The sequence below is a fragment of the Agarivorans sp. 1_MG-2023 genome (genome assembly GCF_030548385.1).
Classification (GTDB): Bacteria; Pseudomonadota; Gammaproteobacteria; order Enterobacterales; family Celerinatantimonadaceae; genus Agarivorans.
The window spans coordinates 230687-287674 of the sequence record NZ_JAUOSJ010000006.1; the positions used below are offsets into that span (position 1 = coordinate 230687).

A 56988-nucleotide genomic window follows, 5' to 3' on the forward strand; every position below is an offset into this window, starting at 1 on the left:
AGTTGACGCTTAACAGCGGCTTCTAAGGCTAATTTTAAATCTTCTACGCTAGCATCGTTGTTTTCAACCGCGCTGTAATCCATCCAATCGCGCTTGTAGTATTTAACTGGCTCGCCAGCTTTACTCCACAAGTAATGACCTGGAGGGAATTCACTAACGGTTTTACAAATTGGCGTTAGTGCTTTCATCTCAGAGGCAACATAAAAGTTACCGTGCTCGTCGTAACCGGTGTACAGCGGGATAATACCAATGTGGTCACGGCCAATTAAGTAAGCATCTTCTTCTGAATCGTACAAACAAAAGCCAAAGATTCCGTTTAGGTCATCTAAAAACTCAATGCCTTTTTCTTTGTACAAAGCCAAAATGATTTCACAGTCTGATTCAGTCTGGAATTCAAAATCAACATTAAGCTCAGCTTTAAGATCTTTGTGGTTGTAGATCTCGCCATTTACAGCAAGAGCGTGAGTTTTCTCGGGATTATAAAGAGGTTGTGCGCCGGTATTTACGTCTACGATAGATAAACGCTCATGCACTAAGATGGCATTTTTTGAAGTGTAAATACCTGACCAATCCGGGCCACGGTGGCGTAAACGCTTTGACATCTCAAGTGCTTGCTTACGCAGCACACTGAGGTCAGATTTAATGTCTAGAACTCCAAATATGGAACACATACTCTTCCCTTAACTACTTTGTGTTTACTCGTGAACAAATGGTACTTCGCCATTTGTCCAAATATTGCTTTCAATTTGCCAAGATCAGAAATTATTGCAAGCCCTGATTGAGATTTTTTGCTAAAAAAAGCCAGAAAACTAATAAAATTTAACAAACTGGCTATTTTTATAAGTCTTTTCGCAAATATTCAGCTTTATTTCTGTGGTTTATTGTTTTCAATGAGCTGATTGTGAACATGGTCAGCAAAACCTGCACCGGCTTCATTGTATAAGTTAAATACTTCGTCAGCCCCTAGGCGCTTTAACTTCTCTGCGTCGTCGGCAAATTGTGCAATGGCTGCAATTTTTGCATTAAACGAGCCTTTTTGAAGTTGTTTTAGTGCGTACTGATTACCATGGTGATGAGGCATGGCTAAAAGTACTAATTTTAAATCTCTAGAGGGGGCCAGCTTTTCCCAAAAATCAGAGTCCGTTGCATCGCCTTGAATGACTGCGCGACCACTTTCTATTTGGTGCTGAATCTTTTCTAAATCAGTATCAATACCAATCACTAGGTCTGGGTAGTACTGCTGTAACATGTCATAAGCACCTTCACCAATACGCCCCATGCCCAGTATAACTACCTGCATTTGGCCGAGCTCTATCGGTTGGTCTTCCAAGTGCAATTTGGAGCGTTGTAAACGCTTAAGAGAAGGGCGAATAAACTGATAGATAATATCGGCATTTTTGTGAATAGGTGCGGATACCAAAAAGCTAATACTAACCGCCATCGCTAGTGTGGCCATCCATGAGGCATCAACCCATTGCAGTTGAACCGCCACCGCGGTGACAATCAAACCAAATTCACTGTAGTTGGCTAAACTCATTGCCCCTAAAAATGCGGTGCGAGAGCGCAATCTAAACCGCATTAAATAGAGTAAGTAGAACCCGGATTTAATCACCAAAATACCCACAAAGAATAATGCGATATATATTGATTCCACACTTAATTCGCTAGAAAGGCCAATTGATAAGAAGAAGGCAACGAGGAATAGTTCTTTGAAGCTAAACAGCGCTTTTGCCATACCACTAGCAGCAGGGTGGCCAGCCAGTAACATACCAATAATAAGAGCGCCTAAATCAGCCTTTAAACCCACTAAGTCAAATAACTGAGCGCCTAATACAAAGGTGAGGAAAAAGCCGAGTACTAGCTGTAACTCGCCGTGTCCCACTCGATTAAGTAAACGATACAGCACTGGGCGAAGCGGCAACAGTAGCAATAAGAAAGGCGCATACATGGTTGGAAGTTTGCCGGTGGTGGCGGCTAAAAATACCACTGCGAAGATATCTTGCATGATCAATATACCAATGGCCACACGACCATAAAGTGCATTCATCTCACTCTTATCTTCTAATACTTTTACCGCAAATACGGTACTGGAAAAGCATAGAGCGAAAGACAAAACCACAATGCCTGTGCTTGATAGCTCGCCGATGCTACTAATACCAAACCATTTAACCGCAGATAAGGCACCTACAAACAGCAGCATATTGGTTGCCATATGTGCAGTAGCTGTGCCCCATACTTCGCGCTTGAAGAGGGTTCTTACATCAAGTTTTAAACCCACTGTAAACAACAGCAGGGTGACCCCTAAATCGGCTGCAGTAGAAATTAGCTCGTTTTGTTCGAAACCAATCTCTCGCAGAATAAAGCCTGCAGCTAAAAAACCAATTAATGGGGGTAAGTGAGCCAAATGAGCGAGAAAGCCCGCCAAAAACGTCACTGTTATAAGTATAGAAATATCCATTTATCGTTAAATCTTTATTGTTATATTATGTCTATAGCGGCTACGTTGGGGAAAACATAGTTAGGTCTAAAGGGTACCATTTCAATGTCTGCTTCACTGCTCACACCAGATAACACCAATATCGTTTCTAAGCCTGCTTGAAAGCCCGCCAGAATATCGGTACGTAAATTGTCGCCGATAATTAAGGTTTCTTCAGCATGTGCGCCAATTTTATTTAAGGCTGCTCTTACTATCCATGCACTTGGTTTTCCTACAACAAAAGGTTGGCGACCTGTAATGCGTTCAATGGGCGCGCACAACGAGCCACAAGCGGGGCTCATATTGGGGCCATGTGTATCTGGGTTAGTGGCAATAAATTGGGCGCCTTGTGCAACAAACTTCGCGGCATGTTGAATCATGTTCCAGTTGTAGTTCTTGGTTTCGCCAACAACAACAAAGTCTGGGTTAATATCGGTAATGGTAAAACCTGCACTGTATAACTCATGAATGAGCGCACCTTCGCCAATCACATAGGCTTTGTTACCTTCTTGACGCTTTAAGAAATCGGCAGTGGCCATGGCGGAAGTATAAAAACAACTCTCTGGGATATCTACGCCAGCAGTTTGAAAGCGATTTTGTAAATCTTGCGGTGTTTGAGCGGGATAATTAGTTAAAATCACCAACTTAGTGTTATTGGCCAGTAAACGCTCGATAAATGCCTTGGCTCCGTCTATCAGTTGGTTGTCGTGTAGTAATACACCGTCAATGTCACAAATAACTGCTTTGCTCATTCTTTTTCCTTAGAACCAGTATTATCAGTAGTTCAGGGTACCGTAGTGTGGCTAAAAAGCGTTAGAGAAAAATAACCTTAGGGCAACAAATAGCTTATATTCTTTACTATCCAAGCAGTTGAAGGGGAAGCATTGATGATTAATCAGCAAGAGTTTATTAAAAAAATACCAAAGGTTGAGTTGCACCTTCACATAGAGGGCAGCCTAGAACCTGAACTCATGTTTAAGCTCGCTGCTCGAAATAAGATTGAGCTGCCTTACGCTTCGGTAGAAGCGCTCAAAGAAGCTTATCAATTTAACAATCTGCAAGAATTTCTCGACCTTTACTACCAAGGTGCGGAAGTGTTGCAAGCTGAGCAAGATTTTTATGACCTTGCTTGGGCCTATTTTGAAACCTGTCATCGCGATAACGTGCTTCATACAGAAGTGTTTTTTGACCCTCAAACGCATACTGAGCGTGGCATTACGATGGCTACGGTCATTAATGGCTTAACCCGTGCTAAACAGCAAGCTGAAAAACAATATGGTATTAGTTGCGAATACATTTTGTGTTTTCTACGCCATTTGTCCGAAGCGTCTGCGATTCAAACCTTAGAAGCGGCAAAACCATTTTTGGCGCAGATCATTGGCGTTGGCTTAGATTCGAGTGAACAAGGGCATCCACCCGAGAAGTTTCAAAGGGTTTTTTCCATGGCCAAACAACTGGGGCTTAGGCGTGTCGCACATGCTGGAGAAGAGGGACCAGCGTCTAACGTAGCAAGCGCTTGGGAATTGTTAGATGTGAGCCGAATAGACCACGGCGTTCGTTGCTTAGAGGATGCAGCGTTAGTTAAACAGTTAGCCAGAGTTCAAATGCCTTTAACCGTTTGTCCTTTTAGTAACGTAAAACTAAAAGTGGTGGAACACCTTAGCGACCACCCATTACCCAGTATGATTGCAAACGGTTTAGCAGTGACGATTAACTCCGACGACCCGGCATATTTTGGCGGCTATCTGCTAGATAATTTGCAAGCGTGTAGCGAAACCTTTAACTGGGATAGGGCACAAATAGCTGCATTAAGTTACGCCGCAGTTACTGCCAGTTACGCCAGTGAAGTAAGAAAAAGTGAGTTAAGTCAACTAATTGACAACTGTTTAGCAGAGTTTAGTCAGTGAGCTTGTATTTTGTTGGATGCTCGCGCCATAGTTAGTATTCAGCTGACCAATAAGGAGATTATCGATGTTTGTTGTGTTATTTCGTTGGAAGTTAAATGAAGAGCATATTCAGTCATTCAAAGAAGGGTGGTCGGAGATTATCCATTTTAACGTAGATAAGTGTGCTGCTTTAGGCTCGCGTTTGCATAAAGCCTCTGACGGGACATGGATTTCCTATTCACAATGGCCAAGTAAACAGCATTGGTTACGCTCTAAAGAATCTGAAACCATGGTTGTGGAAGCGCGAAATAAAATGCGTAAAGCCATTGTTTGGCAAGATGAACCGCTGTTGATGTCACCGCAGTTAGATCATTTTGTATCCAGCAGTTTAGATGCGACTAAATCTATTTTGTAGGCTCTGCCACTTAGTAAACTTGCTTTAGCGCTGTTGGTGGGTAAACTGACGCGCTGTTTCAACCATAAAAGGCTGTGTTGTTAGGCTATGTCTAAGTTTGAATCTCAAGCATTTTCTATTTCTTTTTCTAAAGCTTGGTTGGCCCCTAAACACTGGGGCACCTGGCTTGTGGGTGGGCTAATTGTTCTACTGGCTTTTGTTCCTGTTACTTTACGTGACCGATTGGCAGTAGCGATTGCCAACCGAATTTTTAATCTAAAAGCCTTAAAAAAACGCCGCGCTATCGCCGATACTAACCTCAAGTTGTGTTTCCCTGATATGAACGCTCCTGAGCGCGAGCAATTGATGCGCAAAAATATGCAAATATTTACCCAGCTCATTTTAGGTGCAGGTGAAATGTCTGTTCGCTCTAAACGTTATTTACAAAACCGCATTGTGGTTGACGGTGAAGAGCACATTAAGGCCATTCTTGATAACAATGAAAACTTCATTATTTTGTTGCCACACTCCTACCCAGTGGATTTCTTAGGCACTTACTTTTGTACCCGTGGTCACGACATGTGCACCATGTTCAAAAAAACAGGCGACCCTATCGTTGATTGGGCGATGGCCAAACAGCGTACCCGTTTTGGTGGGGTGATATTTGAACGTAATGCCGGTATTAAAACACTGATTAAAGCTACTCGTGCTGGTTATGGTTGTATTTATTTACCCGATGAAGACTTTGGCCCAGAAGCCAGTCTAATGACACCGCTGTTCGAAACGACCAAGGCTACGCTGCCAGTGTTAGGGAAAATGACCAAGTTAAGCGGAGCGAAAGTGCTACCCATTTATGCTGGTTATGATAGTGAGCTGCATAAAGTAAAACTCTATGTTAACCCAGCGATGGAAGGCTTTCCAAGTAACGACGTTGAGCACGATACTTTACGTATGAACCAAGAAGTAGAGAAGTTGATCTCTCGCTCTCCTGAGCAGTATATGTGGACCTTGAAGCTGTTTCGTACCGTAGAAGGAAGTGACCAGCCGCGTTACTAAGCCGCGACTTGTGGATTAACTATTGGTGATTGCGCGACTTTTGTAGTTACGCACTAAGGCCACAAAATCCTCAGGCTCTCGATCAAGAATATCTTGGTCGATCAATAAATCGTAACCTGTTAGTTCTCGTAGCTTCTTCATGCGATTGGCAAACATACCGGTTAGCCCGGTATAAATTTTCCCGCTACTCGATTTAAAATAGTCATCTTCAATAAGATGGTCACTTACTTGGCTGTCTTGACAATGCAGACAGCTTTTTCTCAGCGATGCGAGCAAGGCTGCTCGTTGTTCTGTAAGCAAATGGGCAGATAATCGAGGGGATAAACTATCAAGCAAGTAATCGGGTTCAGACAAACGTAGACCGATGTAATTCATGTCTTGCCAGTTTAATCCGTCATGTAAGCGAGGAATGTCGATGCGTTGCAATTTGTCCCACGGCAAGCACCAGCCTCCGTAGCGATGGTGAAATTGCAGGTGGTCGTAACAAAGCACCACTGAGTATACGGGCTGCATCCATTTTTCTACTCCAACCCGTATGCCTAGATATGCGAGGAAAAATAGCACCGAAGCCACAATAGATACCAGTACAGCAGGTACATACAAGGTACTAATGCCTACTAAGGTGAGTAAAGAGCCGGCAAGTATTAAGGTTTTGGCGTTATTGCCGGCGCTGCTTTTAATCCATACTGACTTTGGCATGATGTTACCTCAATCAATTATCGCTGTACCTAGTAATACGGACCGGACGCAGTAAACGTTCATTACAGCTGTCGCGATTTTGCTTATTAGTAACCTTAGCGCTATTTGGCCTTGGCAGCCTCTTTGGCTTTAAATACTGCCATTTGCTCTTCGGTGGCTGGCAGTTGGTGATGCTCTTTCCATTCAGAGTAAGGCATGCCGTATACTTTTTCGCGTGCTTGCTCGTAGTTTAAGGTTTCACCGTGTTCTTCGGCAGCGCTTACCATCCATTTTGCCAGGCAGTTTCGGCAAAAATCAGCCAAATTCATCAGTTCAATGTTTTGAACTTCTTTGTGTTGGTCTAAGTGTTCGAGTAAACGCTTAAAGGTTGCTGCTTCAATTGCTTGTTGCTTATCCATGTTACATTCCTTATTCAAAGTGAATTTAGTGTAAATGGACAAAAGCAGCGAATCAACGCTGCTTTTATGTGGCTGTTGAGGAGGGCTTAACCTTTAGTGAGTAGATTGTTCAGATTAATAATCGCTGCGTTGGCGCGAGACACATAATTTGCCATAACCAAAGAATGATTAGCCATTAAGCCAAAACCGGTACCGTTTAGAATCATTGGGCTCCATACGGTTTCTTGAGTGGCTTCCAATTCGCGAACGATTTGGCGAACCGCAACCGTGGCATTTTTCTTTTCTAATACGCCTTTAAAGTCTACTTCTACGGCTTGGAAAAAATGCAATAACGCCCATGCTTCGCCGCGTGCTTCATAAAACACATCATCTATTTTCCACCACGATGTTTTCACCATCGATTCTGTTGGTGTAAAGGTAGACTGAGCAGCGCCTTCAGAGCCCGCTAGGCTAGTATTGATTCGCTCTCGGCCAACCGATGCAGAAAGCTTTTGCGACATACTACCAAGGCGAGATTGCACTTCGCCTAACCACGTCACTAAGTTGTCGGCACGGGCGTAAAACTGGGCATTAGGGTCAGTGGGGTCGGCCAACTGCGTGCGATAAATCAATAAGGCGTCTATTGCATCTTGGTATTCCCGCTCGGCACTGGGTAATTGCCAGCTAGTATGGTCAATATTAAATTTGGGTTGGGCTATTTTAAGCTGTGCGTGTTCAACTGATTGCGCTTGAGAGCGGCTGAAGTCTTTACGCATAATTAGCGATAAATCGCGTACTTGGTTTAACGCACCTAATTCCCAACTTGGCATGTTATCCATTAATACACTAGGTAGCATTTTGTCGTTACTTAAATAACCACCAGGTTTATTGAGTAGGGTTTCAGCTACAAACATTAGTGCGGTAGTGGTGGCGTAACCTGTTACTACTTCTTCACCATTTGCTAAGGCCTGCTCCTGCACATATTCTTTTACATTTACTCGCTCAGGTTCGCTGCTCCAAATAACCGCGATGATGTAATTGATAATAAAGAAGACTAAAAAGAAAATAATAACCTTGCGGCCAGTAAGCTGGAACATAAACACGCCCTCGAGAAGATTTATGTTCTCAGCATAGTCAAGTAAGCAATTTAATCAATAGCTTATGCTAAAACTAATTAACAAAAAATCGTTCAAAATTTTTAGTTTTCTGCTTGATGTTTAAACGCTTATCACTGGATTAGCTCATTAAAAGGTGAACTTGCTAGCAAGATAATCTAAAGAATGGCTAGTTGATAGATTTAGCAGTTCCAATATAGCGGCTATCCTGAGAGTATATGCTGAAATTTAACGCTTACATGGAGGTAATGATTTTAAAAGGTAATAATTGTAGTGCTTATCTCCAGAGCTTTAACCCTCAAGCTTGTTGCTCTAGTATCGGCTTGCTCCACTAGTGCTGCGATTGCAGTAGAGAATAACCAAGAAAACCCAGCTAATTACCCTTGGGCGGCCGCTTTTTTAGATTATCAAGACGCTGTTCAGCCAATGATTGGCCTTACTGTGGCGGTAAATCACTACGATAAACAATATCCTCGCTGGGGATACTACCTCGGTGTTGCTAGGTCTAAAGAAGATGATCTTGGTTTAGCTGCTCCCGCTGAGGGGAACCGCGAACTCACCATGCTGCGCTTGGGTGTTAGCTATAGCCTCACCAATGATTTGAGTTTATATGGTGGTGGGGTACTGCTAGAAAATACCACTGAATACACCGATGGCATCACTCAATATTGCACCGATTGCGAGCCTGAATGGCATACCGATACCGATAAAAACTGGGGCGGAGAAGTGGGCTTTCGTTATGCCTTAACTCGCCACTTTGTGCTGGGCGTAGGTTATAACTCTACCACTGAGGGTGGGGTATTCAGCATAGGCTATCGCGGTTAAGCCGAATTAATTTGGATACGTACCAAGCCTCGTTTTACATTTTTACATAGTTTGCCGAAGCGTCGGATTTCATCAAATTTTGGCTGAACACCGCGCTTCATGGCGTGCTCCCAATAACTGAGTTCAGAGTCAACCCGCTCTAAGAGCTTTTTAGGGCAACCAATGCAGTTATTGGCCGTGCCACATACAAAAGTGTCTTCTTCATAGAGAGGAAACTCTCTTTTTACCTGAACAATAATATTCTTCATCGCGGTAATACGGTCTGGTTTTGCGTGCATCAAACTGGCTATTGGAAAACGCTTATTGTACTTTGCCAAAGTAGTTTGTGAATTGAGCTAAAGAGGTGATTTGTATGATTTATAAGGCAAGGTTTTAGCCCCAAAACATTCTTGTGTTGGGGCTAATGGCTTATTGGCAGGCCGAGTTAAAGCGGCTACTGTCTTGCAGGCTGTACTCGCAAGAGCCATTGATGATGCACTGATAAAGGTTATTGTTGTAGCTGTTGGTATGGTGATCATAAATTTTAAACCAGCCGCCATCATCCCACACCGATGTAGGAATGCCTTCAGCGCGAGCGTACTTGTAATCAAGGGCCTCATACCAAGCACGGATATTGTTGCAATCCATTTGGTTTTTAAACTTGTTCCAATTGGTACCCCATTCGCTAATGTAAATCGGCATACCTTGCCCAACGCCATTTGCCCAGCTTTTCATCGTATCAATCGGCACTTTAATATCGCTTTCTGACCAGTTGGTTTTTAAGTTACCTTCGCCATGAAACGACCAGGGGTTGTAATGGTGGAAGGCTGCCATTACGTATGGATCGCTACCACCGCCGACTTGATCTAGGTTTGGCCATGTGCGAGCCATTTCATTGGCCGCGAACCATTGGTTACCGCCTATCACTACAATGCGATTCGGGTTTACTTGGCGAATCTTATTGTAAGCTAGCCCCGTCATATGGCGAAGGTTAGAGGGCAGCATGGAGTTACCATTGGTGAAATGTGGTTCGTTAAGAACTTGAAACACCAGGCGGTTGCTGCGATTTTGAAACAGCTGACTAATGTCTTGCCACAGCGTTTCAAGCATTTGATAGTTGTTATTGTCTTTAATTGTCGCTTCGTGGTGAGCATTAATCACTACGTACATATCACCGTATGACAATGCGTGGTCTACAGTTTTAACTATCTCTTTAAGGCGACTGTTGTTGAGGTCGATGTTTCCATTGTTATCTGCGATGCTTGAACCATTAATGTCTATGGTCCAGCTAATAGGAATGCGTACGTTTCTAAAACCTTGCTGATAGTAGGCATCAATTTTTCTCGAAGCTTCAGCGAAAGTAGCGGGGTGTTGCTGGTTATCAAACATTTGGCCAAGATTAAAACCGGTCCCCATGGCCGCAGCGGCATCTATTGCGGTAATGGCTGGTTCGGTGCCTCCGCCAGCTTGGGAATTACATACCTCACCGCTAATGAGAACTTGTTCGGCTTTGTTTCCGCTAGTGCTTCCTTGAAGACCAAAAGTTACCGACTGCCCTGGTGCAATATCGCCATTCCAAGAAAGGTTAGAAGCAGTATAAGGTTTTGCGCCGCTTAAATTGGTGTTCCAGCTAGAAGTAACAGTGGAGCTGTCATATTGCCAGTTCACCACCCAACCATTAATAGCAGATCGGCTGGTATTACTTATTGTAACCTGGGCTTGAAAACCATTATTCCATTCTTTTATCACTGTGTACTCACAGTTAGATGCTTGCGCAAATGGCGCAGCAGCCACCACTAGTAACAGTTGGGCAACGAGTAATCTAGACATCCTTGGCTTGGTCATAAAATAGCTCTCTTGGTAACTCATTAATGAAACGAGGAGTGACTGGTAAAGTTAAAATGCTACAGCAAGCCAGATTTTATGTAAGTAAGCACCTTCAAGAAAAGCCCTGAAATAATCTTGAAAATACTTACTTTTCATCAAGATATTTAAAGCTAGCTCACAGTTTAGGGGGCAGAGCTAGCGCCCGAAAAAGGGATAACCATTGCGATTTTTGATTCGCTAGCACCGACACTTTTTACGTTGCCACTATTTTTTTACCTGTACTCAGCGGTCTAAATGTTCCATAACGACATAAACCAAAGCCAGCATTACGCTGGCTTTTTTTGATGGAGGCTGAAAACTTAACTACATGAACGGTTAGTCGTGAAAAGGCTGGTGGTAGCAGGCCTAACATCAGCGGCTAAGAAGGTTATTAAGCCCAAATAATGACCAAGCGCAAGTTAGCTTTAAATAATCCCTTGGCATGTGCGCCAAGTCCGTCTAGGGCGCATTTCTGCTGCTAAACTTAAAGTGATTAAATAAATTACGAGGAGCACGTCATGAGCTATCGTCACATTTTAGTCGCCGTCGACCTCTCTGAAAACAGCAGACGAATAATCGACAAAGTTACCCTCCTAGCAAAACCACTCGATGCCAAAGTGTCACTGATTTTTGTTGATGAAAGCGCCAACGATTCAGCATTCAGTGGGCTAATCGATCTTGATCTAGCCGCTATTGAACCGATGCATCCTAGCCTAAAAGAGTTTGCGAACAAGCTTAACGCCTTGGTGGTGGATACCAATTATCCCATCGAGAATCAGTTTGTTATGCAAGGTGATTTAAGTGCTAGTTTAGATGAAACAGTGGCAGAGGTAGGGGCAGACTTAATCGTTTGTGGTCATGATAATGGGTTCTGGCATCGCTTAGCCTCAAAACATCATGAGCTGGTAAACAACGTATCAATAGATCTGCTGGTTATTCCAATCGATCAGTGAGCTGCTAAGCATAATACTAATCGGGCGTAGCGAGAGTCCGATTAGTATTGCTTTGTTTAAGCGACATCTGCACTAAGTTTTTTGTAGTTCGATTATTGATGAAAGTTTGAGTGTTGTCGCTTTTATTTGTGATCAAAAAAGCCCTTGGCATTTTCATGCTAAGGGCTTCAGTTTATCTATTGAATCATCCTGTTATTTAGCCTTATTGAATAAGGTTAAGTTTGTAGAAGCTGACTTGTGTGTAATCACCCGCATCTAAGCCATTGTTACTGCAGCCCGAGCTCCAAGTATTGGTTTTAGGTTTAACATTACATTGGTTGTAAGCACCGGCTTTAAAGTACATCCAATCTTGTGCGTAGCTAGTATCAAGTTCCGAGGCTGAATTTGGTTGTGCAAGGTTTACTTTGTACGTAACTGCTTGCTCATTGAGCTCACCAGGATTTTTGGTGAAAGTAAGGTTCATTATGTTATCTACAATGTCGACATTGTAAGCAAACAATTCACCAAGCTTAATGCCGCCAACCGGGTCTTTATCAGTTTTGGTTAAATTGTATTGACCGAAAATGTTGTGAGGGATATCGAAACGGTCTTTTTTATCTTTCGGGTTAATTTCGTAGTTCCAAAATAACGAACCATGTTCGTGATTTGGCATTTTGCGGAAGAAGATTTTCAAAGGCTCGTTTTTGGAGCCGTGAATTTGACCAATTACCACCGAGTGAGCACCCATTTTGGCGTCGTTACCACTTAAACTTACATGGTCAACACTTAAGGCTGCGCTCATGCGCCCACCAATAGAACCATATGCAGCAGCATTATCGTGAGCGGCCACTACAAAGTTGGTGCTAGGGTCTTTGTAACCGGTAGGCAAGTTAACATTTAACATTGCGCGTAATTCACTACGCGCATTTTTACTATTTGGTGTGGTGACTGCCTCGTTAGGCACTTTAAATACCATTGCGCCTGTTTCGGCATTGGTATAGAACCATTCAGGATGTGAAAACGGGTTTTCCGCATCAGCCAATTGAGCTGCATACACTTCCATGGTTTTACCTTCACGCTCAGGTTTAGTGTCTGGGTAAGGTAGGTTAATTTTCCACTTTCTCATTTCAAAGTTTTGCGCGGGTGCTTTAGAGGCATCCAATTTAGACATTAATTCTAATTGATAGTCTGTAGGCGCAACTGCTGCGCTGGCGGTACCTGCAAATAAGGCGGCAATAGCACCAGCGATGTAAATTTTTTTCATGATAGTTCCCTGTTAGTTAAATGTAACTCTTAGGCGGAGTTTTCGTGAACAGGTAGAAAGTTAATATATTATTGTATTATTTTTATTGACGGTGTTGGCAATTATTAACATTACCAGGCTGATTTTTACTATTTCATTTTTAATCCTTGCTGTATTTCACACTTTAAGGTGTGACTGCTTAAGACATGCCATGACACTTAGCTGATAAAGGTAATTGATGGATTAGGAAGTTCAGCAGAACGAACCTATGGAGTACTAGGATTAATCAACAGGCATTAAGCGCGAGTTAATTTCTCTATCTAAATGCGAATGTTAGTTTTTAACAAAAGTTTTAATTAAGCACCTAACTAAGCGAAGCCGTTAATAACGAGTAACTATTGCAGCGCCATTTTTTCGACGTGTCTGGGGCGAGCTTGGCCTTCGAATCTAGCTGTATGTGTTTAAGTAATACATTAATTGTATGACTTTTGTTGGTGTTTAGGCTAAAGCGTTCGCTGAGACACAGTGGTGTGCAGGTAGAAAATACAGCCAAAGAATGGTTTATAAATAGGGAGTTTAATGAGAGCGCTAGATGTTTAGTGGGGTAATGTTCGTGACATTAGCCATAGAGCTTGGTGAACACGGTGCTATGAGCTTGAGCTCAGCACCGAAGTATCCACGTTGATAAGCTGTAGCTATCCACAACACTTTTTGTATTTTTTGGTGCTGCCACAGGGGCAAGGTTCGTTACGCGCAGGCACTTTTTCTATGGTTACGGGGGCTGTTTTGCTCATGATTGCGTTTAGCTCAGTAATCGACTCTTCAGCTCCTTCGCTAGTATCAACAGTAATGTTGGCAAATAGTTCAGCGTCTTCCACCAATAGTATGACTTCTTGCTTACGTGCTTCACTGGTAACCACTAAGGTTAATGGGTGTTTTTTGCTGCCAGCTATTGGTCGGGCTTTGGTTTCGTAACCATATTTTATGTGGCTTTGGCGGGCGTCTTGGCGACCTTTAAAAAAGAACTTATCTGACATGACTTAATCCAAATACTGTAGAGATAAGCTGTAAACCAGAGCGCATGGCTACAGCAAAAGATGCGCGAGTTTAGCATGCTTTACTCGTTAAACCTTTAACAACCAAAAACAGACGCAAGCGATAGGTAATCATCGACACCAAAATTACCGTTATCGTAAACTTAGCAAAAACAAATTCGGTGACTTGTGAATCTGAAAATACACACCGTTGTTACGCGTGAACAATAATGAGAGCGGAACGCAATCCAGGTTAAACCTCGGTTAATCTAAGGTGCAGCTCACTAACGGGGAGTGATCGTCTAATTTAAGTACTTGTAATTGCTGTTCGGTAATCAGTGCATAGCTGGCAGGCCAATCTTGGCGAGGAATAGCCACTGAGCCGGGGTTAAGCAGATAATGCTGTCCTTCTAAATTTGCCTGAGGAATGTGGCTATGGCCGCTCACCAATATGTCACCCGCAGCCAACGGCGGAAGATGACTTGGCCCAAAAGTATGACCATGGCATAAGAACACTTTACGCGAATCGAGCAGTAACTGATTGTATTCTGCCATTATTGGAAACTTGCATAAGGCTTGGTCAACCTCGCTGTCGCAATTTCCCCTTACGGCAATAATTCGTTCAGCTATCGTATTTAGCGCTTCAGCCACTTTTAAAGGTGCGTAGTGCTTAGGTACTGGGTTACGCGGCCCATGATTAAGCACATCACCTAAGCAAATAAAGTGCGAGGCACCGCTGCGATTAAAAGCGGCGAGGGTGAGTTGCAAAGCGTTAAAATCGCCATGAATATCGGAGCATACAAACAGCATAAATTGTCCTATCGGAGAGGCTGAGAGAAAAGGGCGGCTTGCCGCTTAAGAGTTTATTCTAACGTTTAATGTCAGAAACTAAACAGGTGAAAATAATATCGAGAATGTTCAGCACCAAACCTAAAGTTCTCTTCAATACCAATTAAGCCTTTATCTTGCTAATTACTCATCGAATTACATCTACCGAATCACTTTTGAGCCTTAGTGCACACAATCGTGTTAAGTGGCTTTTATTGTTTTTCGAATGTGCTAAATATTATTAGAGTTATAATAATACAAATTTGAGGGATTATGAAAAACCACCTACTTGCTTTATCGGCGTTACTTGCTGTTTCCACATTGGCCTCAGCCAATGTTCAGTTTTCTGATAACAACGCTAGCTTGGGCGAACCGGTTAATTACCCTCAGTTTCAACATGTATTAAGCGAATCTGAGCTGCAAATTTCAGATGCGGAAGGCAAGAAAGGTAACAAGGAGTACTTTGCGCTAGACGGAGATTTTAGTGGCATCGTGAGTCCTTATTTTTATGTAGATAAAACAAGCGAAGCGCTGGTCTTCAAAATGAAGAACGACCACTTACGAAATGAAGTTCGCGTACATAAAAACTTCCGTACTGATTTACCCGATCACTTTTACACATTACGCGCAGATGTAGAGATGATCGACCCCGAAGCGTCAATGAAAAACTCAGATTCAAAGCAAGATGAGATTACCTTCCTACAAGTGCATAACAAAGGCCTAGATGATGAAGGTACGCACAATGTGCCACACCCCTTATTGAGGGTGGTATGGAAGCGTGATGCCAATGGCGTGAAAGGTCATTTTTGGGCAATCATCAAAAACAATGCAGTCATTTGCAAAGGATCTTTTGGCAAGAAAAACAAAGACAAAAATATGTGTAAGCCAAACGTGGCCTATAGCCAGATTGACTTAGGTAAGGCGCCGACAGGCAAAACTACTGCTTTTGATATTACCGTGGGCAACAAAACCCTATCGCTTGACGTAGATGGCACCAACCTTGTTAAGCATGACATTGACTACTGGCGTCACCTGTTAAGTTACTTTAAGGCCGGCGTATACAACCAGTTTACCCATGGCATGAGTGAAGCGCATTTTTACAAGCTTGAGTATTCAGCGGCTGAGCCTAAATGAAGCCTGAACTTGGTTAGCTCTTGCGTTGCCACTACGCGAGGGCCATGGACTGCTGGCAACTATTTGTTTGATTAACTTCACTTTATCACCGCACCAAATCATGAGGTAACAATGCCCCTTTCTTCTTTTGACCTGGCCAATCTTAAAAACACTGTTGTCGCTGGTTTAGCCGTAAGCATGTTGTCTGTGAACGCGCAGGCGGTGGCTAGCCAAGCGCCGGCTCATAACTTGATGGCGCTTATAGAAAGTAAATCTGAACAGCTAGCAACTCAGGCATTAAACAATAACAAACATGAGTTTACGGCTTATACCAATGAGGCGGGAAAATGGCAGCATGAGTATTCTAAAAACTGGTGTAGTGGCTTTATACCGGGCATCTTTTGGTATCTAAATGCACTAAGTGATGACAGACAATGGCAGCAGTATGCGAAGCACTGGACAGAGGGTGTAAGGTCTCGCGCTTATGCCACCGATAATGATACTGGCTTTCAAATTTTTAACAGTTTTGGTTTAGGTTACACCATGGGTGAAGAGGCTAGCGAAGATTACAAACAAGTATTAATAGATGGTGCCTCTACCTTAGTGAAACAGCGTTACAACCATGATATCGGGGCGTTTCGCTCGTGGCGGCAAGGGATCAGTAATCCCACTCGGCTACCTTTTGAAGTCAATATTGATCAGTTAATGAATATGGAGTTGGTGCTTTGGGTAGGCAAGCATGCCAACAAGTCCGAGTTCACCAACATGGCGATCTCTCATGCCGATAAAACCTGGGAACACGGCGTAAGAGAAAATGGCAGTACTTACCATGTAGTGAGTTACGGCCCTAGTGGCGAGGTTGTTAAGAAAAGAACCCATCAAGGCTGGAAAACTGAATCAACCTGGTCACGAGGCCAAGCGTGGTCGGTTTATGCTTATGCCATGTATTATCGTTACACGGGTTTAGACCGGATGTTAGAGCGCTCAATCAAGTCTTATGAATACTTTATTGAAGCCACGAAGCAGCAAACCCAAGATTTGGTTCCCTATTCAGACTTTGACGCCCCTCTAGATGAAGATAATCCAAGAGATAGTTCGGCTACTGCGATTGTGGCATCAGCACTAATAGAGCTTTATAAGATTACCCAACAAGAAAAGTACTTAAACGACGCGCAGCAAATGCTAGCGTCACTTTCTACTCCGAAATACTTAGCGATGGACAATAACTACCAAAGTATTTTGTTGAAAGGTTCGGAAAAATGGGGCGAGCCAGAGGTAGGTACTATTTTTGGCGATTACTTTTTTATAGAGGCTTTGTATCGTTGGCAACAATGGGCACCACACAAGCTGCCGAAGCATTTTGGTTTGAAAGACTAAAAACCTCTGCATGAGGCTTATTAATTACGTTCATTCGCACAGTAACGTCAGTTTTAGCGCAAGCGCTTCAGCAAGTTGCTTATGTTGCTCAGGGCTTAAATGAACGCCGTCTTGCTGATTAAGTTTAATAATGCTGTTTACATCAAAAAATGCACAGCTAAGTTTATTCGCTTTGGCTTCGAGTAAGCCAACTAGTTGCTGAGACTTAACTTGCGAGCCCCTAAAATGCTGACCAAAGCGGCCTGTTTCGTCTATTGCTGGTGGAGCAAGTAACAACACTTTTGGGCTTATTATTCCTTGGTTTACACAGTGCTCACCTAGCTCAACAATCATTCGCTCAAGGTTGTCACTTATTTGCTCTGCAGATAAGTGAAAAGCCGGGTATAAATCGTTAGTGCCTAACATCAACAGCAACCACTCTGGCTGGTGTTTACTGGCCTCCTGTAATAAAGCTTCTATACCGCTGCTTAAACCAAAGTCTGGTGAATTGGGATAGGTGGTTCTGCCTGGTTGTCCGGCTTCAATAATTTTATAATCCTCTCCAAGTAAAGTTGCCATCAGGCCCGGCCAACGAGAATCTGCTGGCAAACGTTGGCCGGTAATAGGCGAGTAACCCCAAGTATTAGAGTCACCAAAACACAGTACTTTATTGATCGCCAAAGCGTGTTCCTTAATCTTGTGTGGCTAAAGGGTATAAAAAAACCTGCTGGTGCAGGTTTTTAATTTAGCGATAGTGCTTACATCAACTAGCTTTGTTTTCTAACAAACTTAGATTTAAGCATCATGTGGCCGTGGCCATCTACTTTACAGTCAATGTCGTGGTCAGAATCAACAAAGCGTTTAATGACTGCTTTAGTGCCGACTTTTAATACTAAAGATGAACCTTTCACTTTCAAATCTTTAATCAGAGTAACTTTATCGTCTTCAGCCAATAAGTTGCCCACAGCGTCTTTCAATACAATTGCATCTGGGTCTACAACAACTTCGTTTGGATTCCACTCATGAGCGCATTCTGGGCAAATAAGTAGTGAACCATCTTCATAAACATAGGCAGATTCACAGTTAGGGCAAGGAGGGAGATCGCTCATGGTAATTTCTCTTTAATCTTCAATTTATGGTGGCTCAGCGAATGTGTTCATTGAGCCAAAGTAACACTAGGTGCATAACACCTACTTTTTGTAGCGCTATTATAAGGAAGATTGTCTCTGCCGACTAGCGCTTAACCAAGATTGATGCTGGTTTTAACTGACTAAATGAGCGAATTTCAGTATTAAGTCAAAATAAGTGAATGGCAAAATCACTTACATACGTTACCAATATTGTTGGCTAGTTAAGCCAACAATGAATGACGCACAAGCAGTATGCTAAGCCTAACTATGCAGTTCAGTTAGCAATTCCATTGGCTGCCTAAGCTGCTTAAAATTGTATTTGGCTAGCCTGAGTGTGAATGCGGCACAAAAAATATCTAATAACCGCACTACATTCAGTGTTTTAATTCTAAAAGAATTCAATACAATTGGGGCGTCCAAGCAAAAGGAGTAGCGGTTTGGTTAAGGGTAAGTTTGACGCAATGAACATAAAGGGCGATTTGTTTGGTGGTGTTACCACGGCAATTGTCTCACTGCCAATGGCCCTGGCATTTGGTGTTGCATCGGGAGCAGGGCCTCAAGCGGGTCTTTGGGGTGCCATTTTAGTTGGCTTATTTGCCGCATTATTTGGTGGTTCGCGTACCTTAATTTCGGAGCCAACCGGCCCGATGACGGTAGTTATGGCGGCGGTACTGACCACCATGATAGCCAAACACCCAGAAAATGGGCCTGCCATGGCATTTACCGTGGTGATGATGGCTGGGGTATTTCAAATCGCCCTCGGCGCGCTCAAGCTGGGCAAATACATTACCTTGATGCCTTATAGTGTTATCTCTGGCTTTATGTCTGGCGTGGGTGTCATTCTGGTAATCCTTCAGCTAGCACCTTTTTTAGGGCAGTCTACTCCCGCTGGTGGAGCCTTGGGAACCCTGCAGGCTATTCCCGATCTCATTCGTAATATGCACTTCGGCGAGTTCCTTCTGGGGCTGATGACCTTAGGCGCACTCTTGTTCATGCCTAACAAATACAAAAAAATAATCCCACCGCAGTTGGTTGCGCTGGTGGCGGTTACTTTGGTGTCAATGCTGCTATTTAGTGATGACGGCATTCGCCGTATTGGTGAGATCCCAAGCGGTTTGCCATCGATAATTTGGCCTACCTTTTCGTGGGGCCTTCTTAGCGAGATGCTGGTAGATGCCTTAGTACTAGGCACGCTTGGTTGTATTGATACCCTACTAACCGCGGTAATTGCCGATAGCTTAACCCGTAAAGAGCACGACTCTAACCGCGAGTTAATGGGGCAGGGCATAGCAAATACAGTTTCAGGTTTGTTTGGCGGCTTGCCTGGCGCAGGCGCTACCATGGGAACCGTGGTTAACGTTCAAGTAGGAGGCAGCTCTCCGCTATCTGGTATTGTGCGGGCGATAATCTTGCTGCTAGTTGTGTTGTGGTTAGCACCCCTTACCCAGCCTATTCCGCTGGCGGTGCTGGCGGGTATTGCGATGTATGTTGGCCTTAATATTCTTGATTGGAGCTTTATCAAACGGGCCCACCGGGTATCTTTGGTTCCCACTTTCATCATGTATGGGGTGCTGTTTCTTACCGTGTTTGTTGATTTGATTTACGCAGTAGGAATTGGGGTATTTCTCGCCAACGTTATCACTATTGAAAAGTTGAGTCGGGTTCAGGAGAAAAACGTTAAGGCGATATCCGATGCAGACGACGGAGTGCCACTTGAGGATTCAGAACGCCAATTATTAGACCAAGCCAAGGGCCAGCTCCTGTTTTTCTATCTATCAGGGCCAATGATTTTTGGTGTATCAAAAGCCATTGCCAGGCAACACGCAGCGGTAGAGCAATACAAAGTAATGGTGCTAGACCTTAGTGCGGTACCGATGATTGACGTAACCGTAGCTTTAGCGCTGGAAAATGCCATGCGAGATGCCTTAGATGCTGGCTGTGAAGTGTTCCTTTACAGCCCTAACGAGCAAACCATGTACCAGTTAGAGAAAATCCAAATCCGCGATTGGATAGATGAAGAGCATATCGTAGATAGCCGCACTGAAGCCTTGGAAAAGGGGCTAGCAGTGGTACAACGTATAAATTCTGAAGCAGGCGTTGAGCAGCAAGGTTCGGCGATTTAACGATTATTCTTCTTAGATACCTAGAAGCCGCGCTGGAGTTGGCCCTCCAGCGCGGCTTTTTGTTACGAGTGAAATACCGAGAATTAAATGCGAATGAGTAAATAGGCTGATTCACAGTTAGGGTAAGGAGGGAGGTATCTCATGATAATTTCTCTTTAATTTTCAATTTATGGTGGCTTAACGAACACATCCACTTAAGCCATGTAACTATAGGTGATATAGCGCCTGTTCTTTGTAGCGGCATTATAAGAAAAATCATGCCTATCATCTAACATTTAGCGTTGGTTAATGTTTGAGTGTGTGAGCTCTAAGGTTGTGAACACGGACATATGTTAGACGGGTGTAGGTGTGACAAACAGGGTTAAAAAGAGCAATTTTATAACTTCTGGCATCATGCTGAACATCGAGTTATCAGTTAATGTAGACTGCGCGTAATTTATCTAATATTTAAAAATATTGGTTGTAAAATTGTTAGTCGTTTTTATCACTTCCTAATCTTTAAACTAGTTATTGGCATATTCTTTAAAATCAGACCGCTGGGTTAATATTTTGGTGAGATACAAGGCTGAAAAAATAACTTAGTATCTTAGTCGTCTTCAGGTTTCGACCTGTTGGTTGTGAAAGTGTCTCGTTTATAGAGTGAAATTATCGAGTGCTTTGATATTTTATTTTATAATTGGGGGTTTAAATTAATTAAAGAGGAGGTCCTCCTCTTTAATATTTACTTTGCCTAAAAGTGTTCGATTATAAAAGCAAATGTTATCTTAAAGCTTTTTAAATGTCACATAGGAATTAAGGATGTTTCCGTTTGGTTTTGCAGGGTCTGCAACATAAAAACGGTAGGTATATTGTCCTGGAGGGAACCAAGAAGGAATATTCCCTGTTTGATTTTGATAGTGAGTTGTATCATTTATTGCGATATTTATAGCTTCTGGAGAGAGTATAGGGTAATCCTGTCCATTAGGAAGTGTTAGTACAGCCCATTTAATGAAATCTGTCGTATCGTTGTCGATGTTATTTGTAATCTCAGCATTATAAGTAATCGAGCCTCCTGAGGGGGGAATATCGGTTTGATTGGAAACCAACTCTAACTTAACTTGCATTGTGGGTTGGTATGTACCTTGTGCTAATGCGAATATATCTGTATCGGACAAAGCTTCATCAAACATCCAAATGTCATCTAGCGAACCTTTAAAAGGTTCATGACCTAAGCCGTTTCCGTTGGAGCCTATAGTTAGAGGGGTATTAAAAACGCTTAAGCTGCTGGGTGGTATAAAGTTTTCGTGAAGTTTTTGTCCATCAATATATAACCTTGCAAGGCCATCATTGAAAACAATAGCTACATGGTGCCAGCTACCTATATTGATAAAATTTCTAGAGCTTACGCCTAAATTTCCACTACCCCATTGAGAATTAGCAAATAAAAACGTTCCGCCATTTTCTCTTCCCATGCGTATATCAAATGACTTCGCTGAGTGCCCATTGTTGATGATTCCCATATAGTTACTAGATGAAGTACGGCGCATCCAAAATGAAATAGTTAATTGGTTACCAAAATCATGATTTCTGAATAGATCAACTTGAATAAGACCACCATTAAATCTCATTGCACTATTAGTGTTTCCATGTCGGTCTGTTGTTGGATTAACGTTGCCATATAACCTACCATTCATTACGTTAGGGCCAGAATCCGCTGGACTCCCATCAAGCTTATAGCGAGCTATTTCTGCTGATTCTACCGATAATGTGAAAATCAATAGTGTTAACAGCCAACAAAAATTTGAAATTATTTTTTTCATTTTATTAAATCTCATTGAATAGTTTAAAATTAAATTTATCACTAAAGTGTGGTGATACCAAACTTTTTGTAAAAAGAATATATTGTTGGGATTGTGGAGACATTGATTTTGGCAGTACTACTGTTCAGAATGTATTTTTGTAACCTAGGTCTCTGCTTTGATGGTTTTCAAAGGCAGGTAAACTTATAATCGAACCTTTTCACCTTTTCACCTTTTCACCTTTTCACCTTTTCACCTTTTCACCTTTCAGCGAGTTAATCGTTAAACCACAACTGCCAGGTAGTGTCATTAGTAAATAAAAAATCAACATCGTCAACTGGAAACAATACAACAAGGCCTTAAACCTGCGATGGGCCATTACTGAATTTCTATTTAGCAATTGCATAACCACAGGACGCCTTGGTCGCAGTATTAGTGGATGTGAATTGTCGACCGCCCAGTTGTGGCCGCTTTAGGCATATCGTGATCGATTTAACGGGCTTAGAGGTGTTTGATGGAGGAAAACGGTAGGTGCATCAGCACTTAAGCACTGTAAAGAAAAGAAATAATTGGGGGCAGAGTGAAATTAAACTGGCCGAAAAGCCATTAATAACGCCTTTTAGCCCCACTTTTATAGACAACTAAAGGTTACCCTCACCAACTTTTCTAGGCTTTAGATGAAACAAAAAAACCAGCATTACGCTGGCTTTTATTTGGTTAGAAGGTGTTAAGCCTTATTTATGCCTTGCCTGCAAACAAGCTACTACTTCGTCAAAACCCACTTCTTGTTTTTCTAGCAATACCAGTAGGTGATACAACAAGTCTGAGCTTTCATTCACTAACTCTTCGCGGTCGTTAGCCATGGCCGCTAGCGCAACCTCTACGCCTTCTTCGCCTACTTTTTGGCAAATGCGCTTGGTGCCACGGGCGAATAGGCTAGCGGTGTAGCTTTCTTCTGGGTCAGCTAGCTTACGCTCGGCCAATACCGCTTGTAGTTGAGAGATAAAGGTCAGCTTTGGTTCTTGGTGGCCGTCGAAGCAGCTTGGGTTACCAAGGTGGCAAGTTGGTCCAATAGGGTCAACCGCTACTAGTAGCGTATCTTGGTCACAATCAAGCGTAATGCCTTTAAGCTTTAGCACGTTGCCTGAGGTTTCACCTTTGGTCCATAAACGCTGCTTAGTGCGGCTAAAGAAGGTTACTTGCTTGGTATCTAAGGTTTTAGCCAGCGCGTCACTGTTCATATAACCTAGCATTAGCACTTGGCCACTGTGGTCGTTTTGAACAACGGCAGGGATTAAGCCTTCGACTTTGTCCCAGTTAATCTTTTGGTTTAGTTCTTCAAACTGGCTCATAGTCGAATTGCCACCTCTTGTTGTTTGAGATATTGCTTCAATTCGCCAATATCAATAATGCTTTTATGGAATACGCTAGCCGCCAATGCGCCGTCTACGTCGGAAATTTTAAAGGCGTCTTTAAAGTGCTGCATTTCGCCTGCGCCGCCAGAGGCAATTAAAGGCACATTACAAATCTCGCGCACTTTGCTTAACTGTTCTAAATCGTAACCTTGGCGCACGCCGTCTTGGTTCATTACGTTTAGTACTATCTCACCTGCGCCACGAGCTTGCACTTCTTTCACCCAATCAAAGGTGTTCCAAGCAGTCGTTACAGTGCGCTTTTCGTCGCCAGTAAACTGTTTAACTTGGTATTGTTGGGTTTCGTCGCAGTAGTAAGAATCAATGCCTACCACGATACACTGCACGCCAAATTTGTCGGCTAACTTAGTAATTAAATTTGGATCGGCTAAAGCAGGGGAGTTGATAGAGATTTTGTCGGCACCGTTTTGCAAAGTGCGATTGGCATCTTCAATGGTCTTAATACCACCGGCAACACAAAAGGGAATATCGATAACCTCGGCTACGCGGCTTACCCAGCTTTTATCTACTACGCGCTCGTCTGAGCTGGCAGTGATATCGTAAAAAACTAGTTCGTCTGCGCCTTCTTCAGCGTAGCGTTTGGCTAGCGGAACAATGTCGCCAATAATTTCGTGGTTACGAAACTTAACGCCTTTTACTACCATGCCGTCTTTTACGTCTAGGCAAGGAACAATTCGTTTAGCTAGCATTGTTGCCTCCTTGCTGCCAGCAGGCGATGGCTTGCTCTACGTTGAATTTACCTTCTAACAATGCGCGGCCAACAATTACGCCAGCTACGCCGGTATCGGTAAGCGCTGCAATGTCGTTTAAATCGCCAATGCCGCCAGAGCTTTGCCAGTGAATATTTGGGTATTGCGCACATAGCTCGCGATACAAACTTACGTTTGAGCCCTCTAGCGTGCCATCTTTAGAAATGTCGGTACACAATACGTGCTTAAGACCAACCGGGGCGTAAATAGCCACTAGCTCTTCAATGGTTACGCCGCTGTCTTCTTGCCAGCCAGATACTGCTACTACCTTATTGCCTTGCTCGTCGATGTTAATATCAAGCGCCAGTACAATGTGCTCGGCGCCGTATTTTTCCATCCACTTGGCAACCACTTCTGGTTGTTTTACTGCAGTAGAGCCAATTACTACGCGCTCTGCGCCTGCGTCGAGTAAGTCTTTTACATCTTGCTCGCTGCGCACGCCGCCACCAATTTGAATTTTAGCTGGGGTGTTTTTCAGTAGCTGGGCGATAACGTCGAGTTGGCGAGCGCTGGTATCTTTTGCGCCGTCTAAATCAACCAAGTGTAACCAATCAGCACCTTGGCTGTGGTAATCAGAAAACTGCGCTTGTGGGTCGTCACCATAAATGGTTTTTTGTGCGTAATCACCTTGGAACAAACGCACAATCTTTCCGTCGATTAAATCTAAAGCAGGAATGATCATGTTACATCTCCAAGAAGTTTTTGATGAGTTGCGCACCGGCTTGGCCGCTACGTTCTGGGTGAAATTGCACCCCGTAAAAGTTGTCTTTGTTTACTGCTGCGGTAAAGGCATTACCATAATCACACTCGGCGATAGTAGCGGCGTTTACCGGTAGGGCGTAGCTATGTACAAAGTAGAAGTAACTGCCGGCTTCAATGCCTTTAAACAGTGGGTGACCCGCTGTAGGTTGAATTTGGTTCCATCCCATGTGAGGTAAGCGTTGGCCATCTTGCGGTTGCATTAGGCTAACGGTTCCAGGTACTAAGCCTAAACAGGGTACTGGCTGTTCTGCTTGCTTGGCGCCGCCTTCGATAGAGAATTCAGCCAGCATTTGCATGCCTAAACAGATGCCTAGTAGCGGCTTCTTAACTTGTTTAACTAAGTCGATAAGCTCGCGGTCGGCAAGGTTTTTCATCGCTTCGGTTGCGGTACCTACACCGGGCAAAAACAGTTTATCAGCCGCTAATATCACTTGTGGATCGCGGCTCACTGTTACCGGAAAGCCTAAACGTTCTACGGCAAATTTTACCGAAGATAAGTTGGCACATCCTGTATCAATAATTACGTTCATGGTTGCTCTTATCCTTTAAAGCACTGGGCTTATAGTGTGCCTTTACTGCTAGGCATGGCATCGCCAGATTTAACAATGGCTTGACCAAGCGCGCGGCCAAATACTTTAAACAGGGCTTCTACCATGTGGTGAGTATTTTTACCGGTGGTTTCTAGGTGCAGGGTACAGGCCATGGCATCGCTTAACGAACGGAAGAAGTGAATCACCATTTCTGTGGCAAAATCACCAATGTTGTCGCGAGTAAAGTCGGCTTTAAACTCTAGGTGAGCACGGCCGCTTAAATCTAGAGCGCATTGGGCTAGGCATTCGTCCATAGGCAATACAAAGCCAAAACGGCCAATGCCACGTTTATCACCAAGTGCTTCTTTAAGTGCTTGGCCAAGGGCGATGGCGGTGTCTTCTACGCTGTGGTGGTCGTCGATATGATAATCGCCTACTACTTTACAGTTAAGTTGAAAACCGCCGTGGGTAGCAATTTGGTCCAGCATGTGGTCAAAAAAGCCCAAGCCAGTATCAATTTGGCTGCCGCCGGCATTGTCTAAATCAACAGCGATGCTAATTTGGGTTTCTTTTGTATTGCGCTCAACCTTGGCTTTGCGACCAAGTTGAGTAAGCTGCTTTTCAATCGCTATCCAGTTAAGACCATCGCGTTGGTATTGTAGGCCTTCAAGCCCCATGTTGTCGGCTAACTGCATATCGGTATGGCGATCGCCAATCACGTAAGAGTTGGCAAAATCAATCACGCCGCTTTTTAGGTAGTCTTTAACCAGGCCAAGCTTTGGCTTACGGCAGCTGCAGTTATCTTCATCGAAATGTGGGCAAACCAGCACGTCGTCAAACTTCACGCCTTGTGATTCGAAGATATCCATCATGTAATTTTGTGCTAGTTGAAAATCAGCTTCTGGAAAGCTGTCGGTGCCTAAACCATCCTGGTTCGTCACCATCACTAAGCGGTAGCCATTAGCTTGTAGCTTAAGCAACACTGGGATCACTTGTGGCTCTAGTTTTACTTTCTCTACACTATCTACCTGTTTGTCGGTGATAGGTTCGTCGATCATGGTGCCATCACGGTCGATAAATAAGATTTTCTGTTTTACTTGGCTCACTTAAGTTCGCTCCAATCCTTGAATTGCTGATACAGTGGCGGCCACTTCTTGCTGGTTACCAATACTAATGCGAATGCAGTTTTCTAATCGCGGTTTGTTGGCAAAATCTCGCAACACAATGCCTTGTTCGCCCAATGTTTTGAATACACGGGCTGATTCATCGAAACGTACCAAAATGTAGTTGCCGGTAGCCGGGAAGATCTCTTGCACAATGTTAAGTTTGCGTAAATCTTCGACCGCTTGGCTGCGAATGGCGTTTAGTTTTGCTACGCGCTCGCGCATAATTTTCAAACCATCTTGGGTTAGCGCTTTTGCGGCAATTTCGGCAACCGGTCGGGCGATTGGGTAGGGTGCAATTACCTTGCTCATTACCTCAATCACTTCGGTGCCTGCAACGGTAAAGCCACAACGTAAACCGGCTAAGGCAAAGGCTTTAGACAAAGTACGAGTAATCACTAGGTTGTCGTAATCGCTCAGTAGCTTAACCACGCTTTGCTCTTCACAAAACTCAATATAAGCTTCATCTACCACGACTAGCGCTTTGTCTTTTTGGCCACTTAACAGTTCACACAGCTTGGCTTGATCAAGCATATTGCCGGTGGGGTTGTTTGGGGCACATAAGAAAATGATTTTGCTATTCACTTGCGCAAGTGCTGTGTAGTCTGGGTCAAAGTTAGCATCGAGTTCAACAGTTTTAACTTCTACACCAATAGTCTCGGCACTTACCGAGTACATGCCGTAAGTCGGCGCACAGATAACAATGCTATCTTCGTTGGGTTCGCAAAAGGCGCGAATCAATACTTCGATGGCTTCATCTGCGCCGCGACTGGCCAGCACTTGATTTGGCTCTACGCCTGCGTAGGCGGCATAACCGTTAATAAGCGCTGCTGGTTGAAACTCAGGGTAGCGATTTAACTCGTCACCTTCGTAGCTAAAATCGCTCACGTCTGGGCTTTCGTTGGCGTTTAGCCATACTTCGCCACTGCCACCAATGCGACGTGCGCTTTGGTAGGGCACGAGTGCTTGAATCTTTTTACGGGCTAATAATGTCACCGACATATTATTGCTCCTCGCCTAAACGCAGAGTTACCGCTCGGCGGTGAGCGTCTAAGCCTTCGGCATTGGCAATAGGCACTACTGCTGCACTTAAGTCTTTTAAACCTTGCTGGCTTAATTCCTGAACCGTAAAACGCTTCATAAAGTCAGCTGTTCCTAAGCTTGAATAAGCACGTGTATAGCCATAAGTTGGCAGGGTGTGATTAGTACCACTGGCGTAGTCGCCTACTGATTCAGGGGTCCACTCTCCAAGGAAAACACTGCCAGCATTTTCTATCTCAGGCAGTAAGTCGCGGGCTTGTTCAGTTTGTACAATTAAGTGCTCTGGGCCGTAAAGGTTACTCACCTGTACCGCTTGCGCTAAGTCGTTTACTACAATTGCAGTACTGTGTGATAGCGCTTGGTCGGCAATGTTATTACGACTAAGCAGCGCTAATTGGCGAGCCAATTCTTGATTTACCGCTTCGGCTTGTTGCTCACTGGTGGTGACTAAAATCACTTGTGAATCGGGGCCGTGCTCGGCTTGCGATAATAAGTCGGCAGCTACAAAAGCCGGGTTGGCTTTAGCGTCAGCAATGACCAACACTTCAGATGGGCCCGCTGGCATATCGATAGCAGCACCTGCGTGGTCGCCACTCACTTGCTGTTTAGCTTGGGTCACAAAGGCGTTACCAGGGCCGAAAATTTTATCGGATTTAGCAACACTTTCGGTGCCGTAGGCCATTGCGGCAATCGCTTGTGCGCCCCCTGCAGCGTACACTTCGTCTACGCCACATAACTTCGCGGTATAAAGGATCTCTGCGGCAATCGGTGGTGGTGAGCTTAATACTACTTTTTTACAACCCGCAATACGTGCTGGAATAGCCAACATCAATACTGTTGAAGGTAAAGGTGCGGTGCCGCCCGGCACATACAAACCTACATTGCCTATAGCGGCGTAATGCATTTCGCAACGCACACCAGGTTGGGTTTCTAGACTAATGGCTTGAGGTTTCTGAGCTTGGTGAAACACTTCAATGTTCGCTTTTGCTTGCTCAACCGCTTGTTTGAACTCGTCACTTAAGCCTTGTTCAGCTGCATTAATCTCTTGCTGGCTGACTCTTACTTCGCTCAATTCGGTTTTATCAAACTTGGCGGCCAGCGCAATTAGCGCTTGGTCACCTTGTTCTCGTACTTGGCTTACTACGTCAGCAACAATGCCGGCAATGTCGGTTGAGCTGTTAACAGCAGGGCGGGACAGCACCTGTTGTTGTTGCTCTGTTGATAGTTGCTTCCAAATTACCGTTTGCATGGTACTTATCTCAACATCTTTTCAATTGGCATAACGAGAATAGAGCTTGCACCTAAGGTTTTTAGCTTTTCCATCGTCTCCCAGAACAGGTTCTCGGTACTAACTACATGCAGGGCTACTTTTTCTTCGTCACCAGCAAGTGCTAATACGGTTGGGTGCTCACTGCCAGGTAGCAGGTCTACAATTTGATCAAGATGTGTTTTAGGCGCGTGCAGCATGATGTACTTGCTTTCTTTAGCTTCCATGGTGCCTTGCATGCGCATTAATAAGCGGTCTAGCAAATCTTGGTGCTCGTCGCTTAGTTTGTTTTTAGATTTAATCAATACTGCTTGCGAGCGGTAAATCACTTCAACTTCTTTAAGGCCGTTGGCTTCTAAAGTTGCACCGGTAGATACTAAGTCACAAATGGCGTCGGCTAAGCCTGCACGGGTGGCTACTTCAACCGAGCCCGCTAGCATACACGTAGAGAAAGGTACGCCTTGCTCGTCTAAGTAACGCTTAAGAATGCCTGGGTAACTGGTGGCAATGCGTTTGTTGGCTAAACATTGTGGGCCGGTGTAATCGAATTCTTCGGCTACTGCCAATGAGAAGCGGCAATCGCCAAAATCCAAACGTTTTAGAATGTCGCATTCAGTTGGCTCATTTTGCGCTGTGCGCAACATGGTTTCTTCTTCTAATACGTTTTCGCCAACGATACCGAAATCAACCACGCCGTCCATAACTAGGCCTGGAATATCGTCATCGCGTACACGTAGCAAATCTACTGGCATATTTTCAGAATGGGCTATCAGGCGTTGTTGGCGGAGATTGATTTTCATTCCGCAGCTTTTTAATAGTGCCTGTGAATCATCGCTTAAGCGTCCAGATTTTTGGATGGCGATGCGTAGTCGTTTTTGCTCTGTCATGTTTTTGTCCCTAATAATAAAACTAAAAAACCCCCGGGAGGGTAACCTTCCGGGGGTTTGCAATATTCTTATATTCTACCACCGGAAGCATCTTACAAGCTTCCAGCAGAAAACCGCCTGAAGCCTATTCTGGATGATGGTGGTGATGATGCTTCAGTTGGTTAAAAATCATTGCTACGTTCCTGTCAACGTGGTTTTTGCCTTCATGGCAATAGTGGGCATAAACTTACCAATCTAGCGCTAAATTGCAACCTTTTTTGGCTGCTTTTTATTATAAGATTAAAGTTGTTTAAATATTGACCGATAATTAACTATAGGAAGCCATAAAAAGGAGCTGTGATTGTGAGCCAAGATGCCATATTGCCAATTTTGCCGCGAGCACCTGCTAAACCCGATAGTAAGGCGCCACCGATTAAAACCACCAAGGTGGTGAAGAAAAGCAAAACCGCTGCACAAAACGACATTCAAGTGCGGCCAAAGCTAAGCGGCGAACAGCAAAACAATAAATCTAAAAAGCCCGACCCTGACGAGCAACATAATATCGACCTATTTGTGTAGCTTTGTGTTTGGTCTAGCGTGAGTCGGCTGGTATAGTTGCCGCGACTTTTGCTTGCCGGAACCAAGTTTGAAACATCAGTATTTTGCCAAAGATGGTTTGTTATCAAAAGCCATAGATGGTTTTTCTCCCCGACCACAACAACACGACATGGCTACAGCGGTTGCTGCAGCTATAGAGACCAGTGGCAGTTTATTAGTTGAAGCGGGGACTGGCACCGGTAAAACCTTTGCTTACCTTGTACCAGCTATGGACAGCGGCAAAAAAATTGTTATTAGCACCGGTAGTAAAGCGCTGCAAGATCAGTTATTTACTAAAGACCTACCGCGTATGCAAAAAGCCCTCAAATACAATCAAATGATAGCGCTGCTAAAAGGGCGTTCTAACTATTTGTGTATTGAACGGCTAAACAGTTTTTCCCATTACGGTAGCGGCCAAGACCGCACTACCTTAGCTGAGCTAGTAAAAATTAAGGCATGGGCACAAGGCGAAGAAACCGGCGACATTAGCGAGCTTGGCCCAATCGCTGAACGGGCCGATGTATTCCCCTTAATTACTAGCTCCAACGATAACTGCCTCGGCAGAGATTGCCCGTCTTATAAAGAATGCTATTTAGTTAAAGCCCGTAACAAGGCAATGGAAGCAGATTTAGTGGTGGTGAATCACCACCTATTTTTTGCCGACATGGTGGTAAAAGAAACCGGTTTTGGTGAGCTGATTCCCGAAGCCGATGCTTATATCTTTGACGAAGCACACCAACTACCCGATATTGCTGCGAGTTATTTTGGTCAGCACTTTTCTAGCCGACAAATACTCGATTTATGTAATGACATTGAACTGAGCTATAAAACTGAGCTTAGAGATATGGCGCAATTACAAAAAGCCTCGCAAAAGCTAGAGCGTAGAATCCGCCAATGTAGATTGGAGTTTGAAGGTCTGCGTGACCGAGGCGAGTGGCGCCCATTAGCTAAACAAAAGCGTTTTGGTGAAATGATGGAAGCGTTGCGCGAAGACATGGACTTTGTGTATCAAGTGCTTAAGTTGGCGCTATCGCGCAGTGAACTGGCAGATTCTTGCTTCGAACGTTTAGCTAAAATGCGCCTATTGTTCGATAAAGTCATGGATGTAGACAAAACCGGTTTTAGTTATTGGTACGAAACTACTCGGCAGCATTTCACTTTAAATATTACCCCCCTTAATATTGCAGAGCGCTTTAATAGTGAGGTGGAAGAACGTAATGCTGCATGGGTATTTACCTCGGCAACGTTGGCGGTAGATGGCAACTTTCAACATTTTCAAACTCAAATGGGTTTAAAAGACGCCAGCAGCATGTTGCTCGACAGCCCTTTTGATTATCAAAAACAGGCCTTGCTGTGTGTGCCTCGTTACTTGCCAGAAACAAAGCAGCCCAATGCAGAACAAGTGATGCTGGATCAGCTTGCGCCGGTGATTGAGGCCAACGGTGGCCGCTGTTTCTTTTTATGTACCAGCCACCGAATGATTCAAAAAGTGGCAACAGAGTTACGCCTACGTACAGAGCTATTGGTATTGGTTCAAGGTGAAGCGGGTAAACAAGAGTTACTCAACGAGTTTGTTGAAGATGGTAACGCAGTGCTAGTTGCAACCAGTACCTTTTGGGAAGGGGTGGATGTGCCGGGCAAGGCGCTGTCATGTGTGATTATCGACAAGCTACCCTTTGCTGCGCCAGATGATCCATTACTTAAAGCCAAAAGTGAAGACTGCCGTTTACGTGGCGGAGATCCTTTTCGTCAGGTATATTTGCCGCAAGCAGTGATTAGCCTTAAACAAGGCGTAGGGCGCTTAATTAGAACCCAAGATGATCATGGCGTAGTGATTATATGTGACAACCGTTTAGTGAATCGCGATTACGGTTCGCTATTTATTAGCAGTTTGCCCGCTATGCCACGCACTAGAGAACTCTCAAGAGTTTTAGAATTTGTTAAAAAAGACGCTGAGGAAACATGACAGCAAACATACTCGCTTTAGATACATCAACCGAAAACTGCTCTGTTGCACTGCATTGGCAGGGTGAAGTGCTGAGTAAGCAAGAATACAGCCCACGCGACCATACACTTAAAATCTTACCTTTTGTCGAGCAAATCTTGGCGGAAGCAGGAGTTAGCTTAAAGCAGCTTGATGCGATTGCATTTGGTCGTGGACCAGGAAGTTTTACTGGGGTACGGATTGGTGTAGCCACCGCTCAAGGGCTGGCTTTTGGTGCAGATAAACCAATGATTGCCGTTTCAACCTTACAAGCCATGGCGCAAGCCGCTTACCTTAGCAATAATAGCGAGCAGTGTTTGGCGGCTATTGATGCCCGTATGGGAGAGGTGTATTGGGGCGAGTACCATCTGCAAAACGGTTTGATGTGTTTAGTAGACGAAGAGCTTGTGATTAAACCAGAGTTGCTAACTGGCAATAGCCAAAGGGCAGTGGCTGTGGGCACAGGCTGGCAAACTTACCAAGAACTATTATGCGGTCAATTTTCTGGCGCAAAAGTGTTGGAATCAGTGCTTTATCCAACGGCACAAAATATGCTTGGTTATGCTCAGGTTGCCTATAATAAAGGCGAGCTGGTAAGTGCAGAAAATGCCGAACCTGTTTATTTACGCGACAAAGTAACCTGGAAGAAACTACCGGGTAGAGAGTAATTAAAGGACAATAAAACTTGAAGATTCAGGGCCTTGGCCAGCCCATACCGCAACAAACAAACGTTAAAAAGGCGACCAGCAGCACAGAGTTAAGTGTTGCTACTAAGGCGCCAAAGGGGATCGTACCCTGGGCGGTAATGGACGAGAGCAGTGTAGAAAAACTCCGCTACGACCAAAATGTTGGCAGTGGCGGCGAAGCTGTGTCTCAATATAAAGATGTTGCTAATCAACTCAAGCGCCAACAAGTGAATGAAATGTTTGGTATCGATTTGTTCGCCTAAGGCAAAACGCCCTGCAATGACTGACTGCCCGTATTTACCTCACTCTAATATCGCCTATATCGAACAAACCGCCCCTAGTGATTACTGTGTAGTGATGTTGCATGGTTGGATGGACAATGCCGCCAGTTTTACGCCTCTTCTTAAACATTTTACCGATGTACATTGCATTGCTTTAGATTTTCCCGGTCATGGACTGTCGGCACATCGCCAAGGTTATTACCATTTTGTAGATTATGTTGACGATGTTTACCGTGCTATTTGTGAACTAAAGGTTAACAAACCTATTATTCTTATTGGGCATTCTTTAGGTGCATTGGTAGCCACTACGTATGCAGCGGCATTCCCAGAAAAACTGCTCGGTTTGGTTTGTATAGACGGGTTGGGGCCTTTAAGCCTAGCTGAAGAAGAAACCACAACACAACTAACTAAAGCTATTCAACAACGGCAAGCTGTAAAGCCCGCTAAGGGATTTGAAAAACTTGAATCTGCAGTAAAATTGCGTGCGCAAACCAATGGGATTAGTGAACGCAATAGCCAACTATTGGTAGAGCGGGCAGTGATTAAGCGCGGTGGTCTATGGTATTGGCGTCACGATCAAAAACTAAAGTTAAGCTCTCCTTTGCGCTTTAGTGAGTCGCAGGCAGAAAATATTTGTAGAGCTGTGCAACATCCCAGTTTGTTGATAGCGGCTAGCGAACACCCTTTGTTATCCGCGGAACATATAAGCCATCGTGAAGCATGGTTTAAGCAGCTTAAAACCCATTTGTTAAGCGGTGGGCACCATCTTCATATGCAAAATTCCGTAGAGGTTGCTCGCTGTATAAAGGCCTACATTAAAACAATTGTTTGAACCACTTCACTATTTTCGATCTTATCCGCCACGCTCAATGTTAAAATATTGTTATTTAAAATGGCGTATGAAACAATCGTTTGAAATTTTGGAGCGAAAGCTCTAATGAAAACGATGCCGCCAAGTACATAATAAAATTCACAATAAACTTGGTGAGCAAATTATACTTGTTGTAATTGAAATGTTTAGGAGAACTGCGTGGATAAGGTTTGGCTTAATCGATACCCTAAAGATGTTCCTGCAGAGATAGACTCAGCACGCTATCAAACATTGATAGATGTCTTTGAAGAAGGTGCTGCTAAACACGCAGATAAGGTAGCCTTTATTAACATGGGGCAGGTGATGACCTATCGCCGCCTTGAAGAACAATCACGCGCCTTTGCTGCTTATCTTCAAAATGAATTAAAGCTTAAAGCAGGTGATCGCGTGGCTTTAATGATGCCTAACTTGCTGCAGTATCCTATTTGTTTGTTTGGTGCTTTGCGTGCAGGCATGGTGGTAGTTAACGTCAACCCGCTTTACACGCCGAGAGAATTAAAGCATCAACTAAACGACAGTGGTGCTAAAGCCATTGTGATTGTGTCTAATTTTGCGCATATTCTTGAGGAAATTGTAGAAGAAACCGGTATCGAGCATGTGGTTCTTACCCGTTTAGGCGACCAGCTTTCTGCAACCAAACGTACCTTAGTGAACTTTGTTGTAAAATACGTGAAGAAAATGGTGCCAAAGTACCATTTACCTCACGCTCAATCGCTCCGTTATGTTTTGTCTAAAGGACAGCATCTCCAATATGTTCGCCCAGAAATCAAAAGTGAAGATCTAGCCTTTTTGCAGTATACCGGTGGTACCACCGGTGTCGCCAAAGGCGCGATGTTGTCACATAGCAATATGGTGGCAAACTTGCTGCAAGCTTTGGGTATTGTTGGCCCATGTTTGCGCGAAGGGAAAGAAGTGGTAGTAACAGCATTGCCGCTTTACCATATCTTTGCATTAACCGCGAACTGCATGGTGTTTTTTGCCATGGGGTGCCAGAACTTATTAATCACCAATCCTCGTGATATTCCTACCTTTGTTAAAGAGCTCGCCAAGACGCCCTTTACGGCAATCACAGGGGTAAATACCTTATTCAACGCCTTGCTAAATAATGACGATTTTGCCAAGTTAGATTTCGCCCGTCTGCGTTTATCTCTGGGCGGAGGCATGTCGGTGCAACGAGCAGTTGCAGAGCGCTGGCAAGAAGTCACGGGCTCGCGCCTGATAGAAGGTTATGGCTTAACAGAGTGTGCTCCACTAGTTACCGTTTGCCCTTACGATTTAGAAGCCTATAACGGCAGTATTGGCTTACCAGCGCCTTCAACGGATATTAAGTTGGTGGGCGAAGATGGCCAAGAAGTCGGCGACGGTGAATCAGGCGAAATATTAGTAAAAGGCCCACAAGTGATGCAGGGTTACTGGCAGCGACCAGAAGCGACCGAAGAATCAATGCCTGGTGGCTGGTTTGCTACGGGTGATATTGCCACGGTTGATGATCAAGGTTTCTTCCATATTGTTGACCGCAAAAAAGATATGATTTTGGTGTCTGGTTTCAACGTATTCCCTAATGAAATTGAAGAGGTTATTTCGGGTAACGCTAAAGTGCTAGAAGTTGCAGCAGTCGGTGTGCCTAACGACGTAAGTGGTGAAGCGGTTAAAGTGTTTATCGTTAAAAAAGACGATTCACTGAATGAGAAACAAGTGATAGAACACTGTCGCGAGTTTTTAACTGCCTACAAAGTGCCTAAGCTGGTGGAGTTTAGAGACGAACTACCTAAAACAAATGTGGGGAAGATCTTGCGTAGAGCCTTGCGCGAAGAGGCATAAACCGTAAAATGGTTAGCCATTAGATGCTTTCCACTAGGACGCCGCAATTTTGGCAGACGTAAACTTCGACATGATTGAAACAGAGGCGCAACTTGCGCCTCTGTTACGTTTTTTAAATGAACAAACTCCAATGGTATTAGCCATTGATACCGAGTTTGTTCGTACTCGAACCTACTATGCTCAACTGGGCTTACTACAAATTTACGATGGCCAGCAATGCTATCTAGTGGACCCACTAAAAGTGTCAATGGAACCGTTGTGGCAGGCTCTTTCCCGGCATCACTGGGTCTTGCATGCGTTTAGTGAAGACTTAGAAATCATTCAACGTTTAAGTGGCAAATTTGGCGCAACCGTGTTTGATACACAAGTTGGTGCGGCTTTTCTTGGTCATGGCATTAGCTTGGGTTACCAGCGCTTTATTGCCACAGAGCTAGAGATTGAACTCGATAAGGGAGAATCTCGTACCGATTGGCTCGCACGTCCACTGCGCGCTTCGCAATTAGATTACGCAGCCTTAGATGTTATCTATTTGCTACCGGCATATCTCAAGATTAAACAGCAGCTAGAAGAAGAAGGGCGTTTTCAAGCTGCATTAGAAGAAAGCACGCGTTTAGCAGCATTGAAAAAACGTGTGGTAAACCAAGATGAAGTTTATAAAGACATTAAAAATGCTTGGAAGTTAAACCCGCAGCAATTAGCGGTGTTACAAGTGTTGTGTCGCTGGCGAATACAGCAAGCGGCAAGTCGTGATTTAGCCATTAATAATGTGGTACACGGTGACAACTTATGGGCCTTAGCTCGCTACCAACCAAACAACATGGATGAGTTACAACGGCTTAATTTACCACCGCAAGAGTTGCGTATTCATGGTCAACGTTTGCTTAAATTAGTGAAACAGGGTCAGCAAGTTAATACAGCGGATTTCCCTAAACCTATTAAACGTATTGTTGATTACCCAGATTACAAAAAAACCATTCAAGAGCTTAAATTGGTGGTGACTGCAGTAGCAGAAGAGTCGGGTTTACCTGAAGACGTATTGGCGAGCAAGAAGGTGCTTAATCAATATATTGCGTGGAAACGTAAAGAGCACCAGCAAGCAGAAGAGTTGCCTCTACTACTTACTGGTTGGCGTAAGCCATTATTCGCTAATCACGTTGATCAGGAAGGGTAATATTTAGCTCAAGTACGCTAATGTCTTCACTCTTGTTGTCCAAGCTAACGTTAACTTGGTCTGAGTTGATGGCAACGTACTTCTTTATTACTTCTATAATATCTTGCTTCATAGCAGGCAAGTAATCTGGCCCACTGCGCTCCCCGCGTTCGTGGGCAACAATAATTTGCAGTCGTTCTTTGGCGGTTTGCGCCGTTTTAGACTGTTTTGTCGTTCGAAAGTAGTCTAAAAGAGACATCGTTATCCTCCAAATAAGCGGCTAAATAGGCCTTTCTTTTGTTCTTCTAAGAAACGAAAGTCTACACTTTCGCCAATTAATCGACTTACAGCGTCGTCGTAAGCTAAACCAGCATCACTTTCAGTGTCTAAAATTACTGGCTCACCAGAGTTAGACGCTTTAAGCACGGCCGGTGACTCAGGGATAACGCCAAGTAACGGTATCGCCAGAATATCTTGCACATCTTCTACGCTTAACATGTCACCGCGGTTAACACGCTCAGGGTTGTAGCGCGTTAATAGTAGGTGCTCTTTAACCGGCTCTTTACCTTGTTCAGCGCGTTTTGACTTACTGGCAAGCATGCCAAGAATACGGTCTGAGTCACGAACTGATGATACTTCAGGGTTAGTGGTAACAATCGCTTCGTCGGCGAAGTAAAGCGCCATGATTGCGCCTGTTTCAATACCAGCAGGAGAGTCACACACAATGTAGTCGAAACCTTGCTCTGCTAAATCGTCCAATACCTTCTGCACACCTTCTTTAGTTAACGCGTCTTTATCACGCGTTTGAGAAGCAGGAAGAATGAACAAGTTGTCGGTACGTTTGTCTTTAATCAATGATTGATTAAGGTTGGCTTCACCTTTGATTACGTTCACGAAGTCATACACTACGCGACGTTCACAACCCATAATTAAATCTAGGTTACGTAAACCAATATCGAAATCGATGATTACAGTTTTAAAACCTTTAATGGCGAGGCCAGTACCAATAGCCGCGCTGGAGGTTGTTTTTCCAACACCCCCTTTTCCTGAGGTCACAACGATAATCTTAGCCATTATCTTTCCTTTATAAATTCGTTAACGAGGTTAACTTAAATTACCAAATACGATTTGCTGGTCTTCTATTTGTATACATTGCGGCGCGTCGGCATGTTCGCCAATTTGCTCATGCAACATATAAACACCAGCAATAGAAATAAGTTCTGCTTGCAAGTTCTGACAAAATATTTTGCTGTCTTTTCTGCCGCTAGCGCCTGCGATAGCACGACCCCTTAATGCACCATAAATATGAATATTACCGTCAGCAATCACTTCCGCGCCATTACCTACCGAGCCAATAATGACTAGGTCGGTATTTTGCGCGTAAACTTGTTGGCCAGAGCGAATCTGTCCGCGAACGATTTTACTTGGCACAGCCGCTGGGGTAGGGGGAGGTGTTGGCGCTTTTTCTTCTGCGGGTTTGCTGGGCTTGGCAGTTGCTTGTTGTGAGCCACTGGTCATTACGGCTAAACCTGCAGCACGGGCAGCGGTTTTTTGTTCAGAGGTACTACATCCGGTAACGCCTACTAATACAAAGTCTTGAGCTTCTACCACTTCCTTGAGTTGGTTGAAATCAAAATCAGCGTCTACTTCGCTAATATTCACTACTATAGGAGCACAGTTAAAGAACTGAGGCGCTTGCGCCACCTTTTCCATTAACTTGTTATTTAATGATGTTAAATCATTTTTTCCTAAGTAAACCACTGAAAGGGTAAAGTTTGTCCCTTTAAACTCTATTTCCTGTCCGGACATGAACAGCTGATTCCTTTTTACATTTGTATACGAGCAATGACGCTTCACTATATATTCTGATATAGTCGCGTTTTAGCATAACCTGATCAGTGACTAGGATACTAACATTTTCATGTTCTGTGCAGTCTATAAAAGTCTCAAAAAACAGCAAACTTATCTCTATATTGAGAAGAAAGACGATTTTTCGCCAGTTCCAGCGTCATTACTAGAGTTAATGGGGGCTAAGGAGCTGGTAATGTTGGTACCAAAACGACCAACAAAAGATTTTGCTAGTGTTGAAATAAACACCTTAGAAGCCGCGTTTAAAGAGCAAGGCTATTATTTACAACTACCACCACCTCCAGAAAACTATCTTAAGCAGCATTTAGCCGCTCAGGCTAAGGCAAAAAATGACTAAAAGGGGAAGTTAGTGAAAAAATTTATCGGTACGGTGCTATTCTCGGCTGCCTTCTCATTACACGCTGAACCGGGCTTTGATAACTACGTTGAAGAACTTAAAGTAGAAGCGGCTAGTGAAGGTATCTCACAAGCCACTATTGATGCGGCATTTACCAATGCCAAGTTTTACCCTCGCGCTGTAAAAGCAGATAAGCAACAGCCTGAGTTTAAGCTAACACTAGATACCTATTTGCCACGAGCTGTGCCCGACTGGAAAGTGCAGCAAGCGCGGGCGTTATATAAGAAACACTACCCACTACTTAAAGAAATTGAAAAGAAATATAAGGTGCAGCCGCGCTTTATTATTGCTTTGTGGGGAGTGGAATCCAACTTTGGCAAGTTTACCGGTAACTACAGTGTGGTATCGGCGCTTGCCACTATGTCTTATGAAGGCCGTCGCGAAGCGTTTTTTAAGAAAGAATTAATGAATGCACTTCGTATTCTTGAAGATGGACATATTGAACCTAACAAAATGAAAGGCTCTTGGGCGGGTGCCATGGGTCAAGTGCAGTTTATGCCAAGTTCCTTTTTAGCTTACGCTCAAGACTTTGATGGCGATGGCAACAAAGATATTTGGAACAATACCGCTGATGCTTTGGCTTCTGCTGCAAACTACTTAGCGCAAAGTGGCTGGAACAATGATTTAACGTGGGGTCGCCAAGTTAAACTTCCAAACGATTATGATGCAACGCACTCAGGCTTAAAAGTTAAGAAAAGCCTAAACGAGTGGCAAGCTATGGGCGTTCGCCGTTACGACGGCACTAACTTACCCATTCGCGATATTCAAGCCTCTATCGTTCAGCCAGACGACGCTCAAGGGCGTGCATATTTAGCTTACGATAACTACCAAGTACTGATGAAGTGGAATCGCTCGCATTACTTTGTGGCCGCGGTAGGTACTTTGGCTGATCGCATCGCTTATCCACCGGTGTTTTAAGGTGTATCAGCATCTCGACGAACAAGGCCAAGCCTTACCATTTACTGTGAACAAAGCAGTCTGTGTAGGGCAAAATTACTTGGCGCACATGCAAGAGATGGGGGGCGCGCCTGCTAAACAAGCAGTGTTGTTTATTAAGCCTAAAACCGCCATCACTGGTTTGGCAAACGGAGTAATGATTCCAAATGATGTAGGTGAAGTGCATTACGAACTTGAGCTCGCCATATTGATTGCTAAGCCGCTTCGAAATGCCTCTCCTAAAGAATTGGATGCTGCCGTTTGGGGATACGCCGCAGCATTAGATTTAACCTTACGTGATGTGCAGTTAGCGCTAAAACAAAGTAGTCACCCATGGGAGCGCGCTAAGGCCTTTGATAAGAGCTGTGTACTGAGTCACTTTAAGCCGATTAATCGGTTAAGTGAGTTGGCTGATGTTGAACTACGGTTTGAGCAAAATACTCAGTTAAAACAGCAGGGCACAACAAAGCAAATGATCCGCAATCTAAGCGCATTGCTGTGTGAAGCTTCACGCTGTTTTACTCTAGAGCCAGGAGATGTATTGCTAACTGGCACTCCTGCTGGCGTTGGCCCCTTGAAGGCCGGCGATAAGTTAGCATTTAAGGTTGCCGATATTTCGGTAGAAACAGAGGTTGTATTGAGTGAGTGAAGTAAGATTTTGGGAAACCAAAACCTTGGCGCAAATGACTGCCCAAGAGTGGGAGTCGTTATGTGATGGATGTGGTAAATGTTGTTTATCGAAGTTGATAGATGAAGATACCGATGAGTTGTATTACACCAATATTGCTTGTGTATTGTTAAACAGTAAAAGCTGCCAGTGTAGTGATTACCCGAATCGATTTGCTAAGGTCCCTGATTGCGTAAAAATTACTTTAGATGATATTGACGCATTTCATTGGTTGCCGCCTAGTTGCGCCTATAAACGGCTAATCGAAGGGAAACCGCTGCCAGAGTGGCATCCTTTGTTAAATAAGGGCAAGGCTTCGGAAATGCACAAACGTGGCGCTTCTGTGCGGGGTAAGATTGTGTGTGAAACGCAGTTAACAGGCCCGTCTCAAGATTACATTGTGCGGTGGCCTTTAGACGAGTGTGAATAGCGTTAAATGCCAGCCATAAAAAAGCCCGCGTTAAGCGGGCTTTTTTATGTTTATCTTTTAAATCTATTTCTTACGCCATTGCAGACCAAAGAACACAACCCCGGCTGCTAAGAACACAGCAAATAATAGAATCAGCCACTGCGGCATAGACCAGCCTAAGAACATCCAAGAGATCTCGTCACAAAATCCATTTGGATTAAATAACCAAGGCACCCATTTATCTAGCGGCGCCCATTCAGGGAAGTTGGCAAAGAAGTCGCAGGTAGCAAATGGGCTAGGGTTCATTTGGTAGTCGGTATGGGTTATTGCTAGCTGCAAACCCCATGCGGCACTGACGAGCCATAATCCAAAAGCACTTAAACGAATGACGATATTTTTAGGTGCAATCCAACCTAGTAAACCTGCTGCCATTAAACCAAACATGGCTACACGCTCATAAATACACATAACGCAAGGGTCAAGCTTCATGACATGTTGGAAGAATAAAGCGCACAACTCTAATGATAAGCTACCAATAAAAAGCAGAAACCAAGGTTTACGTTGGTACGGCAAACTGCTTAAAAAATTGAGCATAATCAGAAACTCCTGTTAAAAAAGGCGATGCAAGCATCGCCGTTTTTAAAATTAATGTCCAGCAGAAACCGCTGACGCTGCGCCCGCAACGTGATGGCTAATCCATCCCATATCGTAGAAGTATTGAGTGGCAGGAATCAATGCAAATTCCACACACAATAAACCTACACCGGCTAGTACGATGGTGTAAGGAATGGCCATCCACACCATGCGCCCGTAAGACAAACGTAAAAGCGGAGCGAGTGAAGAGGTGAGCAAGAATAAGAATGCTGCTTGGCCATTTGGTGTAGCCACCGACGGCAAGTTAGTACCAGTGTTAATGGCAACCGCTAACATGTCGAATTGGTCACGAGTGATTTGGCCATCTAACCAAGCGGCTTTCACTTCGTTAATGTAAACAGTGCCTACAAACACATTGTCACTCACCATCGAGAGCAAGCCATTGGCAATGTAGAAGGCGACCAGTTGCCCCTCATCTTCAATCGATAGCACCCAGTGAATAACGGGTTTGAATAGCTCTAAATCAATAATCACTGCCACAATCGAGAAGAATACCGCTAGCAATGCCGTAAAGGGCAGGGCTTCTTCAAAGGCCTTTCCTAATTGGTGTTCTTCGGTAATTCCGGTAAATGCAGTGGCGAGAATAATCACAGACAAACCAATTAAACCAACAGCCGCTAAGTGCATGGCTAAACCAATAATTAACCATACTGCGATAAAGGCTTGGACGATAAGTTTTGCACGGTCACGGTTAGTACGCTTCTCATCTTCGTACTTATCGTAGTCGGTAAGAATTTGTCTAACGTTGGCAGGTAGTTTAGTGCCATAACCAAACTTGCCCGCTTTCTCTAGTAAGAAACAGGTTAACAGGCCAAATACTAGTACCGGTAAAGAGACCGGTGCCATGCGTAAGAAGAACTCGAAAAATTGCCATCCAGATTGGTCAGCAATAATGAGGTTTTGTGGCTCACCAACCATGGTACATACGCCGCCAAGCGCGGTACCTACACCAGCATGCATCATTAAGCTACGTAGAAAAGCGCGAAAGCCTTCTAAGTCATCGCTGCTTAAGTCATCACCGGTGTGGTCATGCTTTTGGTGAAAGTCTTTTCCAGAGGCCACTTTGTGATAGATGCTATAAAAGCCGATAGCGACACTAATCACCACGGCAATAACGGTTAATGCATCAAGGAAGGCCGATAAAAATGCACCGGCTATACAAAAGGCTAAAGACAAAATCGCTTTATCTTTAATCTTAATGAGCATTTTGGTGAACATAAATAAAAGCAGTTGCTTCATAAAGAAGATGCCCGCCACCATGAAGATCAATAGCAGCACTACTTCAAAGTTATTCACTAACTCGTGCTTTACTGTTTCCGATGATGTCATCCCTATAGCTACTGCCTCAATGGCCAGTAAACCGCCCGGCTGTAATGGGTAACATTTTAAGGCCATAGCCAAAGTAAAAATGAACTCAATTACCAGCAACCAACCCGCAATGAAAGGGTCAATATAGAAAACGATGGGGTTAATAATTAGAAATAAAACAATGGCTTTTTTGTACCACAAAGGCGCATTGCCAAGAAAGTTCTTAGCAAAGGCACTGGATAGACTAGTATTCATCCTGAAATCTCATATTTGTTCGTATGGCAGGTCGAGTTTCCCCTACGAAAACTCGAGCGTGATTGTATGTGATGTCACGCATCTTTGATAGCTGAACGTTCGAAAATATCAAAATTCTTCAAGTCATGATAAAAAATGTCAATAGTTTTTAAAAACTGTAGGTTAGAGCCCGTACCACTTGCTTTTGCTTTAGTTAATGGTTTGTTATTATCATTTCAATAAAAACTAAAATAGACTGAGTAAATAATGGTAATAAAAGCAAAAAGTCCAGCGGGATTCGCCGAACAGTACATCATCGAATCCATCTGGAATAACCGTTTTGCTCCTGGCACCATCCTCCCTGCCGAAAGAGAACTATCAGAGCTAATTGGCGTTACCCGCACCACATTACGTGAAGTCCTCCAGCGTTTGGCACGTGATGGTTGGTTAACTATTCAACATGGCAAACCCACTAAGGTAAATAACTTTTGGGAAACCGCTGGACTGAATATTCTCGAAACCTTAGCTAAACTAGACAGCGACGGCGTACCTGAACTTTTTGAACAGTTATTATCAGCAAGAACCAATATTAGTGTGATTTTTATTCGTGGTGCCTTAAAAAACAACCCGGAGAAAAGTCGCCAGTTAATTGAACAATACAAGCAATTAGAACAAACCGGTGAAGCTTACGCTGAGTTTGATTATCAAGTATTGCACGGCTTAGCTTTTGCCTCAGGTAATCCTTTATATGCCTTAATTTTAAATGGTTTCAGAGGCATGTACCGTAGTGTAGGTAAGTATTACTTTGACGATCCCGTATCGCGCCAATTAGTCGATAAGTTTTATGACGACTTGATCGCCTTAGCGGACTCAGGAGAGCACGATAATGCGCTTCAAGTGGTGCGTAATTACGGTATTGCAACCAGTGAGGTCTGGAAGCGATTAAGAGATGTTATGCCAAGTGACATTATGGAAATTGACTAGCCTAGAGCTTGCCAAGATCTTAGGTAAATAAAAAAGCTCCTTACAAAAGGAGCTTTTTTATTACTGAGCAAAGCTGTGGTTTACGCCACTTTTTGTTCTAAGTAACGAATAATGTCATTTGATTCGTAAAGCCATTTTACATTTTCGCCTTCGCTGATGCGCAAGCAAGGCACTTTTCGAGAACCGCCTTCGCTTACTAACTCATCAAGAAATTCTGGCTGGGCTTTAATATCACGTAATCCAATGTTGATGCCGTTGCGCTTCATTGCGCGTCTTACCTTTACGCAGAAGGGGCAAGCAGCCAATTGGTAAAGGTGTAAGCCTTGTAGTTTCTGATCAACTGCAGCTTGTTCATCAGGACTACGCTTTATCGATTTTGGCGAAAATACCGCGTTAAGTAACAAAATAACACGGCCTAAAATCCAACGAATCACTTTCATTTTTTACAACCCGAGTAACAATTTGCGGCAGAGTGTAACACAAACCGGCTAAAGCTTAAGCCTTGCTTAAAACAACAAGGTGCTTAAACCTAAGGCTAAAAATAGTATTGCTGTTAAGCGATGTATTAAGGTCATAGGCAGCTTGTCTACCCCTAGTTTACCGAGTAATACAACTGGGATATTTGCAATACACATACCAATGGTGGTTCCTGCTATTACCACCCATAAGGCGTCGTATTTAGCCGCTAAAATAACTGTAGCCACTTGGGTCTTGTCGCCAATTTCAGCAATAAAGAAAAGCACTAAGGACGCCATGAAAGGGCCATGTTTTAGCATCGCGCTGTCTAATTCGTCTACTTTATCGGGAATCAGCACCCAAATCGCCATGGCAATAAACGACAATCCTAGCAGCCAACGTAGCACATCAGGGTTTAACCAAGATTGCACCATTGCGCCAAACCAAGCGGCAGCAGCGTGATTCAGTAGGGTTGCGACAATAATTCCGGCAATAATGGGCAGTGGTTTACGAAATTTGCATGCGAGTAACAGAGCAAGTAACTGGGTTTTGTCGCCAATTTCGGCAATGGCAACAGCGGTGATGGAGGTAACAAGGGCTTCCATTAATATCTCTTAATGAGGCGAGCAAATAAACCAATGCACAAACGCCGCTCACCTCATAATAGCGTTAATGTGCAGTTGGTCTTGCCAGGCCTAACTAGGCTGCATTTACCATAGTGATTGTGCACTAAGTATGTTGATAAATGCCCCGCAACCAAAGTTACAGGCGGCTACTCCCCAAAAGCGCGCAGAAGATAGCGTGTAAGCACTGGTTAGTCAAAAGGTTTAGCCACCAATGCGTTTAGTTTTGTAATTACGCTGCTTCAACCATGCTTCAAGCTTGTCGCGTTGGTCACCTTGAATTTCAATCACATAATCTTTTACGCTACCACCAACGCCACAGTGTTTTTTCATTTCTTTGCATAGGCTTTTTAATTCTGATTCTTCTAGCCCAAAGCCACTTAAGCAGGTTACTCCTTTGCCTTTTCGGCCTTTGGTTTCACGACGTATTTTAACAAAACCATCGCTGTCTGGAATATCTTCAGCTATGTCTTCAGGTTCAATGCGGCCTTGGTCGGTGGAGTAAACAAGTTGCGATAGTTGGTCTTTGAATGACATCTTCAAGTTACCTTTGTTGAAATTGGCTAAATGGTAGCGCATTTAGTGAAAAGGTTTCAAAAATAACACCTAAAAATATCTCACAAAAATACCAAGCTATATAAACCTGCTTGATATAGATCAAAGTTATATAGTGATGAGTGTCGCACAATCAACTAAATGAAAATCATTTCTATTTAGAATTGTCGGGTGGGACTCTATGTCATTGGATGAAATAGTCGCAGGTCAAAAAGCAAAGGTGCTAAGTTTGCAAAACTTGCCACGCGCTAATCGAAAAAAGCTAATGTCGTTAGGCATATTACCTAATACAACCTTAACCATAGTTAGGCGCGCCCCCTTAGGTGATCCGATCCAGGTATCTGCCGCAGGCATTAACCTAGCCTTGAGTAATCTACAGGCAAAGGCGATTGAGGTGGAGTCAGTATGATTAAGCATAAAATTGCTACAGTAGGTAACCCGAATAGTGGCAAAAGTACCTTGTTTAATGCTTTGACGGGCAGTAAACAGAAAGTGGGTAACTTTAGTGGTATTACGGTTGATAAAAAGTCAGGCTGGATCCGCAAGGCCGATTGGCAATCTGAAGTGGTGGATCTCCCCGGCGTTTATAATATCGATCCTCAGTTAGACAATAGTTCTTTAGACGAGCGTATCGCTTGTGAGTTTTTACAGTCGGAACCTTTAGATCTAGTGATCAACGTGGTTGATGCCAGTGCAGTTGAACGTAGCTTATATTTGAGCATTCAACTTAAAGAACTGGGTTTACCGGTGGTGCTAGTACTAAACAAAATGGACACCGCTAAAGCAAAGCTGCTAAAAATTAAAGTACAGCAGTTTAGCGAACGCTTTAAGTTGCCGCTGGTGTGCCTGTCTGCTACCTCTAAAAAGCAGGTAGAAGATTTTAAAGATAATCTTCCCCAGATCATTGAGCAAGCCAAACAGAGTGAGCCTCTAGAGTTAGAATATTCAGCGCCCATCGAAGCATTTTCAACAAAATGGCAAGCAAAACTGGGCTTTAACAAAGGCCAAGTATTGCGCTTGATAGAGCAAGATCCTTGGCTGATTAAACAGCTTGAACCTCAGTTAGTGGCAGAGTTAGAGCAAGATTTTGTGCAATTTAACAAAATTGATGTTGATTTAGAGCTCGCCAATAGCCGCTACAACTTTATCTACCAACTTACCCAAAATTGTGTTGGCAAAAAGGGCCACTTAAACCGAGATTACACGGCGATGATTGATAGCTTGTTGCTTAATCGCTGGATTGGTATTCCTGCCTTTTTAGGCGTGATGTACCTAATGTTTATGTTTGCCATTAATGGTGGTGCGGTATTCATCGACTTTTTTGATATTACTGCTGGCACTATTTTTGTTGATGGTGTGGGTGAAGTGCTGAGTAATGTCGGCGCTCCCGAGTGGCTAACGGTAGTGTTAGCTAATGGCGTAGGCGTGGGCATTCAAACCGTTGCCACCTTTATTCCCGTTATTGCTTGTTTGTATTTATTCTTAGCGTTACTGGAAAGCTCAGGTTATCTGGCGCGAGCGGCTTTTGTGGTTGACCGCGCTATGCAGGTGATTGGTTTACCGGGTAAAGCATTTGTTCCGATGTTAATGGGTTTTGGCTGTACCGTGCCTGCCATTATGGCGACTCGAGTATTAGAAAAGCATCGCGAGCGGGTACTGACTTCAGCGATGAGCCCATTTATGTCTTGTGGTGCGCGCTTACCGGTTTACGCATTGTTTGTGGCAGCGTTTTTCCCAGAGCAAGGCCAGAACATGGTATTTGGTTTGTATCTCATTGGCATATTGGCTGCGATTATTACCGGCTTATTGCTTAAGTACACGCTGTTACCGGGTGCTGCGCAAGACTCGGTTCTTGAGTTGCCAGACTACCAGTTACCTACGGCTTTTGGCGTATTGCTATTAACCTGGCAAAAAGTGCGTGGCTTTGTGGTTGGCGCAGGCAAAACCATTGTATTAGTGGTCGCTATTCTTAGTGTATTAAACAGCATCGGAACGGGTGGCGAGTTAGACGCCGAAGGCCAAGAACATTCAATTTTGAGTCGTGCTAGCCAATTTGTTACACCAGTTTTTGGCCCAATGGGTATTGAGCAAGACAACTGGCCAGCAACGGTAGGTATTGTTACTGGCTTATTCGCTAAAGAAGCGGTAATTGGCACTTTAAACAGTTTGTATGCCGATGCCATTGAAGCAGACGAAGAGTGGACTTATCTAGGCCGTTTCCAAGAAGCTGGGCAAACCATTGTCGATAACTTTAATGACTTAAACTACGGTGACCCTTTAGGTATAGCGATTGAAGAAGCTGATAGCCTTGAAGCAGCAGCTGAAATGAACGAAGTTGATTTCAGCACTATGTCGCAGTTGGGCAAACACTTTACGCCTGAATCAGCCGTGTCGTTCATGTTATTCATTTTACTCTACATGCCTTGCGCAGCGGCAATGGGCGCATTGGTAAAAGAACTGGGTATGAAATGGGCGCGACTAATTGGCGTGTGGTCTACCTTACTAGCCTATAGCTCGGCCACTATTTACTACCAAGTGGCTACTTGGCAGCAAGCGCCAGTGTCTGCCAGCGTGTTGTTATTGGCAATGGTATTTATGTTGGCGGTTTGGGTACTATTTTTGAAACGTAAGCGGGCAGAGCATTTTGATATTACAAGCGCTTAAGGAATACATTGAAGCTAACCCTGGGGTTATGCTTAGCCAGGTAGCAAATCATTTCTCATTGAGTGATGACGCCGCGTTAGCGATGTTGCAGCCTTGGGTAAAACGCCATCGACTCCGCTTGGTTAAACTGGGCTCTTGTTCAGGTGGCTGTGGCTGCGGAGTGAGCGAAGATCAGTGGCAGCTATATTGGCAAAATGAAAGCCAAATAGGGGTTACGTGCTAAGCGGCGCAGTGGAAACATAGAGCAAAAAGGACAGTATATTTACTGTCCTTTTTTTGGTTTTGTTAGTGGGTAAATTTGCACTTAGGCTCTGTAAATTAGTCTGTAGAACCGTTCGATTGCGTGTACTTTTCAACAAACTGGCTAATAGGCATGGGCTTTCCAAACATCCAACCTTGGCCAAACTCTACATCTAAATCTTCTAATACTTTGCATTGCATTAAGTTTTCTACACCTTCGGCGATGACTTTTAAATCAGATTTCTTGGCAATTTCCACCATGTGCGGCACTAACGACGAGCGAATAGAGCCCGCCTCTAAATCGAATACAAAGCTCTTATCAATTTTTAGGTATTGGCAGCGGAAGTTTTTAAGCTGTTTAAGGTTTGAGTAGCCGGTGCCAAAATCATCAATCGCCACTTCAAAACCCTGTTGAATAATATGATTGATGTGTTGATTGGCGACTAAGCTGTCGAGTTGCAGATCTTCTGTTATCTCGAGAGTAATGCCTCCCTTAAACTGCTGTACTTCTGGCAAAGCTTGTAAATCTGCAATGTTGTTGTTTTCAACATCACAAGGGAAAATGTTAAAACTCACTTTCGTATCACTAGTTATTGCACCACTGGCTTGTAACTGACTCAGGGCATCTTTAATGATCATCAAAGTAAAAGGCCAGGTTAAGCGCAGTTTGCGTATTTCTGGAATAAACTCATCGGGCATTAATTTGCCGTGTTGATCTTCGAAACGGGTTAATACTTCTCCACCAATAATCCGTTTAGATTGAAGATCGACAAGAGGTTGAACATGGCAAACGAAGTGGCCTTTATTGATGCCTCGTCTTACGCGAGAGCCCATACTGCCATGGCGTTTGATTAGGGTATCAGAACTGATGCTTATCAAAATGCCAAAGGCTGCACTAAACAATAACGAAAAGATTAAAAAACCGAACTTACTTTTGATTAGGGTGAAGTTATACAAACTGAGGGCAATACAGAAATCGTAGGTCTGGCTACAACGATGAAAATAGTGATAGTTATCATCTACTTCTTCCATTTCATCTAGCTCTGCACGGCGAAACGTACCGGGTGTGCCTATTAAGTGGGTGTAGTGTTCATCTACTCGATTAACCACTTCCCATTGGTTATCACCGTATTCTAAGCTACTGAAGGTATTGTTAGCGATCACAACAGTAAAATCACCTTTACGGATGACCATGCCTGAATGCAGGTGATCAAATATAATCAATTGCTGATTTAACCATACGTCGAAGTCTAAGTTAGTGGTGTAACTTGGCGGGTCTAATTCTAAGGGAACCTCTAGTTCCCCTCCTGTAGTGGTACAAGCTAAGTGGTTATTTTGTACTAAACCTGCGTCTTTAATGTAATCACTGAGGAATACCGTTTGGCGCATTTTTAGTAAGGACGCTGGGCTACAGTCGTCAATATTTAAGTTAGCTAAGTCATCTAAGGATTGTATGGTGCTATAAAACACCGACTGGGTGAGGCTTAGAGTGTTATCCGCATGATAGCGTTGTGACTGGCTGATGTCGTGCGAAAGAAATTGTAGAGAAATGACGGTCATTAATGCACATGACAATAGCCCCGCAGTAACGATAAGTATTTGTTGTGTAAAAACTCGCATAAGCTAACATCCATGTACCTTAGTCGTCATAATTAAAGCACAAAAAGTTAATCTAAACCTAGTGCTTGGCGCGGTGTATTACGCTTATTTTTTAAAATCTTAGCCTTAAATTACTGTTCGATTTGCTGCGCTTTTTCGTTAATTAAGCGAATCAGCAAGCTCCCATTAAGTAGGGCGCGTTTTACTAAGGCTAATCCGCCCATAGTTGGGTTGTTTTGAAAGTGTGCCGCTTCAATCGGTAAGTCTTCAGCAAACGAGCTTAGGGCTTGATGTTCAATACACTGTTTAATGGTGGGTAATAAGATATTTTGTGCCGCCATTATTTCTCCCGCTAGAATGATTTTTTGCGGGTGAAATAAGTTAATAGTAATGGCGATGCTATTGCCGAGCATTTTACCTACACGATGCAATACTTGGTGGCACAACATGTCACCTTGGTTGGCAGCTGCGCAGACATCTTCAATGTTAAAGTCACCCTGTAAAATAGACGGGCAGCCTTGGCTAATCAGGGTTTTTAATCGCTCTACAATCGCGGTATTAGAGACAATGGTTTCTAGGCAACCTACATTGCCACATTGGCATTTGTCGCCCAGAGGATCGACCTGAATATGACCTATTTCACCCACATCTCGATTCTGGCTCATAAATACTTGGCCATTCACGATAATGCCTGCACCAGTGCCGCTATGCACACTGATCAAAATGGAATCGAGCACATCCTTAGTTGCACCAAAGTAATGCTCAGCTAGTGCCATCGCGCGGGTATCGTTTCCTACATAAGCTGGCAACGAGAATCGCGCTTCTATTAGGCTGGCTAGCGGGCAATCTCGTAACTGATAGTGAGGAGTGTATACCACTGTGCCTTCGCCTGGGTTCACTAAACCAGACAAGGTAACCGCAACCGCAATAAGATTTTGTGAAGCTTCAAGGTGCTGCTGAATAAAGCTATCGATATTGTTGAGCAGGGTGTTTACTAGGGCGTCTTGTTCCACCTCTGGCACATCAAGATTGCTGTGAGCATGAGATATTCCGCTTAAATCAAACAGCGAAATGTCCATGGTCCCACGGCCTAATCGCACCGAAATAAAGTAGTAATGGCTTTGCTCGGTCATTAAGGAAATAGCCCGGCGTCCTCCGGTAGAGGCTTGCTGGGCAACTTCTTTAATTAAACCGGTAGCTAATAGCTGGCGGGTGATTTTGGTCACGCTAGCAGGTGCCAATTGGCTTTGCTCTGCTACTTTTACGCGAGAGATCGGACCTAATTGGTCAATCATCCCATACACCGCCGCGGTGTTTACCTGTTTAACTTTATCTACGTTTACGATTAATTTGTCATTCATGCTTTGCTTGCTTAAAACTGAGTAAGTTGGCCGTCGCTAATACAGAGCGTGACATTAAAATCTTGGTCGAAGGCCGTTAAGTTGGCAGTGTAACCTGCTTTAATTCGACCAAAGTCCTTGTCTCTATTGATGGCGGTTGCTGGGTACAAAGAGGCCATTCTTAGGCTGTCGCGCATAGATAAACCTACTGATTGTACGCAGTTTTTTACTGCTTGAATCATGGTTAAAGCAGAGCCGCCGAGTGTACCATCATCACCAAAGCAAATCCCATCCTGTACTGTGATCTTTCGCCCAACAAAATCAAAGCTAGTGATATCGGCACCTGCAGCAGCGGTGGCGTCGGTCACTAAACACAGTTTGTGGCGTAATAATCGTTTAGCTATTCTCACATTGGCATCGTCTACATGGTGGCCATCGACAATGATCCCAGCAAACAGGTTGTGATCAAAAATCGCGCCTACCACACCTGGTTCACGCCCGGTCATTGGACTCATGGCATTAAACAGATGGGTTGCAAAACCAGCGCCCGCATTAATGGCTTCGCTAGCTTGTTGGTAATTGGCATTGGTGTGGCCAAGAGACACTAAAATACCGGCTTCTTTAAGCGCGGCTATAGTACTTAGCTCAACATGCTCTGGTGCCAGAGTGACTTTTTTAATGGCATCGCTGTTGTCTAACAAAAAACGCAAACGCTGTTGGTTTAGTTGTCTAATCAGTGCTTCGCTGTGAATGCCTTTTTTATCTACGCTAAGGTAGGGGCCTTCTAGGTGTAATCCTAGGTTAACCGAGCCATGGCTGCGTTGGTGAGCTCGTGATACCTCAACGGCTTGCTGCATCTCTTCGTCATCGGTAGTGATGAGGGTTGGCATGAAGTTAGTGGTGCCGCTTTTAATATTAGACTGATGCATAATCTCTAAATTGCGGGTACTAAAGTCGCCATTTAGCATCACACCGCCACAACCGTTTAGTTGCAGATCTACAAAACCCGCACTTAGCACTGAACCATTTAGGTCAATGCTTCTTATTTGTGGCGATACTTGCTGGTTAGGAACCACCGATGTGATGTGGCCATTTTCAATCAGTACTGAATAGCCGTTTAACAATTCACTACCATCAAAAACCAGGGCATTGGTAAGGGCGTATATCATTCCGTTGTTCCTAAATATTCTTTATATTGTTGGCTTCAAGCTCTTGAAAGTAGCGTACTGTTTTTACTTTCAATTCCATGGTCGAAGGTTCGTCGCATACTATCATTCCTTTGGGATGCAGTTGTAGCGCGGAAATGGTCCATAAATGATTTACGCTGCCTTCTACTGCTGCCTGTAGGGCTTGTGCTTTGTTATGTCCGGTCACTAATATTAAAATCTCTTCCGCATCAAGAAGGGTGCCTACGCCAACCGTAAGTGCTAAACGCGGTACTTCATCAATGTTGTTGAAGAAGCGCGAATTAACCATACGCGTATCTTCGGTAAGGGTTTTTACTCGTGTGCGCGACGCCAGTGAAGAGGCGGGTTCGTTAAATGCGATGTGGCCATCTACACCAACACCACCCATAAACAAGTTTATTTTCCCATAGTGCCTAATTTTGGCTTCGTAATTGGCGCACTCTGCTTCCAAATCTTCGGCATTACCGTCAAGTAAATTAATGTTTTCTGGCTTGATGTCTATATGTGAGAAGAAGTTGTTGTGCATAAAGCTGTAGTAGCTTTCAGGGTGGTCACTTGGAATACCAACATATTCATCCATGTTAAAAGTAACCACATGCTCAAAGCTCACCATGCCTTGTTTGTGCAGCTCAATAAGATGTTTATAGGTGGTTAGGGGAGTTCCGCCGGTTGGGCACCCCAATACAAAGGGTTTATCTTCGCTAGGATTAAACGACTTAATTTTCTCTGCGATATAAAGTGCAGACCAGCGTCCTACTTGTTCTTTGTCGAGTAAAGGTATGAGTCTCATCGGTATTCTCCACGTAATTTTAAATTAGCTTAGCAGTTTAATTTTAGTCGCGAAATAAGATTTGGATAAAATGTGACTAAAAGCGACATAAAAGCAATTTATGAATGTTTCGATCACACTTTTGGAAGGCTTTATTTGCGAAGGAAATTTAATTATTTACACTGCGAATTAAGTTCTTGGTGGAACATTAAACGAAACACGCTGTGAATTTGAACACCAAGGTCGAGTTGGCAGATGCCGCTGATAAATTTGAATTTGGTTAATAATAGCCATAAAGAGGGACACTATGTTTAGCTATTTACAGAAGATTGGTCGCGCCTTAATGGTACCGGTAGCGGTACTACCCGCAGCCGCTATTTTAATGGGCATAGGTTACTGGATTGACCCAAACGGCTGGGGTGGCAATAGTGCACTGGCGGCTTTTTTAATTAAGTCTGGTGCGGCCATTATCGACAACATGTCGGTACTGTTTGCCATTGGTATTGCCTACGGCATGTCTCGGGATAAAGACGGCGCCGCGGCCTTAGCAGGCTTTGTTGGCTACATGGTGGTTACTACTTTGCTGTCGCCGGGTGCGGTAGAGCAAATTGGTTTAGTGGTACTAAACGATTCTAGCACCTTGGCGTTTTCAAAAATTGAAAACCAGTTTGTAGGTATTATTAGCGGGATTATGGCGGCTGAGTTATACAACCGTTTCTACCAAGTAGAATTGCATAAAGCTTTATCGTTTTTTAGTGGAAAGCGTTTAGTGCCTATTCTTACGTCGGTGGCCGGTATTGGTGTTGCCTTTGTATTAATGTACTTGTGGCCAATTATTTTTGGTGGCTTGGTTCACTTTGGCGAAAGCATTACTGGCTTAGGGTCGGTTGGTGCGGGTATCTATGGTTTCTTCAACCGCTTGCTTATTCCTGTTGGTTTACACCACGCACTCAATGCTGTGTTCTGGTTTGATATGGCTGGTATTAACGACCTTGGTAAGTTTTTGAGTGTATCGGCTGACGCCGTACCGGGTGAAACTGGGCGTTACATGGCGGGTTTCTTCCCTGTGATGATGTTTGGTTTACCTGGCGCAGCCTTAGCTATTTACCACACCGCTAAAGCAGAAAACAAATCTAAAGTTGCCTCAATCATGATTGCTGCAGCAACGGCGTCTTTCTTTACTGGTGTTACCGAGCCTTTAGAGTTCGCCTTCATGTTTGTAGCGCCTGTTCTATATGTAGTACATGCCTTACTCACCGGTATTTCAGTATTTATTGCGGCGTCTATGCAGTGGATGGCAGGCTTTGGCTTTAGTGCTGGTTTGGTTGATATGGTGTTGTCGTCACGTAACCCATTAGCCACTAATTGGTACATGCTAATCCCACAAGGTTTAGTGTTCTTTGCAGTTTACTACTTCGTGTTTAAAACCATGATTATTAAAATGAACCTTAAAACACCAGGTCGTGAAGACGCTGACGAAGGTGAAGAAACCTTAAGTGTTGGCGGCAGCCATGCAGAAACTGCTGGTTTAGTGTTAACAATGTTAGGCGGAACAGACAACGTAGTACTTGTAGACAACTGTGCTACACGCCTTCGTTTAGAAGTAAAAGACAGCGACCGTGTTGATGTAAGCGGGCTTAAAAAACATGTACCTGGTGTGATTGTTCCAAGTAAAACGGCAATACAGGTAGTGATTGGTCCACACGTAGAATTTGTAGCCAACGAGCTAAAAATACTCGCCGCCAAGTAGGGTATTAAAGAAAGAATAACGCTCTGTAACTGTCGTTATAACTGTACTGTTTGGCCCTCTGGAAGAGGGCCTTTTTTATATCTGTTATTTGTTTAACAACTTATTGAGTCGCTTCTATCTGCGAGCTGTAAGCTTGAGTTCCCCACAGAGGTACTGTAGACAAGCTATGTTTGTAACTGCCCGAGGTTTCTTTAGTGGAATAAGATAGATACATTAAGGTTTGCGATTCAGCATCGTAAATTCGGCGTATTTTAAGTGACTTAAAGAGTATGCTTTTCGACTTTTTAAACACCACTTCTCCCGATTTCGATTTATCGATGCTAGTAATCATAGCCGACGTAATTTCACCCGTTTGGCGGCAAGAAATAGACATATCACTGGGGTCGGCAAAATCTAAGTCAGCTTCTACATTGGCAATATGACAAGTTACTCCGCTAACAATGGGATCTTTAAGCACGCTAATTTTAATATCTTTAGTGGTTAGTAAGCCTAGAGAGACATCGGCAACTTCATTGCTATCACAAGCAACCAACAGGCTACTGGCAAGGAGCAGGGCGAGGGCATTTTTCATTATAAGTTTCTCTAAATAAGTGACTAATTGTTTAGGTCTTTGGTCTACGCTACTGGTCTTAAAGGTAATTATCAATTAGCGTGAGTAAATTAATTCTAAACTTTAATTCGGTTCTTGCTAACGTATGGCGCGTCGCGATTTAACAGCCAAGTGGTATTAAGAGGATAGTAGAATGAGCAAAGCAACGGTTATTGCCTTAAACCAACAGTTCGAGCATTTGCAATTTGTGGGTAACCGCACACCAGATTCTAGCGAGGCTGAATTAGCGGGAGCGTTTAGAGAACTGTGCCTCTACCGAAACGGTGCAATTTATATTGGGCATTATGCGGGTAGCAGCGAGTGGGAACGACACAGCCAAGGTGACG

At 43.8% G+C, this 56988-nt stretch carries 60 protein-coding genes, 1 riboswitch and 1 other annotated feature (2 of these 62 only partly in view); of the genes, 25 read left to right on the top strand and 35 right to left on the bottom strand.

The genetic code is table 11. The annotated features are described in order from the left end of the window. The 3 genes from asnB to Q4592_RS11190 form a co-directional block, all read right to left on the bottom strand. Window positions 1–671, bottom strand: partial view of an asparagine synthase B gene (gene asnB / locus Q4592_RS11180; RefSeq protein ID WP_137674632.1) — the beginning only. 994 nt of this gene lie to the left of the window's left edge; the window shows 671 of its 1665 coding nt (coding positions 1–671); it begins with the start codon at window positions 669–671; its stop codon lies beyond the left edge, outside the window. Window positions 672–865: 194 nt separating this feature from the next. Continuing rightward, complete coding sequence (locus tag Q4592_RS11185; protein WP_303512923.1) at window positions 866–2458, bottom strand: cation:proton antiporter family protein; 1593 nt, start codon at window positions 2456–2458, stop codon at window positions 866–868. A gap of 20 nt (window positions 2459–2478) precedes the next feature. Then, the gene (locus Q4592_RS11190; protein ID WP_137674630.1) at window positions 2479–3228 is read right to left on the bottom strand and encodes an HAD-IIA family hydrolase; all 750 of its coding nucleotides are present in this window, start codon (window positions 3226–3228) and stop codon (window positions 2479–2481) included. Between the two features lie 135 nt (window positions 3229–3363). Between Q4592_RS11190 and Q4592_RS11195 the strand changes: the two genes are divergently transcribed. The 3 genes from Q4592_RS11195 (at window position 3364) to lpxM (ending at window position 5812) form a co-directional block, all read left to right on the top strand. Further along, complete coding sequence (locus Q4592_RS11195; protein WP_303512928.1) at window positions 3364–4383, top strand: adenosine deaminase; 1020 nt, start codon at window positions 3364–3366, stop codon at window positions 4381–4383. 64 nt (window positions 4384–4447) lie between these two features. Continuing rightward, window positions 4448–4777, top strand: coding sequence for an antibiotic biosynthesis monooxygenase (locus tag Q4592_RS11200; RefSeq protein WP_137674628.1), 330 nt, complete (start codon window positions 4448–4450; stop codon window positions 4775–4777). Between the two features lie 87 nt (window positions 4778–4864). Further along, window positions 4865–5812 carry a lauroyl-Kdo(2)-lipid IV(A) myristoyltransferase gene (gene lpxM, locus Q4592_RS11205; RefSeq protein ID WP_303512932.1) on the top strand — a complete coding sequence of 316 codons (948 nt, stop codon included), beginning with the start codon at window positions 4865–4867 and terminating at the stop codon, window positions 5810–5812. A gap of 15 nt (window positions 5813–5827) precedes the next feature. Here lpxM and Q4592_RS11210 read toward each other — a convergent pair whose 3' ends face one another. The 3 genes from Q4592_RS11210 to Q4592_RS11220 form a co-directional block, all read right to left on the bottom strand. Next, the gene (locus tag Q4592_RS11210; RefSeq protein WP_303512933.1) at window positions 5828–6511 is read right to left on the bottom strand and encodes a DUF2982 domain-containing protein; all 684 of its coding nucleotides are present in this window, start codon (window positions 6509–6511) and stop codon (window positions 5828–5830) included. A 101-nt stretch (window positions 6512–6612) separates the two neighbouring features. Next, the gene (locus Q4592_RS11215) at window positions 6613–6909 is read right to left on the bottom strand and encodes a DUF1244 domain-containing protein (protein ID WP_303512936.1); all 297 of its coding nucleotides are present in this window, start codon (window positions 6907–6909) and stop codon (window positions 6613–6615) included. Between the two features lie 86 nt (window positions 6910–6995). Further along, window positions 6996–7985 carry a DUF2333 family protein gene (locus tag Q4592_RS11220; protein WP_303512939.1) on the bottom strand — a complete coding sequence of 330 codons (990 nt, stop codon included), beginning with the start codon at window positions 7983–7985 and terminating at the stop codon, window positions 6996–6998. A 291-nt stretch (window positions 7986–8276) separates the two neighbouring features. On the opposite strand from Q4592_RS11220, the gene Q4592_RS11225 reads away from it, so the two are divergent. Next, the gene (locus Q4592_RS11225) at window positions 8277–8828 is read left to right on the top strand and encodes an outer membrane beta-barrel protein (RefSeq protein WP_303512941.1); all 552 of its coding nucleotides are present in this window, start codon (window positions 8277–8279) and stop codon (window positions 8826–8828) included. On the opposite strand, the gene Q4592_RS11230 is transcribed toward Q4592_RS11225, so the two are convergent. Then, the gene (locus tag Q4592_RS11230; RefSeq protein ID WP_303512943.1) at window positions 8825–9106 is read right to left on the bottom strand and encodes a hypothetical protein; all 282 of its coding nucleotides are present in this window, start codon (window positions 9104–9106) and stop codon (window positions 8825–8827) included. The two genes, Q4592_RS11225 and Q4592_RS11230, sit on opposite strands and share 4 nt — an antisense overlap. Window positions 9107–9236: 130 nt before the next feature. Continuing rightward, complete coding sequence (locus tag Q4592_RS11235; RefSeq protein WP_303512946.1) at window positions 9237–10652, bottom strand: cellulase family glycosylhydrolase; 1416 nt, start codon at window positions 10650–10652, stop codon at window positions 9237–9239. Window positions 10653–11191: 539 nt separating this feature from the next. Between Q4592_RS11235 and Q4592_RS11240 the strand changes: the two genes are divergently transcribed. Beyond that, a complete protein-coding gene (locus Q4592_RS11240; protein ID WP_303512950.1) occupies window positions 11192–11626 on the top strand; it encodes a universal stress protein in 435 nt (144 codons plus the stop codon). Window positions 11627–11828: 202 nt separating this feature from the next. On the opposite strand, the gene Q4592_RS11245 is transcribed toward Q4592_RS11240, so the two are convergent. From Q4592_RS11245 to yfcE, 3 genes are all read right to left on the bottom strand, one after another. Beyond that, a complete protein-coding gene (locus Q4592_RS11245; protein ID WP_303512953.1) occupies window positions 11829–12869 on the bottom strand; it encodes a polysaccharide lyase family 7 protein in 1041 nt (346 codons plus the stop codon). Between the two features lie 674 nt (window positions 12870–13543). Further along, window positions 13544–13885, bottom strand: coding sequence for a PBPRA1643 family SWIM/SEC-C metal-binding motif protein (locus tag Q4592_RS11250; protein ID WP_303512955.1), 342 nt, complete (start codon window positions 13883–13885; stop codon window positions 13544–13546). 261 nt (window positions 13886–14146) lie between these two features. Next, a complete protein-coding gene (gene yfcE, locus Q4592_RS11255; protein WP_303512957.1) occupies window positions 14147–14692 on the bottom strand; it encodes a phosphodiesterase in 546 nt (181 codons plus the stop codon). Between the two features lie 291 nt (window positions 14693–14983). Here yfcE and Q4592_RS11260 point away from each other — a divergent pair, with 291 nt between their 5' ends. Then, complete coding sequence (locus Q4592_RS11260) at window positions 14984–15844, top strand: polysaccharide lyase family 7 protein (RefSeq protein WP_303512960.1); 861 nt, start codon at window positions 14984–14986, stop codon at window positions 15842–15844. Between the two features lie 111 nt (window positions 15845–15955). Then, on the top strand, window positions 15956–17200 hold the full coding sequence (locus tag Q4592_RS11265; RefSeq protein ID WP_303512963.1) for a glycoside hydrolase family 88 protein: 1245 nt from the start codon (window positions 15956–15958) through the stop codon (window positions 17198–17200). Window positions 17201–17230: 30 nt separating this feature from the next. On the opposite strand, the gene Q4592_RS11270 is transcribed toward Q4592_RS11265, so the two are convergent. Both Q4592_RS11270 and Q4592_RS11275 read right to left on the bottom strand, forming a co-directional pair. Next, entirely contained in the window at window positions 17231–17860 is a 630-nt protein-coding gene (locus Q4592_RS11270) for a GDSL-type esterase/lipase family protein (RefSeq protein WP_303512965.1), read from the bottom strand. Between the two features lie 86 nt (window positions 17861–17946). Beyond that, window positions 17947–18288: a zinc ribbon domain-containing protein YjdM gene (locus Q4592_RS11275; protein WP_137674616.1), complete on the bottom strand. Its 342-nt coding sequence runs from the start codon at window positions 18286–18288 to the stop codon at window positions 17947–17949. 482 nt (window positions 18289–18770) lie between these two features. Here Q4592_RS11275 and Q4592_RS11280 point away from each other — a divergent pair, with 482 nt between their 5' ends. Beyond that, window positions 18771–20432: a SulP family inorganic anion transporter gene (locus Q4592_RS11280; protein WP_303513051.1), complete on the top strand. Its 1662-nt coding sequence runs from the start codon at window positions 18771–18773 to the stop codon at window positions 20430–20432. Between the two features lie 764 nt (window positions 20433–21196). Here the strand turns inward: Q4592_RS11280 and Q4592_RS11285 are convergent. From Q4592_RS11285 to hisG, 9 genes are all read right to left on the bottom strand, one after another. Beyond that, window positions 21197–22231: a LamG domain-containing protein gene (locus Q4592_RS11285; protein ID WP_303512970.1), complete on the bottom strand. Its 1035-nt coding sequence runs from the start codon at window positions 22229–22231 to the stop codon at window positions 21197–21199. Window positions 22232–22944: 713 nt separating this feature from the next. Beyond that, entirely contained in the window at window positions 22945–23562 is a 618-nt protein-coding gene (gene hisIE, locus Q4592_RS11290; protein WP_303512971.1) for a bifunctional phosphoribosyl-AMP cyclohydrolase/phosphoribosyl-ATP diphosphatase HisIE, read from the bottom strand. Further along, on the bottom strand, window positions 23559–24332 hold the full coding sequence (gene hisF / locus Q4592_RS11295) for an imidazole glycerol phosphate synthase subunit HisF (RefSeq protein ID WP_303512972.1): 774 nt from the start codon (window positions 24330–24332) through the stop codon (window positions 23559–23561). Before hisF ends, hisIE begins: the two co-directional genes overlap by 4 nt. Then, the gene (gene hisA, locus Q4592_RS11300) at window positions 24322–25074 is read right to left on the bottom strand and encodes a 1-(5-phosphoribosyl)-5-[(5-phosphoribosylamino)methylideneamino]imidazole-4-carboxamide isomerase (protein ID WP_303512975.1); all 753 of its coding nucleotides are present in this window, start codon (window positions 25072–25074) and stop codon (window positions 24322–24324) included. The genes hisF and hisA overlap by 11 nt, the downstream gene beginning before the upstream one ends. Window position 25075: 1 nt before the next feature. Next, window positions 25076–25684 (bottom strand): imidazole glycerol phosphate synthase subunit HisH, encoded by a 609-nt coding sequence (hisH, locus tag Q4592_RS11305; protein WP_303512976.1) that lies wholly within the window; start codon window positions 25682–25684, stop codon window positions 25076–25078. 29 nt (window positions 25685–25713) lie between these two features. Further along, window positions 25714–26790 (bottom strand): bifunctional histidinol-phosphatase/imidazoleglycerol-phosphate dehydratase HisB, encoded by a 1077-nt coding sequence (gene hisB, locus Q4592_RS11310; RefSeq protein ID WP_303512978.1) that lies wholly within the window; start codon window positions 26788–26790, stop codon window positions 25714–25716. Further along, window positions 26791–27849 (bottom strand): histidinol-phosphate transaminase, encoded by a 1059-nt coding sequence (gene hisC / locus Q4592_RS11315; protein ID WP_303512980.1) that lies wholly within the window; start codon window positions 27847–27849, stop codon window positions 26791–26793. A 1-nt stretch (window position 27850) separates the two neighbouring features. Continuing rightward, the gene (gene hisD, locus Q4592_RS11320) at window positions 27851–29137 is read right to left on the bottom strand and encodes a histidinol dehydrogenase (protein ID WP_303512981.1); all 1287 of its coding nucleotides are present in this window, start codon (window positions 29135–29137) and stop codon (window positions 27851–27853) included. Between the two features lie 5 nt (window positions 29138–29142). Then, complete coding sequence (gene hisG, locus Q4592_RS11325) at window positions 29143–30042, bottom strand: ATP phosphoribosyltransferase (protein WP_303512983.1); 900 nt, start codon at window positions 30040–30042, stop codon at window positions 29143–29145. Between the two features lie 21 nt (window positions 30043–30063). Then, window positions 30064–30191 (bottom strand) — a sequence feature (His leader region). Between the two features lie 193 nt (window positions 30192–30384). Between hisG and Q4592_RS11330 the strand changes: the two genes are divergently transcribed. The 7 genes from Q4592_RS11330 (at window position 30385) to rnd (ending at window position 37432) form a co-directional block, all read left to right on the top strand. Next, entirely contained in the window at window positions 30385–30600 is a 216-nt protein-coding gene (locus Q4592_RS11330) for a hypothetical protein (protein WP_303512985.1), read from the top strand. 67 nt (window positions 30601–30667) lie between these two features. Continuing rightward, the gene (locus Q4592_RS11335) at window positions 30668–32584 is read left to right on the top strand and encodes an ATP-dependent DNA helicase (protein WP_303512987.1); all 1917 of its coding nucleotides are present in this window, start codon (window positions 30668–30670) and stop codon (window positions 32582–32584) included. After that, on the top strand, window positions 32581–33270 hold the full coding sequence (tsaB, locus tag Q4592_RS11340; protein ID WP_303512989.1) for a tRNA (adenosine(37)-N6)-threonylcarbamoyltransferase complex dimerization subunit type 1 TsaB: 690 nt from the start codon (window positions 32581–32583) through the stop codon (window positions 33268–33270). Before Q4592_RS11335 ends, tsaB begins: the two co-directional genes overlap by 4 nt. Window positions 33271–33287: 17 nt before the next feature. Then, window positions 33288–33551: a hypothetical protein gene (locus Q4592_RS11345; protein WP_303512991.1), complete on the top strand. Its 264-nt coding sequence runs from the start codon at window positions 33288–33290 to the stop codon at window positions 33549–33551. Window positions 33552–33567: 16 nt separating this feature from the next. Beyond that, window positions 33568–34401 carry an alpha/beta fold hydrolase gene (locus tag Q4592_RS11350; protein ID WP_303512994.1) on the top strand — a complete coding sequence of 278 codons (834 nt, stop codon included), beginning with the start codon at window positions 33568–33570 and terminating at the stop codon, window positions 34399–34401. 198 nt (window positions 34402–34599) lie between these two features. After that, a complete protein-coding gene (fadD, locus tag Q4592_RS11355; protein WP_303512997.1) occupies window positions 34600–36261 on the top strand; it encodes a long-chain-fatty-acid--CoA ligase FadD in 1662 nt (553 codons plus the stop codon). A gap of 49 nt (window positions 36262–36310) precedes the next feature. After that, complete coding sequence (gene rnd / locus Q4592_RS11360; RefSeq protein ID WP_303513000.1) at window positions 36311–37432, top strand: ribonuclease D; 1122 nt, start codon at window positions 36311–36313, stop codon at window positions 37430–37432. Here rnd and minE read toward each other — a convergent pair. The 3 genes from minE to minC are packed head-to-tail and all read right to left on the bottom strand — an operon-like array spanning window position 37407 to window position 39220. Next, on the bottom strand, window positions 37407–37670 hold the full coding sequence (minE, locus tag Q4592_RS11365; RefSeq protein ID WP_137674599.1) for a cell division topological specificity factor MinE: 264 nt from the start codon (window positions 37668–37670) through the stop codon (window positions 37407–37409). The two genes, rnd and minE, sit on opposite strands and share 26 nt — an antisense overlap. Before the next feature lie 2 nt (window positions 37671–37672). Beyond that, window positions 37673–38485 (bottom strand): septum site-determining protein MinD, encoded by an 813-nt coding sequence (gene minD / locus Q4592_RS11370; RefSeq protein WP_137674598.1) that lies wholly within the window; start codon window positions 38483–38485, stop codon window positions 37673–37675. A 30-nt stretch (window positions 38486–38515) separates the two neighbouring features. Then, window positions 38516–39220 carry a septum site-determining protein MinC gene (minC, locus tag Q4592_RS11375; protein ID WP_303513004.1) on the bottom strand — a complete coding sequence of 235 codons (705 nt, stop codon included), beginning with the start codon at window positions 39218–39220 and terminating at the stop codon, window positions 38516–38518. Window positions 39221–39332: 112 nt separating this feature from the next. On the opposite strand from minC, the gene Q4592_RS11380 reads away from it, so the two are divergent. Genes Q4592_RS11380 through Q4592_RS11395 form a run of 4 tightly spaced genes read left to right on the top strand, consistent with a single transcriptional unit; the run spans window position 39333 to window position 41710 of the window. Continuing rightward, window positions 39333–39617, top strand: coding sequence for a YcgL domain-containing protein (locus tag Q4592_RS11380; protein ID WP_137674596.1), 285 nt, complete (start codon window positions 39333–39335; stop codon window positions 39615–39617). A gap of 12 nt (window positions 39618–39629) precedes the next feature. Next, on the top strand, window positions 39630–40595 hold the full coding sequence (locus tag Q4592_RS11385; RefSeq protein WP_303513006.1) for a lytic transglycosylase domain-containing protein: 966 nt from the start codon (window positions 39630–39632) through the stop codon (window positions 40593–40595). A 1-nt stretch (window position 40596) separates the two neighbouring features. Further along, window positions 40597–41262, top strand: a complete 666-nt coding sequence (locus Q4592_RS11390; RefSeq protein WP_303513007.1) for a fumarylacetoacetate hydrolase family protein — start codon at window positions 40597–40599, stop codon at window positions 41260–41262. Continuing rightward, complete coding sequence (locus Q4592_RS11395; RefSeq protein ID WP_137674593.1) at window positions 41255–41710, top strand: YcgN family cysteine cluster protein; 456 nt, start codon at window positions 41255–41257, stop codon at window positions 41708–41710. The genes Q4592_RS11390 and Q4592_RS11395 overlap by 8 nt, the downstream gene beginning before the upstream one ends. Window positions 41711–41773: 63 nt before the next feature. Here the strand turns inward: Q4592_RS11395 and dsbB are convergent, their stop codons facing one another. After that, window positions 41774–42283, bottom strand: coding sequence for a disulfide bond formation protein DsbB (gene dsbB / locus Q4592_RS11400; protein ID WP_303513009.1), 510 nt, complete (start codon window positions 42281–42283; stop codon window positions 41774–41776). 51 nt (window positions 42284–42334) lie between these two features. Then, window positions 42335–43906 carry a sodium/proton antiporter NhaB gene (gene nhaB, locus Q4592_RS11405; protein WP_137674688.1) on the bottom strand — a complete coding sequence of 524 codons (1572 nt, stop codon included), beginning with the start codon at window positions 43904–43906 and terminating at the stop codon, window positions 42335–42337. A gap of 246 nt (window positions 43907–44152) precedes the next feature. Here nhaB and fadR point away from each other — a divergent pair, with 246 nt between their 5' ends. Beyond that, window positions 44153–44869, top strand: a complete 717-nt coding sequence (gene fadR / locus Q4592_RS11410) for a fatty acid metabolism transcriptional regulator FadR (protein WP_303513011.1) — start codon at window positions 44153–44155, stop codon at window positions 44867–44869. Between the two features lie 80 nt (window positions 44870–44949). Here fadR and Q4592_RS11415 read toward each other — a convergent pair whose 3' ends face one another. The 3 genes from Q4592_RS11415 to yciH form a co-directional block, all read right to left on the bottom strand. Continuing rightward, the gene (locus Q4592_RS11415) at window positions 44950–45309 is read right to left on the bottom strand and encodes a glutaredoxin (protein WP_303513013.1); all 360 of its coding nucleotides are present in this window, start codon (window positions 45307–45309) and stop codon (window positions 44950–44952) included. Window positions 45310–45375: 66 nt separating this feature from the next. Next, window positions 45376–45930, bottom strand: a complete 555-nt coding sequence (locus tag Q4592_RS11420; RefSeq protein WP_303513016.1) for a TMEM165/GDT1 family protein — start codon at window positions 45928–45930, stop codon at window positions 45376–45378. 15 nt (window positions 45931–45945) lie between these two features. Then, window positions 45946–46108: riboswitch (yybP-ykoY riboswitch) on the bottom strand. 44 nt (window positions 46109–46152) lie between these two features. Further along, the gene (gene yciH / locus Q4592_RS11425) at window positions 46153–46485 is read right to left on the bottom strand and encodes a stress response translation initiation inhibitor YciH (RefSeq protein ID WP_303513017.1); all 333 of its coding nucleotides are present in this window, start codon (window positions 46483–46485) and stop codon (window positions 46153–46155) included. A gap of 199 nt (window positions 46486–46684) precedes the next feature. Here yciH and Q4592_RS11430 point away from each other — a divergent pair, with 199 nt between their 5' ends. From Q4592_RS11430 to Q4592_RS11440, 3 genes are read left to right on the top strand one after another with little or no spacing between them, the layout of a single operon-like run. Next, on the top strand, window positions 46685–46912 hold the full coding sequence (locus tag Q4592_RS11430) for a FeoA family protein (RefSeq protein WP_137674693.1): 228 nt from the start codon (window positions 46685–46687) through the stop codon (window positions 46910–46912). Continuing rightward, window positions 46909–49167, top strand: coding sequence for a Fe(2+) transporter permease subunit FeoB (gene feoB, locus Q4592_RS11435; RefSeq protein ID WP_303513019.1), 2259 nt, complete (start codon window positions 46909–46911; stop codon window positions 49165–49167). The genes Q4592_RS11430 and feoB overlap by 4 nt, the downstream gene beginning before the upstream one ends. After that, window positions 49148–49390 (top strand): FeoC-like transcriptional regulator, encoded by a 243-nt coding sequence (locus tag Q4592_RS11440; RefSeq protein WP_303513021.1) that lies wholly within the window; start codon window positions 49148–49150, stop codon window positions 49388–49390. Before feoB ends, Q4592_RS11440 begins: the two co-directional genes overlap by 20 nt. Before the next feature lie 95 nt (window positions 49391–49485). Here Q4592_RS11440 and Q4592_RS11445 read toward each other — a convergent pair whose 3' ends face one another. The 4 genes from Q4592_RS11445 to nagB all read right to left on the bottom strand — a co-directional run bounded on the left by Q4592_RS11445 (window position 49486) and on the right by nagB (window position 54323). After that, window positions 49486–51027: an EAL domain-containing protein gene (locus Q4592_RS11445; protein WP_303513023.1), complete on the bottom strand. Its 1542-nt coding sequence runs from the start codon at window positions 51025–51027 to the stop codon at window positions 49486–49488. A gap of 110 nt (window positions 51028–51137) precedes the next feature. Next, the gene (locus Q4592_RS11450; protein ID WP_303513026.1) at window positions 51138–52367 is read right to left on the bottom strand and encodes an ROK family protein; all 1230 of its coding nucleotides are present in this window, start codon (window positions 52365–52367) and stop codon (window positions 51138–51140) included. Between the two features lie 11 nt (window positions 52368–52378). Further along, window positions 52379–53515, bottom strand: a complete 1137-nt coding sequence (nagA, locus tag Q4592_RS11455; RefSeq protein ID WP_235836253.1) for an N-acetylglucosamine-6-phosphate deacetylase — start codon at window positions 53513–53515, stop codon at window positions 52379–52381. A gap of 10 nt (window positions 53516–53525) precedes the next feature. Further along, window positions 53526–54323: a glucosamine-6-phosphate deaminase gene (nagB, locus tag Q4592_RS11460; protein ID WP_137674698.1), complete on the bottom strand. Its 798-nt coding sequence runs from the start codon at window positions 54321–54323 to the stop codon at window positions 53526–53528. Between the two features lie 286 nt (window positions 54324–54609). Between nagB and nagE the strand changes: the two genes are divergently transcribed. Further along, window positions 54610–56052, top strand: a complete 1443-nt coding sequence (nagE, locus tag Q4592_RS11465) for an N-acetylglucosamine-specific PTS transporter subunit IIBC (RefSeq protein ID WP_137674699.1) — start codon at window positions 54610–54612, stop codon at window positions 56050–56052. Between the two features lie 100 nt (window positions 56053–56152). Here nagE and Q4592_RS11470 read toward each other — a convergent pair whose 3' ends face one another. After that, window positions 56153–56623 (bottom strand): CreA family protein, encoded by a 471-nt coding sequence (locus Q4592_RS11470; protein ID WP_137674700.1) that lies wholly within the window; start codon window positions 56621–56623, stop codon window positions 56153–56155. A gap of 172 nt (window positions 56624–56795) precedes the next feature. Here Q4592_RS11470 and Q4592_RS11475 point away from each other — a divergent pair, with 172 nt between their 5' ends. Beyond that, window positions 56796–56988, top strand: the beginning of a protein-coding gene (locus Q4592_RS11475) for a cupin domain-containing protein (protein WP_303513030.1). 200 nt of this gene lie beyond the right edge of the window; 193 of the gene's 393 nt are visible here — the first part of the coding sequence; the start codon lies at window positions 56796–56798; its stop codon lies beyond the right edge, outside the window.

Excerpts from the sequence above, each read along its gene's own strand:
- Q4592_RS11200 (WP_137674628.1), top strand. The coding sequence starts at position 4,448 with ATGTTTGTTGTGTTATTTCGTTGGAAGTTAAATGAAGAGCATATTCAG.
- Q4592_RS11285 (WP_303512970.1), bottom strand. The coding sequence starts at position 22,231 with ATGAAAAAAATAATTTCAAATTTTTGTTGGCTGTTAACACTATTGATT.
- Q4592_RS11190 (WP_137674630.1), bottom strand. The coding sequence starts at position 3,228 with ATGAGCAAAGCAGTTATTTGTGACATTGACGGTGTATTACTACACGAC.
- nagA (WP_235836253.1), bottom strand. The coding sequence starts at position 53,515 with ATGATATACGCCCTTACCAATGCCCTGGTTTTTGATGGTAGTGAATTG.
- feoB (WP_303513019.1), top strand. The coding sequence starts at position 46,909 with ATGATTAAGCATAAAATTGCTACAGTAGGTAACCCGAATAGTGGCAAA.
- Q4592_RS11250 (WP_303512955.1), bottom strand. The coding sequence starts at position 13,885 with ATGTCAGATAAGTTCTTTTTTAAAGGTCGCCAAGACGCCCGCCAAAGC.
- Q4592_RS11230 (WP_303512943.1), bottom strand. The coding sequence starts at position 9,106 with ATGCACGCAAAACCAGACCGTATTACCGCGATGAAGAATATTATTGTT.
- Q4592_RS11215 (WP_303512936.1), bottom strand. The coding sequence starts at position 6,909 with ATGGATAAGCAACAAGCAATTGAAGCAGCAACCTTTAAGCGTTTACTC.
- nagB (WP_137674698.1), bottom strand. The coding sequence starts at position 54,323 with ATGAGACTCATACCTTTACTCGACAAAGAACAAGTAGGACGCTGGTCT.
- hisD (WP_303512981.1), bottom strand. The coding sequence starts at position 29,137 with ATGCAAACGGTAATTTGGAAGCAACTATCAACAGAGCAACAACAACAG.
- tsaB (WP_303512989.1), top strand. The coding sequence starts at position 32,581 with ATGACAGCAAACATACTCGCTTTAGATACATCAACCGAAAACTGCTCT.
- Q4592_RS11240 (WP_303512950.1), top strand. The coding sequence starts at position 11,192 with ATGAGCTATCGTCACATTTTAGTCGCCGTCGACCTCTCTGAAAACAGC.
- Q4592_RS11430 (WP_137674693.1), top strand. The coding sequence starts at position 46,685 with ATGTCATTGGATGAAATAGTCGCAGGTCAAAAAGCAAAGGTGCTAAGT.
- hisF (WP_303512972.1), bottom strand. The coding sequence starts at position 24,332 with ATGCTAGCTAAACGAATTGTTCCTTGCCTAGACGTAAAAGACGGCATG.
- hisG (WP_303512983.1), bottom strand. The coding sequence starts at position 30,042 with ATGACAGAGCAAAAACGACTACGCATCGCCATCCAAAAATCTGGACGC.
- Q4592_RS11245 (WP_303512953.1), bottom strand. The coding sequence starts at position 12,869 with ATGAAAAAAATTTACATCGCTGGTGCTATTGCCGCCTTATTTGCAGGT.
- Q4592_RS11420 (WP_303513016.1), bottom strand. The coding sequence starts at position 45,930 with ATGGAAGCCCTTGTTACCTCCATCACCGCTGTTGCCATTGCCGAAATT.
- nhaB (WP_137674688.1), bottom strand. The coding sequence starts at position 43,906 with ATGAATACTAGTCTATCCAGTGCCTTTGCTAAGAACTTTCTTGGCAAT.
- hisC (WP_303512980.1), bottom strand. The coding sequence starts at position 27,849 with ATGTCGGTGACATTATTAGCCCGTAAAAAGATTCAAGCACTCGTGCCC.
- dsbB (WP_303513009.1), bottom strand. The coding sequence starts at position 42,283 with ATGCTCAATTTTTTAAGCAGTTTGCCGTACCAACGTAAACCTTGGTTT.
- Q4592_RS11210 (WP_303512933.1), bottom strand. The coding sequence starts at position 6,511 with ATGCCAAAGTCAGTATGGATTAAAAGCAGCGCCGGCAATAACGCCAAA.
- yfcE (WP_303512957.1), bottom strand. The coding sequence starts at position 14,692 with ATGCTGTTTGTATGCTCCGATATTCATGGCGATTTTAACGCTTTGCAA.
- minE (WP_137674599.1), bottom strand. The coding sequence starts at position 37,670 with ATGTCTCTTTTAGACTACTTTCGAACGACAAAACAGTCTAAAACGGCG.
- Q4592_RS11380 (WP_137674596.1), top strand. The coding sequence starts at position 39,333 with ATGTTCTGTGCAGTCTATAAAAGTCTCAAAAAACAGCAAACTTATCTC.
- Q4592_RS11275 (WP_137674616.1), bottom strand. The coding sequence starts at position 18,288 with ATGAGCGATCTCCCTCCTTGCCCTAACTGTGAATCTGCCTATGTTTAT.
- minD (WP_137674598.1), bottom strand. The coding sequence starts at position 38,485 with ATGGCTAAGATTATCGTTGTGACCTCAGGAAAAGGGGGTGTTGGAAAA.
- fadR (WP_303513011.1), top strand. The coding sequence starts at position 44,153 with ATGGTAATAAAAGCAAAAAGTCCAGCGGGATTCGCCGAACAGTACATC.
- Q4592_RS11470 (WP_137674700.1), bottom strand. The coding sequence starts at position 56,623 with ATGAAAAATGCCCTCGCCCTGCTCCTTGCCAGTAGCCTGTTGGTTGCT.
- hisA (WP_303512975.1), bottom strand. The coding sequence starts at position 25,074 with ATGATCATTCCTGCTTTAGATTTAATCGACGGAAAGATTGTGCGTTTG.
- lpxM (WP_303512932.1), top strand. The coding sequence starts at position 4,865 with ATGTCTAAGTTTGAATCTCAAGCATTTTCTATTTCTTTTTCTAAAGCT.
- Q4592_RS11195 (WP_303512928.1), top strand. The coding sequence starts at position 3,364 with ATGATTAATCAGCAAGAGTTTATTAAAAAAATACCAAAGGTTGAGTTG.
- Q4592_RS11415 (WP_303513013.1), bottom strand. The coding sequence starts at position 45,309 with ATGAAAGTGATTCGTTGGATTTTAGGCCGTGTTATTTTGTTACTTAAC.
- hisIE (WP_303512971.1), bottom strand. The coding sequence starts at position 23,562 with ATGAGCCAGTTTGAAGAACTAAACCAAAAGATTAACTGGGACAAAGTC.
- Q4592_RS11350 (WP_303512994.1), top strand. The coding sequence starts at position 33,568 with ATGACTGACTGCCCGTATTTACCTCACTCTAATATCGCCTATATCGAA.
- Q4592_RS11450 (WP_303513026.1), bottom strand. The coding sequence starts at position 52,367 with ATGAATGACAAATTAATCGTAAACGTAGATAAAGTTAAACAGGTAAAC.
- hisH (WP_303512976.1), bottom strand. The coding sequence starts at position 25,684 with ATGAACGTAATTATTGATACAGGATGTGCCAACTTATCTTCGGTAAAA.
- Q4592_RS11260 (WP_303512960.1), top strand. The coding sequence starts at position 14,984 with ATGAAAAACCACCTACTTGCTTTATCGGCGTTACTTGCTGTTTCCACA.
- Q4592_RS11185 (WP_303512923.1), bottom strand. The coding sequence starts at position 2,458 with ATGGATATTTCTATACTTATAACAGTGACGTTTTTGGCGGGCTTTCTC.
- Q4592_RS11265 (WP_303512963.1), top strand. The coding sequence starts at position 15,956 with ATGCCCCTTTCTTCTTTTGACCTGGCCAATCTTAAAAACACTGTTGTC.
- nagE (WP_137674699.1), top strand. The coding sequence starts at position 54,610 with ATGTTTAGCTATTTACAGAAGATTGGTCGCGCCTTAATGGTACCGGTA.
- Q4592_RS11235 (WP_303512946.1), bottom strand. The coding sequence starts at position 10,652 with ATGACCAAGCCAAGGATGTCTAGATTACTCGTTGCCCAACTGTTACTA.
- minC (WP_303513004.1), bottom strand. The coding sequence starts at position 39,220 with ATGTCCGGACAGGAAATAGAGTTTAAAGGGACAAACTTTACCCTTTCA.
- yciH (WP_303513017.1), bottom strand. The coding sequence starts at position 46,485 with ATGTCATTCAAAGACCAACTATCGCAACTTGTTTACTCCACCGACCAA.
- Q4592_RS11445 (WP_303513023.1), bottom strand. The coding sequence starts at position 51,027 with ATGCGAGTTTTTACACAACAAATACTTATCGTTACTGCGGGGCTATTG.
- Q4592_RS11280 (WP_303513051.1), top strand. The coding sequence starts at position 18,771 with ATGAACATAAAGGGCGATTTGTTTGGTGGTGTTACCACGGCAATTGTC.
- Q4592_RS11220 (WP_303512939.1), bottom strand. The coding sequence starts at position 7,985 with ATGTTCCAGCTTACTGGCCGCAAGGTTATTATTTTCTTTTTAGTCTTC.